Origin of the sequence: Streptomyces sp. NPDC101194 (genome assembly GCF_044767885.1) — a bacterium.
Classification (GTDB): domain Bacteria; phylum Actinomycetota; class Actinomycetes; order Streptomycetales; family Streptomycetaceae; genus Streptomyces.
Genome location: NZ_JBIWOS010000006.1, coordinates 421688 through 478500 on the forward strand (window position 1 = coordinate 421688; position 56813 = coordinate 478500).

Consider the following 56813-nt stretch of genomic DNA (forward strand, 5'->3'; position numbering starts at 1 on the left):
GTGTGGTCGCGTTCGCTTCGCTTCCGCTGCGGGCAGGTGCCGCCCTCGTTCCTCGGGCGACCCCTACCCTCCGCTGCAGCTCAGCTCAGCCGCTCGATGACCATGGCCATGCCCTGGCCGCCGCCCACGCACATGGTTTCCAGGCCGAACTGCTTGTCGTGGAACTGCAGGCTGTTGATCAGGGTGCCGGTGATCCGCGCGCCGGTCATGCCGAAGGGGTGGCCGACGGCGATGGCGCCACCGTTGACGTTGACCTTCTCCAGCGGCAGACCGAGGTCGCGGTAGGAAGGGATCACCTGGGCGGCGAAGGCCTCGTTGATCTCGGCCAGGTCGATGTCGTCGATGGTCAGCCCGGCCCGCTTCAGCGCCTGCCTGCTGGCCTCCACCGGCCCGTACCCCATGATCTCGGGGGAGAGGGCGGAGACGCCGGTCGAGACGATCCTGGCCAGGGGGGTCAGGCCCAGCTCGCGCGCCTTGGTGTCGGACATGATCACGAGCGCGGCGGCGCCGTCGTTGAGCGGGCAGCAGTTGCCCGCGGTGACCCGGCCGTCGGGACGGAAGACCGGCTTCAGGCCCTGCACGCCCTCCAGGGTGACGCCCGCGCGCGGCCCGTCGTCCTTCGAGACGACCGTGCCGTCCGGGGTGGTGACCGGAGTGATCTCGCGCTCCCAGAAGCCGTTCTTGAGGGCTTCCTCGGCGAGGTTCTGCGAGCGCACGCCGAACTCGTCCATGTCCTGACGGGTGACGCCCTTGAGCCGGGCCAGGTTCTCCGCGGTCTGCCCCATCGCGATGTACGCGTCCGGGACCAGGCCGTCCTCGCGCGGGTCGTGCCAGTCGTCACCGCCCTGCTCGGCGCGGGCCGCGGTGCGGGCCTCGGCGTCGGCGAACAGCGGGTTGTGCGTGTCCGGCAGGCTGTCGGAGTTGCCCTTCACGAAGCGGGACACCATCTCGACACCGGCCGAGATGAAGACGTCGCCCTCGCCGGCCTTGATGGCGTGCAGTGCCATCCGGCTGGTCTGCAGGGAGGACGAGCAGTAGCGGGTGACCGTACAGCCGGGAAGGTGGTCCATGCCCATCTGCACGGCGATGATGCGGCCCAGGTTGTTGCCCTGCTCGCCACCGGGGAGACCGCAGCCGAGCATCAGGTCGTCGATGTCCTTCGGGTCCAGCTCGGGAACCCTGGCCAGCGCGGTCTGGATGATCGTGGCGGTCAGGTCGTCCGCACGCAGGTCCTTCAGCGAACCCTTGAAGGCCCGGCCGATGGGGGAACGGGCAGCAGAGACGATCACGGCTTCGGGCATCACGCGGCTCCATGAGGGCTGGAAGGCGGGTTCTGGCAGGTGCTGACTTGGAAGTTACCTGTACGTAGATGCTGGGTCACCGGGGAGCGCATGTGACGCCGACCTCTTTTCTAAGCGACCGCTCAGTCGATCAATTGGCCGGGAGGTTGTGGGCCTCCCCGCTCGTCTCCTCGCTCGTCCCGCCGTGCGACTGCCCGTCCGGCCGTCCGTGCGGCTCTCCGTACGGTTCCCCGTGTGTCTCCGCGGGCGCCTGGGTGCGCGGGCCCACGCGTGGGTCCTCGTGAGCGTCCCCGTGCGCTCCCGGCTCCGGCTCTCCCTGCGTCTCCGGCTGCGGATGGGGCTCCGTGGCCGCGGGCAGACGACGCCGCCTGCGGTGCTTGAGGAGAGCCCAGGGCGCCCGCGCCCCCGTGACCTCCGTACCGGCCTCCCTGGCCGCCTGGGAGGCTGCCTCGGCCACCGGCAGCATGTCCTCGCGCCGGGCCCCGTCCAGCCGGTCGGACTCCGGCCAGAGCCCAAGGACCGCGCAGAGCGTGGGCAGGACCGCCATCGCGGCCGTGGCGTACCCCTCCGCCGACGGGTGGTAGTTGTCCGGCCCGAACAGCTCCCGCGGATTCGCCTCGAACTCCGGCCCCAGCAGATCGCCCAGCGACACCGTGCGCCCGCCCTGCTCGACCGAACCGATCGTCTGCGCCGCCGCCAGCTGTCGGCTCACCCGCCGGGCCAGCCAGCGCAGCGGCTGATAGACCGGCTCGATGGTGCCGAGATCAGGGCACGTGCCGACCACCACCTCCGCGCCCGCGGTACGCAGCCTGCGCACCGCGGTGGTCAGACAGCGCACCGACTGGGTGGCGGGCATCCGGTGCGTCACGTCGTTGGCCCCGATCATGATCACGCAGACGTCGGGCGTGCGGGACGGATCGGCGAGCAGCAGCGAGACCTGCCGCTCCAGATCGTCCGACCGGGCGCCCGGCTGTGCCACATTGCGCAGGTCCACCGGCCGTTCCGACACGGCCGCGAGCCCCGACGCCAGCAACGCCCCCGGCGTCTGCCCGGCCCGGCGCACCCCTTGTCCGGCCGCCGTCGAGTCGCCCAGCAGCCCCAGTCGCAACGGGTCCGCCGGGCCGGCGAACGCCACCCCGTACCGCCCGTCCGCGCTCGGCGGCACCGGCGCGATGCCGCCGCCCACCTGCCGTTTCGCCAGTTGGACCTCCGCCAGCAGTACGCCTACCGCCGCCGCGCCGAGCAGCCCGATGCTGCCGCCGCCGTAGGCCGCGCCCGCTGCGATCCGCCGTGCCACCCTTGCCCTCGACACAGTCCGGTCCACCTCCTCGTTGCCGTACCGCCGTACATACAGCTAACTGCCCCGTGGCGACCGTCGCTCAATCGCTTCGCCCAATCTCGCGCCCGTACGCATACCCTTGCCGGACCATCTCGGAGACCCCGGAGTACACGGTGCAATTCCACGATTCGATGATCAGTCTCGTAGGCAATACCCCGCTGGTGAGGCTGCGCAGTGTGACGGCCGGCATCCAGGCGACGGTCCTGGCCAAGGTCGAGTACTTCAACCCCGGCGGTTCGGTCAAGGACCGCATCGCCCTGCGCATGATCGAGGCCGCCGAGCAGAGCGGCGAACTGCAGCCCGGCGGCACGATCGTCGAGCCGACGAGTGGCAACACGGGCGTCGGCCTGGCGATCGTCGCGCAGCAGAAGGGGTACAAGTGCATCTTCGTCTGCCCGGACAAGGTGTCCACGGACAAGATCAATGTGCTGCGCGCCTACGGTGCCGAGGTCGTCGTCTGCCCGACGGCCGTCGACCCCGAGCACCCCGACTCGTACTACAACGTCTCCGACCGGCTCGTCCGTGAGACGCCCGGCGCCTGGAAGCCCGACCAGTACTCCAATCCGAACAACCCGCGTTCCCACTACGAGACCACCGGTCCCGAACTGTGGGAGCAGACGGACGGGAAGATCACCCACTTCGTCGCGGGTGTCGGCACCGGCGGCACCATCAGCGGTACCGGCCGCTATCTGAAGGAGGTCAGCGGCGGCTCGGTCGAGGTCGTCGGCGCGGACCCTGAGGGCTCGGTCTACTCCGGCGGCTCCGGACGGCCGTACCTCGTCGAGGGCGTCGGCGAGGACTTCTGGCCGAGCGCGTACGACCGGACGGTCACGGACGAGATCGTCGCCGTGTCCGACAAGGACTCCTTCCAGATGACCCGCCGCCTCGCCAAGGAGGAGGGGCTGCTGGTCGGCGGCTCCTGCGGCATGGCGGTCGTCGCCGCCCTGGAGGTCGCGAAGCGGCTGGGCCCGGACGACGTGGTCGTCGTGCTGCTGCCCGACAGCGGCCGCGGCTACCTGAGCAAGATCTTCAACGACGAGTGGATGGCCGACTACGGCTTCCTGGAGGACACCGGTCCGTCCGCGCGGGTCGGGGACGTGCTCGACCACAAGGACGGCCCGATCCCGACGCTCGTCCACATGCACCCCGAGGAGACCGTCGGCGAGGCGATCGACGTGCTGCGCGAGTACGGCGTCTCGCAGATGCCGATCGTGAAGCCGGGCGCGGGCCACCCGGACGTGATGGCCGCCGAGGTCATCGGCTCGGTCGTGGAACGCGAACTGCTGAACGCGCTGTTCGCGCAGCGCGCCTCCCTCTCCGACCCGCTGGAGAAGCACATGTCGCCGCCGCTGCCGCAGGTCGGCTCCGGCGAACCGGTCGAGGACCTGATGTCGGTGCTCGGCGGCACGAACGCGGCGGACGCGGCGATCGTGCTGGTGGAGGGCAAGCCGAAGGGCGTGGTCAGCCGGCAGGACCTGCTGGCGTTCCTGGCCAAGGACGCGGCGACCGGGAAGCCGTGACGGCCGGGAAGGCGCGGTGGCCGGCGAGGTGTGACGGCCCGCGAGGCCGGGCTTCGCGAAAACGGTACGAGCGCGACACGTACGCGCAGCACCGGCTTAACACGGGTCCGGCACATTGATGGGTGTCGGCGGGGGAGCCCGCCGGCACCCGATACGGCGACACGGACTACGGAGCGGCTCCCGGACCTCCACCGTCGCCCGGACGCGGTGACCGGCCCTGACCCGGACCGTGTCCCTCGCGGGGACCGCCGTCGTCCCGCCCCCTGGGAAACCGGGGGTGCGGCGGTCCCCGCGACGCATCCGTACGCCCGCGCGCGATAGCCGGTGCACGCCTGAACGCGCGTGACGCGCGACGTGCGCCTGAACGCTCACCCGGTCGGCGCGCCCGCCGAGCTCGCCAGCAGCGCGATGCGTTCCGCGGTCTCGCTGCCCGGCTCCGGGGTGTACACCACCAGGGACTGACCGGGGTCGCCCGGCACGCCGAGCGTCTCGTACGGGAGGGTCAGCCCGCCCGCGACCGGGTGGTCGATGCGTTTGACGCCGTATGTCTTCGCCTTCACCCGGTGGTCCGCCCACAGCCGGCGGAAATCCTCACTCTTCATGGACAACTCGCCTACGAGTGTGGCCAGTTGTCTGTCATCGGGATGCAGGCCCGCGTCCAGGCGCAGATGGGCGACCGTCTCCGCCGCCACCGCCGCCCACTCCGGATACATCTCCCGCGCCGCGGGTTCCAGGAACACCTGGCGCGGCATGTTGCGTTCGGCGGCGGGTATCCGTGAGAAGCCGACGACGGCGTCGCCCAGCGCGTTCCAGGCCAGCACGTCCATCCGGCGGCCCAGGATGAACGCCGGGGCCCCGCCGATCGTGTCCAGCAGCAGCCGCAGGCCCGGACGGACCCGCTGTGCGGCGGCCGGGGCGGAGGCGCGCGGCCTGGGGCGTGCCACGGTACGCAGGTACGCGTGCTCCGTCTCGTCCAGTCGGAGCACCCGGGCGATCGCGTCGAGCACGGCGTCCGAGACGCTCGGACCGCGCCCCTGTTCCAGCCGGATGTAGTAGTCGACGCTCACCCCGGCGAGCTGCGCGACCTCCTCGCGCCGGAGTCCGGGTACGCGCCGTCGGCCGTAGGCGGTGAGTCCCACGTCCTCGGGCCGAACGCGGGCTCGCCGTGAGCGGAGGAAATCACCGAGGTCGCCGTCCATGACACCGATGGTAGGAGAGGCGCGGACGCCGAACCTGGTACTGGCAGACCCAGGAACAACGCATCCCTGGGTGGCCGGGCGGCAGTCGCGCAGGGTGGAACCCGTCCCGGGGAGACCGCCCCGGGGCGGAAGAGGCCCGAGGGCTCGCAAGAGGCCCGAAGGCCGGAAGCACAAGGAGTACGGACCATGTCGTACGAGACCCTCGCGGGCCGCACCGCAGTCGTCACCGGAGCCGCCAGCGGAATGGGCGCCGCGACCGCCCGGCTGCTCGCCGCCCAGGGCGTGCGGGTGGCGCTGCTGGCCCGGCGCACGGAGCGGCTGGAGGAGTTGGCCGCCGCGATCGGGGCGGCGGGCGGTGAGGCGCTCGCGGTCACCACCGACGTCACCGACCAGGCATCCGTGGACGCCGCGGCCGAGCGGGTGCACAGCGTGCTCGGCCGGGTGGACCTGGTGGTCAACGCGGCCGGGGTGATGCTGCCGAACCCGGTGGACGCGGGCCGGACGGACGAGTGGCAGCGGATGCTCGACACCAATGTGGCGGGCGCGTTGCGCGTCATCCGGGCCTTCACGGCCGATCTGGTGGCGGCGGCGGCCGAGGGCCGCACCGCGGACCTGGTGAACATCTCCTCGATCGGCGCGCATGTCACGTTCCCGCACTACGCGGTGTACGGGGCGACGAAGGCCGCGCTCACGCACCTGTCGGCTTCGCTGCGCACGGAGTTCGGACCGCGCGACGTCCGCGTCACGAACATCGAGCCGGGTCTCACCGACACGGAACTGGCCGACCACATCGACAACGTCGAGCTGCGCGGCCGGCTCGACGGCATGTTCGGAGTGCTCGGGGCACTGTCGGGCGACGAGATCGCCGACCTCGTCGCCTACGCCACCAGCCGCGCGCGCCACATCAACCTGCGCCAGCTGATCGTGCTCCCGACCCGCCAGGCGTGACGCCCGGCGTCCTCGGGACCGTCCCGCGGCGCTCAGTCCTCCCAGTCGGACTCCGTGCGGCGGGGACGGCGCTGGAACCAGGGCCAACTCCGGGCCGCGTGCACGGCGTTGACGGCGACGATTCCGACCCAGGCGATGACCAGGCCCGCCGTATGGGCGGCCGCGGCGCCGATCGCCGACAGCGGGATGGCCAGGATCAGCGAGATGATCCCGAAGCCGTAGCGCTCACCGAAGTTCCCCATGGGCTGCGGCGGGCGCGCACCCCGCGCGACGCTCACCTGCTGCTCGGCGAGATGACGCCGCACGCGGCGGTCGAGCGTGGTGTCGAGGCGCTGCTCGACCTTCTCCAGGAAGGACTCGACGAGCGCGGACTCGTAATCCGAACCCAGCTCACTACGGGCGTGCAGGGTGGCATCGAGCTCGTTCTTGAGCTCAGGGTCACGGGTATCCATGTCCCTCACGGTACGAATCGGGGACGCCGGGGTCAGTGGGGCTAACCCCCCTCTTTCCTGCCGCCTCCTTCGGCCCTCCCGCGGCTGCCCCTTCGCCCCCTGCCGCTCTCCTGGTCCGGCCGCCTCGGAGTCGTCCGAAGGCCGTCCGGAAAGTCGTCCGTAACATCCGGCACAGCCGGAGCGTGTTCATGGCAAGAGCGTTTGTGGCGCGATGAACGGACGGGGACGATGCCGACGGGATCCGAGGATTTCGATGCCTTCTACACGGCGACGGCCAAACGCCTGGTGGCCACGGTCTATGCGGTGACCGGCGATCTGGCGGAGGCGGAGGACGCGGTGCAGGAGGCCTATGTGCGGGCGTGGCAGCGGTGGGACCGCCTGGCACGCGAGGGGGATCCGCTGCCCTGGGTGCGGACGGTGGCCGTACGGCTGGCGATCAGCACCTGGCGAAGGACGCGCAACCGCGTACGGGCGCACTTCCGGCACGGGCCGCCCACGGAGGTCCCCGGTCTCTCGGTGGACCGGGTGGCACTGGTCGGGGCACTGGGCGAGCTGAGCGTCGAGCAGCGCCAGGCCGTGGTCCTGCACCACCTGCTGGATCTGCCGGTCGAAGAGGTGGCGCGTGAGGCGGGAGTGTCGAACGGCGCGGTACGGACCCGGCTCCACCGGGCCCGCAAGATCCTCGGCGAGCGGCTCGCCGAAACCATAGTCACTGCCGGGCGAGTGGAGGGCGTTCACCATGGCTGAGGTCGAGGAACTGCTGGACGGCGTCGTGGTGCGGCTGCCCGCCGCCGAGGAGATCCGGGCGAGGGGGAGGCGGCGGTCGCGCCGCAGGGCCACGACGGTGGTGGTGTGCACGGTGGCGCTGATGGCGGCCGGGGCCTGGGCCGTGCTGCCGACCGGAGCGGATCAGCGCCAGAAGCACGGCACGGTCGCCACCGCGCCGGACAACCCGTTCCGCAAGGACGGTGTGATCCAGATGATGCGGGCGGACGAGGTGCCCCTCCACGGGACGTGGCACTGGAAGGAGGACGAGCGGCCGACCACCGGCGCCGGCTCGCAGGACGACCCCCTGCCGTACCTGGCTCTCGACGGTGCCTGCGCGGATGCGCCCCCTTCGGTGGGGGCGGTCGACGCGACCGGTTACACCCGGTGGTACACGGGCAGGGACGGAGCCGTGGCCCGGCAGTGCATCGTCGAGTACGACGACGGGGCCACGGCCCGGGAGCGGCTGAGGAAGACGGGCGACGCAATGGAATCGGGCGGACTGCGGCCGGCGCCGGGGAGCTCGGGGAAGGCGGAGGACGGGAGCGGCTCCTGGGCCGGAACGGTGGAGAGCGGCCGGACGCTGCGGGTGTTCACGCGGCGCTGGAACTCCTGGGTCTCGGTCACCGAGGTCCTGGACGGCGTGCGCCGTTCATGAGACGTCTTCGCCCTCACCCGGCGGCCCGCCCACAGCCGGCGGAGGTCGTCGCTCACGCCGCTGGTGGCCCGTGCCGCCGGCCGTGCGCGCCACATCGACCTGCGCCGGCTGATCGTGCTCCCGACCCGCCAGGCGTGACGCCCGGCGTGCTCGGGACCGTCCCGTGAGCCTCGGTCCTCCCCGTCGGATTCCGTGCGGCGGGGACGGTGCCGGAACCAGGGCCGGTTCCGGACGGCGTGCACGGCGTCGACGGCGACGATTCCGATCCGGGCGACGACCAGGCCCGCCGTACGGGCGGCCGCGGCGCCGATCGCCGACAGCGGGACGGCCAGGATCGGCGAGATGATCGCGAAGCCGTAGCGCTCGCCGGAGTTCCCCATGGGCTTCCGGCTACGTGCGGGCGGCCGCCGTACCGGCGGTCCCGGCCCCGCTGTCCTCGCCCGAGGCCGCCTGGGCGGGGAGGATCGTGTGCTCGGGAATGTGTGTGGTGTCGCGGCGGGCGAGCAGCCAGTACAGCAGTGCCGGTACGACCAGGCCGACCACCCACGAGATGTCCGCGCCGCCCAGCGGCCCGACCAGCGGTCCGGTGTAGAAGTGCGTCGCCAGGAACGGCAGCTGGGCGACCAGCCCGATCCCGTACACCGTCAGCGCGTCCCGGCGCCATGCGCCGTACCGGCCGTGCGGATCGGCGAGGGCAGGGATGTCGTACCGCTCCCGTGAGATCAGGTAGTAGTCGACCAGGTTGATCGCCGACCACGGGGTGAAGAAGGTCAGCAGGAAGAGCAGGAAGTCCTTGAAGGAGGCGAGGAAGCTGTCCTTGCCGAGCAGGGCGACGACCGTGCCGGCAAGCATGATGCCCGTGATGTAGAGAGCCCGGCCGCGTGGGGAGAGGGTCTTCTGGCCGCGGAAACCGCTGATGCTGGTCACCAGCGACATGAAGCCGCCGTAGGTGTTGAGGACGTTGATGGTCAGCTTGCCGAGCGCGATCACGAAGTACAGGAACGAGGCGATCAGGCCGGTCCCGCCCAGGGCGACGACATAGCCGACCTGGCCCGCCAGGAAGGCGTCCCCGGCGGTGGCCGCGACCAGCACGCCGAAGACCATGGACCACTGGGAGCCGAGCGCCGAGCCGGAGAGAGTCCACCAGAAGGTGGCGCGGGCACTGGTCGTACGCGGCAGATAGCGGGAGTAGTCGGCGACGTACGGGCCGAACGCCAACTGCCAGGATGCGGCGAGCGAGACCGCGAGCAGGAACATCGGCAGGTCGAAGGCGCGGTCGGCGAGGACGGCCCCGAGATCGATGCGGTCGAGCAGCCGTATGCCGAGATAGACGAAGGCGATCGCGCAGACCACCCCGGCGACCCGGCCGAGCATATGGATGACGCGGTAGCCGATCGCTGCCATCAGGGCGGTGACCAGCGCGAAGATGACGATGCCGGGTGTCTCGCCGAGGTGGGTGAGCTCCCCCACCGCCTGACCGGCCAGCACGCTGCCGCTGGCGAAGAAGCCGACGTACATCACGATCACCAGGGCCAGCGGAATCACCGCGCCCCTGACCCCGAACTGCGCGCGGGACTGGATCATCTGCGGCAGCCCCAGGCGCGGGCCCTGCGCGGAGTGCAGGGCCATCACGGCTCCGCCGAGCAGATTGCCCAGCGCCAGGCCGATGACCGACCAGAACGCGCCGCCGCCGAAGACGACCGCGAGTGCGCCGGTCACGACGGCGGTGATCTGGAGATTGGCGCCGAGCCAGAGCGTGAACTGGCTGAACGCGGTGCCGTGACGTTCGTCGTCCGGCACGACATCGATGGAGCGCTGTTCGAGCAGGCCTGCCATGGGTCGGGCTCCCTTCTTGAGGCTGAGACCGAGGTCGTGAACCGCCGTGGTGCCGTTCGGGAAGCGCTCGTCCACCGCGCCGAACCGATCAGGGGTCGTCCGCCGCCCCGGCTGCATATAGTCATGCAGAGTTCTTCTTTCTTGAATAGATTGTCAATACTTTGGAGCGAAACACTGGTTGCAGAGGCCCGAGGAGTGAGATGAAGCGCCTGGATGGGAGGGGTTTGCGCATGATGTCGTCCCATGTGACGGACTCCGGGGACTTCGGGGAGCCCTCGTCCGGGATCGCAGGCCCTTTCCGGGCTTTTGGCTCCGTCGGCCCCGTGGGCCGGGACCGGCCGCTCACCGATGATGGAGAGGTCGCGGCCGGGGAGCTGCTCGACCAGTACACGGGATCTTGGAGGGGGACGGTATGAGCGAGAGCAGCCCTGCCGCACGACTGCAGCAGCTCTTCGAGGGGCGCCGGCTGACACCGACACAACGGCGCATCGCGCACTCGATGGTGCGCAGGGCCGGGGACGTGCCGTTCCTGTCGAGTGTGGAGCTGGCCGAGCTCGCCGGGGTCAGCCAGCCGTCCGTCACCCGGTTCGCCGTGGCACTCGGGTTCGACGGCTATCCGGCGCTCCGCAAACACCTGCGGGAGGTCGCTCCCGCCGAGTCCGTACCGGGGGCCGACGGCGAAGAAGACGCGTACAACGAGTACCAGCAGGCCGTCCTCGGCGAGATCGAGAATCTGCGGCATCTGGCCGAACTGCTCGCCGACCCCGGGCCCGTCGAACGCGCGGGCAGGCTGCTGGCGGCCTCCCGGCCGCTGCCGGTGCTCGGACTGCGGGCCGCCTCCTCGCAGGCGCGCGGGTTCGGGTACTTCGCGGCCAAGGTGCATCCCGACGTGCGGGTGCTCGACGAGGGCGGCAGCATGCTGCACGATCGGATCGACGCCGCACGGCGGGCGGGTGCCACCGCGCTGATCTGCTTCGCGCTGCCCCGCCACCCGAAGGAGGTCGTGGACGCTCTCGCGTACGCCCGGGAACAGGGCCTGACCGTGGTGGCGGTCGCCGATTCGGCGTTCGCCCCGGTGGCCGCGCACAGCGACCTGCTGATCCCGGCCGCCGTCGGCACCGGGCTCGCCTTCGACACCGCGTGTGCGCCGATGCTGCTGGGGCGGGTGCTGCTGGAGGCGATGTGCGACGACCTGCCCGACGCGCAGGCGCGGCTGGAGGAGTTCGACGCGAGGGCCGTGGCGCGAGGACTGTTCGTCGAGTGACGGCGGTGGCGACGGCCCGGTGGGGATCAGGTGCTGAGGGCGGCCCCACCAACCGCGACGATTCTCAGACGCCACTCATGTACGGCTATTAATCTCCCGGCCCAGAAGGAGCGGCGGAGAGGGGTACGGACGTGGGGCGCGGAGCACAGTCGTTGGCGAGAGTGGCCGTGATCGTACGGGCCGGTTCCGCGCCGCTGTGGTGGCCGGGGCTGCTCGCCGCGGCGATCGGCGCACTGGTGCCGGGGCTCACCGGACGCCGGATCGGGCTGCTGGCCGGAGCGGCGCTGTTCCTGGTCACCGCGGCCGTGGTGGCGCTCGTGCGCGACCGCCGGTACGCGGAACTGGCCGGGGGCGCCACCCGCGCCGGACGGTCCGACTTCCTCCAGGACCGCGCCGTGACCGTGCGCAACTGGCGGCGCGGGCACCGGTGGTGGCTGCTCGGGGCCTTCCTGGCGGCGGTGGCGAGTGCCTTCCTGCTGCCCGGGGCCGGCGGCCTGGTTCTCGCGGGGGCGGGGGCCGGACTCTGGCTCAAGGCCGTCAGGATCGGTCAGCGCGAGCGCCGGGACGACGTCCTGTACTGGGTGCGGACCGACTGGGTGGAGCGCGGGCGGCCCGCGGGCAAACAGGTGAAGGGGTATCGGACGACCGGGCCGATGGCGGGCGACGCCACGCCCGGCGGGGCGCGGCGTCACCGTTGAGGCGGTCGGGTCAGACCTCCAGTTCGGCCTCGATCCGCTTCAGCTGATGGCGGGCCATCGCCAGGTTGGCGCGTTGCGCGTCCAGCACCAGGTAGAGGAAGAGACCGTTGCCGCCACGGGCCTTGAGCAGCCTGATCAGGTGGTACTGGGTGCCGAGCGTGATCAGGATGTCCTCGATCTCGTCCTTGAGCCCGAGGTGTTCCATGGTGCGGAGCTTGGAGCGTACGACATCGGTGTTGCCCGCCGCCGCGACCTCCAGGTTGAAGTCCTTGCCGCCGCCGAGGGTGCCCAACGCCATTCCGCTGGTGTAGTCGACGAGGGCGACAGCGACGGTGCCCTCGATGGACGACATCGCTTCCTTGAGGGACGCTTCGGTGTTCGCCATGTGCGGTCGTTTCCTTTCCTGGCCGGCCGGGTCGGCCGGATCCGTGGGTTGTCTCCGGGACATGGGGTCTCAGGTGCGGTGGGGCAGCGGCCCGGGACGCGGGTCGTGCTGCTCGGGGGTGTGGGCCGGGGGTGCCGGGTGTTCGGCGCGCCGCAGCGCGGGGCCGATCAGTTCGCCGATCCGGGCGCCCGCCCGGCGGCCCTCCAGATGGAGCCTGCCGACGTTGATCCGGTCCTCGGCCAGCAGTGTGAGGACGGCCGAGGAGCCTGCGGCGTAGGTCGCGATGTAGCCGGTCTCGCCGCGTACGAGAAGTTCCCGGAAGCCGCCCCGGCCGGTCGCCTCCGCCATCCGGATCGCGACCCCGAGTGCGGCGGCGGTCAGTGCGGCGACGCCCTCCGCCTCCACGCCCGGGGTGTCGTGGGCCAGGACGAGACCGTCGACGCCGGCCGCCAGGGCGCCGGAGAGGAGAGGGACGCGGGCCCGTAACCGCTGGAGCTCGGCCAGGACGTCCCGCACTTCGGATTCGGGCACCATCAGCTGTCTCCTTCCGGCACGCTGTCTGAGCGCGCGTATCACAGGGCCTCCAATGCGTCTCGCAGCCGGCGCAGCAGGGCGACGTCGGGGTCGGCCGCGACGTCGGGAAGCGGGATCCGGCCGGAGCCGGCCGCGGGTTCCCGTACCGCCTCGACCAGTCCGGCCGCGGCCAGGCGCCGAAGACCGACCAGGACGTGGAACGCCGGCCTGCCCAGTTCCTGGGCGATGTCCGACGCGGTACGGGCCCCGTCCACGAGATCGAGCACGCGGCGACGTCCCGGCGGAACGGGGGCGTCGACGGAACGGTCCGTCCGTACCAGCGGTGCGCTGTCGGTCATCGCGTCGGGCCAGATCCGCTCCAGCAGCTCGCGGCGCCGGAAGGTCTCGCGCTGCACGGCGTCGACGGGGACGGGGCGGACGGGGCCGATCCAGTGCGAGACCCCGTGGCGGAAGCGTGCCGGGGTCCGGGTGGGCGCCAGCGCGAAGAACGCGGCGTCGTACAGCGCGCCCAGATGACACAGTTCCAGTGCCCCGGCCGGCACCCTCCCGCTGTCCACCAGGTGGCGACCGACCCGTTGTCCGGCGCCCGCCCTCGCGACCGCATCCCACCAGCCGTCGCGATGCAGGGCGCCGCCCGTGGTGAGCAGGACGTCGATGCCGGGGGTCGCCGGGCTCTCGGCGTGCACCACCTGGCCCTCGGCCAGGTAGAGGGTGCCGCGGTCCCGGATCAGGGCGCCGGTGGCGCGCTCGGCGGCGAGGCGCCGCAGCATGGGGGAGAGGGGTGTGACCCCGGCGGGGACGGCCGTCCTCACGCCAGGACCAGCCGCTCGGCCGTCTCGCCCAGCCGTATCCGGGCGAGAGCCAGATTGCCCTCCGCGCGATCGAGCCAGAGATGGACGAAGACGCTGCTGTCGAAGGCGGTCTCGACGAAACGCAGGATGTGGTACCCGGTGCGGGTGGTGACGATGACGTCCTCGACGGGGGGCGGCGATCCGCCGACCGCCTCTTCCGGCGACGCGGTCGACGGTCCGGTCGCCTCCTGGGCGAAGGCGGGCTGCTCGGCCGCCATCCTCGCGACCTCGGCAGTCTCCGCGGCGGTGGCCTCGTGGTCGCCGTTGGGCGATTCGCCGATGGTGCCGAGGGCGAGGCCGCTCGTCCAGTCGACCACCGCGGCGCCGCGGGCACCGGGCAGCCTCATGACTTCGAGCAGGCACTCGTCGATTCCGGGCACACGCACTCCCCTCCCGACGTGGCGTACGGCTGTGACCCAGAGGCTACGCAACGTGCCCGCGCCGGGCGGGAGTTCTGGCATTTTCCATAGGTACATGCGCAAGGGATCTTCGGACGCGTGCGCGGGGGATCCTCGCCGGGGCGCGGGAGGTGTGCCGGAACGCCCCAGCACACGGCGGGCGGGTGTCGTCGCTCCACGGTGTCGGCGCGAGGCTGTTGACTACGAGTATTCAGACCATCAAGATGTGAATAGAAGATTTACAGACGCGAGGAGGCGCCGCCATGTCAGGACCCCGCCCCGTACGGGCACCGCGCGGTACGGAACTGAGCACCCTGGGATGGCAGCAGGAGGCCGCTCTGCGCATGCTGCAGAACAACCTCGACCCCGAGGTCGCCGAGCACCCCGACAAGCTCGTCGTCTACGGCGGCACCGGCAAGGCGGCCCGCGACTGGCGCTCGTTCGACGCGATGGTGCGTACGCTGCGGACGCTCAAGCAGGACGAGACGATGCTCGTCCAGTCCGGGCGTCCGGTCGGCGTCATGCAGACCCACGAGTGGGCGCCCCGGGTCCTGATCGCCAACTCCAACCTGGTGGGCGACTGGGCGAACTGGGAGGAGTTCCGCCGCCTGGAGGCGCTCGGGCTCACCATGTACGGCCAGATGACCGCCGGATCGTGGATCTACATCGGCACGCAGGGCATCCTGCAGGGCACGTACGAGACGTTCGCCGCCGTCGCGGCCAAGAAGTTCAACGGGACGCTGGCCGGAACGATCACCCTGACCGCCGGACTCGGCGGCATGGGCGGCGCCCAGCCGCTCGCCGTGACCATGAACGACGGTGTCGCGATCTGCATCGACTGCGACCCGCGCGCCATCGAGCGCCGGATCGAGCACCGCTACCTGGATGTGCGCGCCGACTCCCTGGAGCACGCACTCCGGCTGGCCACCGAGGCCCGGGACGCACGCAAGCCGCTCTCCATCGGCCTGCTGGGCAACGCGGCGGAGCTGCTGCCGCGGATGCTCGCCGAGGGCGCACCGATCGACATCGTCACCGACCAGACCAGCGCGCACGACCCGCTCTCGTACCTCCCGCTCGGTGTCGACTTCGACGACATGGCCTCGTACGCCGCCGAGAAGCCCGCCGACTTCACGCAGCGCGCACGGGAGTCCATGGCCAGGCACGTCGAGGCGATGGTCGGCTTCATGGACGCCGGCGCCGAGGTGTTCGACTACGGCAACTCGATCCGCGGCGAGGCCCGACTCGCGGGGTACGACCGGGCGTTCGACTTCCCCGGATTCGTGCCCGCCTACATCAGGCCGCTCTTCTGCGAGGGCAAGGGACCGTTCCGCTGGGCCGCCCTGTCCGGTGAGGCGTCGGACATCCACAAGACCGACAAGGCGATGCTCGAACTCTTCCCGGAGAACGAGTCGCTGCACCGCTGGATCAGGATGGCCGGTGAACGCGTCCACTTCCAGGGACTGCCCGCCCGGATCTGCTGGCTCGGTTACGGCGAGCGCGACCGGGCCGGTGAGCGGTTCAACGACATGGTCGCCGGCGGTGAACTGGCCGCTCCGCTGGCCATCGGGCGCGACCACCTGGACTGCGGCTCCGTGGCCTCCCCGTACCGGGAGACCGAGGCCATGCTCGACGGGTCCGACGCGATCGCCGACTGGCCGCTGCTGAACGCCATGGTCAATGTGGCGTCGGGGGCCTCCTGGGTCTCCATCCACCATGGCGGTGGCGTCGGGATGGGGCGTTCCATCCACGCCGGGCAGGTGACCGTCGCCGACGGTACGAAGCTGGCGGGCGAGAAGATCCGCCGCGTGCTCACCAACGACCCGGGCATGGGCGTCATCCGGCACGTGGACGCCGGGTACGACATCGCGGAATCGGTCGCCGCGGACAAGGGTGTGCGCGTACCGATGACGGAGGACGAACGATGAGCGAGCCGTCCGGGGGCGGAAGCCGCGGCGGCGTCCCCCCGTCCGGGGCCGTGACCCGGCCGCCCGGGACCGGGGCGTCGTTCCGGGCCATGTGGCGGGAGCTGGCGCCCATCGGCCGGCATCGGGACAGCGGTGGTTATCGCCGCTACGCCTGGACCGGGGCCGACGCCGACTGCCGCGCCTGGTTCCGTGCCCAGGCCGAGGCGCGCGGACTCACCCACGAGGTCGACCGGAACGGCAATCAGTGGGCCTGGCTCGGTGACCCCCTGGCCGGGGACGCCGTCGTCACCGGATCGCACCTCGACTCCGTACCGGACGGCGGCGCCTTCGACGGGCCGCTCGGGGTGGTCTCCTCCTTCGCCGCGCTCGACGAACTCCGCAGCAGGGGAGTGGAGTTCACCCGCCCACTGGCCATCAGCAACTTCGGTGACGAGGAGGGGGCCCGCTTCGGGCTGGCCTGTGTGGGCTCCCGGCTCGCCGCGGGACAACTGACCGTCGAGGCGGCCCGCCGGCTGCGGGACGGCGACGGCATCACGCTGCCACAGGCCATGGAGGCGGCCGGACACGACCCCGACGCCATCGGTCCCGACCCCGAACGGCTCGCCCGCATCGGCGCGTTCGTCGAGCTCCACGTCGAGCAGGGGCGCGCCCTCGACCTCACCGGCGACCCGGTCGGCATCGCCTCCGCGATCTGGCCGCACGGGCGCTGGAGGTTCGACTTCCGGGGCGAGGCCAACCACGCGGGCACCACCCGGCTGACGGACCGCCGCGACCCGATGCTCACGTACGCCGAGACGGTGCTGGCGGCCCGCCGCGAGGCGGAGCTCGCCGGAGCCCTCGCCACCTTCGGCAAGGTCGCTGTCGAGCCGAACGGTGTCAACGCCATCCCCTCCCTCGTCCGTGGCTGGCTCGACTCCCGCGCCGCCGACCAGGACTGCCTCGACGCCGTGGTCGGCGGCATCGAGCGGGCCGCCCGGGAACACGCCGAGCGGGCCGGGATCGACCTCGATGTCGTACGGGAGTCCTTCACGCCCGTCGTGGAGTTCGAGCACGCCCTGCGCGACGAACTCGGCAAGATCCTCAGGGGCCGGGGCGACGCGGACCGGGCCGTACCCGTCCTCGGTACCGGAGCCGGACACGACGCGGGTATTTTGTCCGCTTCGGTCCCGACCGCCATGCTGTTCGTACGGAACCCCACCGGGATCTCGCACTCGCCGGCCGAGCACGCCGACGAGGACGACTGCGTGGCCGGGGTGATCGCACTCGCCGATGTACTGGAAGGTCTCGCGTGCAGCTGACAACGGAGCCGACGAGCAGGCCCGTCACCATGACGTACTGGTTGTCCCACGCCTGGCTCGGCACGCACGTCGAGCCGGACGTCGCCCTGGATGTGTCCGGCGGGATCGTCGCGGGCATCCGCACCGGCGTCGCCGCTCCGCCGCCGGGCGCCACCGTGCTGCGCGGACTCACCCTCCCCGGGCTCGCCAACACCCACTCGCACGCCTTCCACCGCGCCCTGCGCTCCACCGTCCAGGTCGGCTCCGGCACCTTCTGGACCTGGCGCGAGACCATGTACCAGATCGCCGCCCGGCTCACCCCCGACTCCTACTACGACCTCGCCCGTGCCGTGTACGCCGAGATGGCCCTGGCCGGTATCACCGCGGTCGGCGAATTCCACTATCTGCACCACGCGCCGGGCGGCACCCCGTACAACAACCCGAACGCCATGGGCGAGGCGCTGATCGCGGCCGCGGGCGAGGCCGGTATCCGGATCACCCTGCTGGACACCGCCTACCTCTCCGCCGGATTCGGCCGGCGCCCCACCCAGTACCAGCGGCCCGATCACCACCAGCTGCGCTTCTCCGACACCACGGCCGACGCCTGGGCGGAACGCGCTTCCCTCCTCAAGGGCGGCGACCACGCCCTGATCGGCGCGGCCGTCCACTCCGTGCGCGCCGTCCCGGCCACGCAGCTCGCCACCGTGGCCGCGTGGGCCGAGGAGCGGCAGGCCCCGCTCCATGTCCACCTCTCCGAACAGACCGCGGAGAACGACGCCTGCCTCGTCGCCCACGGCTGCACCCCCACCCGGCTCCTCGCCGACCACGGTGTCCTCGGCCCGCGCACCACCGGCATCCACAACACCCACCTGACCGGCGAGGACATCACACTCCTCGGCTCCTCGGCGACGGGCACCTGCATGTGCCCCACCACGGAACGCGACCTCGCCGACGGGATCGGTCCCGCCGCGGCCCTCCAGCGCGCCGGCTCGCCGCTCTCGCTCGGCAGCGACAGCCACGCCGTGATCGACCTCTTCGAGGAGGCTCGGGCGATGGAGCTCGACGAACGCCTGCGCACCCGGGCGCGCGGTCACTGGACGGCGGCCGCCCTGTTGCGCGCCGCGACCGTCGACGGACATGCCGCGCTCGGCCGGCCCGAGGCGGGCATCCTCGAACCGGGGGCCCCCGCAGATCTGACGACCGTCGCCCTGGACTCGGTCAGAACAGCGGGGCCGGTGCCGAGGCTGGCCGCCGAGACAGTCGTATTCGCCGCCTCCGCAGCCGATGTGCGGCACACGGTCGTGGCAGGCCGGCACATCGTCCGCGACGGGCGGCACACGCTGGTCGAGGACGTCCCCGCGGCGCTCGCTTCGGCGATCGCCGCACTCCACCGCTGAAGGAGCCGGAGCGGAGACCGGCGGTCCCCGGGCCCCCCGGCCCGCGGACCGCCGACTCCGGACGATGAGGGGCGGCGTCCCGACCCGCTCCCCGCAGGCCCCGCCACGGGCCGCCCCGCAAGCCGATACCCAAGGAGAGCAGTCTCCCCATGACGACGACCGCCATCACCCACATTGCCAGTCTGGTCACCAACGACCCCTCCCTCCGAGCGGATTCCCCCCTGGGTCTGATCCGCGACGCGGCCGTCGTCATCGAGGGCGACCGGGTCGTCTGGACCGGTGAGTCGAGCAAAGCACCCGCCACTGACAACGCCGTCGACGCGGGCGGCCGGGCGGCGATCCCCGGCTTCGTGGACTCCCACTCCCACCTCCTGTTCGCGGGAGACCGCACCGAGGAGTTCAACGCCCGGATGTCCGGCCGCGCCTACAGCGCGGGCGGCATCAGGACCACGGTCGCCGCCACCCGCGCCGCCACCGACGAAGAACTCTCCGCCAACGTCGCCCGCTACCTCGCCGAGGCGCTGCGCCAGGGCACCACCACCATCGAGACCAAGTCGGGCTACGGCCTCACCGTCGAGGACGAGGCACGCGCCCTGCGCATCGCCGCCCGGCACACCGAAGAGGTCACCTACCTCGGCGCCCACATCGTCTCCCCGGACTACGCCGACGACCCGGCCGGCTACGTCGACCTGGTCACCGGAGCGATGCTCGACGCCTGTGCCCCGTACGCCCGTTGGGTCGACGTCTTCTGCGAGAGGGGCGCCTTCGACGGGGACCAGGCCCGTGCCGTTCTCACCGCCGGCCGCGCCAAGGGCCTGCACCCCCGCGTCCACGCCAACCAGCTCGGCCACGGCCCCGGCGTCCGGCTCGCCGTCGAGCTCGACGCCGCGTCCGCCGATCACTGCACCCATCTCACCGACGCGGACATCGACGCCCTGGCCCACGGCAACACCGTGGCCACCCTGCTCCCGGGCGCCGAGTTCTCCACCCGCGCCACCTGGCCGGACGCCCGCCGCATCCTCGACGCGGGCGCCACCGTCGCGCTCTCCACCGACTGCAACCCGGGCTCGTCGTTCACGTCCTCCATGCCCTTCTGCATCGCTCTCGCCGTACGCGACATGGGCATGACCCCGGACGAGGCCCTCTGGTCCGCCACCGCGGGCGGCGCCGCGGCCCTGCGCCGTACGGACATCGGCCGCATCGCCCCCGGCGCCCGCGCGGACCTGGTCCTGCTCGACGCACCCAGCCATGTCCACCTCGCCTACCGGCCGGGCGTCCCCCTGGTCCACGCGGTCTGGCAGCACGGCGAACGCGTCGTCTGAGTGCTCGCCCGCCGCGGCCGGGAGCCCGTCGAGGACCGGCACCGCCGCGCCCGGGAGCCGTGGATCCGCTTATCCGTGACATGGCGTCACACATGCGGAAGGACCCGCCCGTTGCCGGTGCAGGTCCTTCCGCAAGGGGGCTCGCGGTGTGCCGCGCGCGGGTGTTGCGCGGGCACGCGAGCTGCCCGTCACTCCTCCAGCGTCAGCCCCTTGCGGAGCTTGACCAGCGTGCGGGAGAGCAGCCGCGACACATGCATCTGGGAGATGCCCAGCTCCTCACCGATCTCCGACTGCGTCATGTTGGCGACGAACCGGAGCGAGAGGATCGTGCGGTCACGGCCCGGCAGCGAGGCGATCAACGGCTTCAGGGACTCGACGTACTCGATGCCTTCGAGCCCGTGGTCCTCGTAGCCGATGCGGTCCGCCAGCGCGCCTTCGTGGTCGTCCTCCTCGGGCTTGGCGTCCAGCGAGCTCGCGGTGTACGCGTTGCTCGCGGCCATACCCTCGACGACCTCGTCGTCGGTGATGCCGAGACGGTCGGCGAGCTCGCCCACGGTGGGCGAACGATCCAGCTGCTGGGCGAGCTCGTCGCCCGCCTTGGCCAGGTCGAGCCGCAGCTCCTGCAGCCGGCGCGGGACGCGCACGGACCAACTGGTGTCGCGGAAGAAGCGCTTGATCTCACCGACGATGGTCGGCATCGCGAACGTCGGGAACTCCACGCCCCGACTGAGCTCGAAGCGGTCGATCGCCTTGATCAGGCCGATGGTGCCGACCTGGACGATGTCCTCCATCGGTTCGCTGCGGGAGCGGAACCGGGAGGCGGCGAACTTGACGAGGGCCAGGTTCAGTTCGACGAGCGTGTTGCGTACGTACGAGTACTCGTGGGTGCCCTCTTCGAGGGATTCGAGCCGTTCGAAGAGGGTCTTCGACAGGGCCCTGGCGTCCAGCGGCCCCACCTCGTCGTAGGGCGGGATCTCGGGAAGTCCTTCGAGAGCGTCCGGGACGCCGTGGTCGTCGGTGTCGGCGGTGGTGTCCGCGCCGATGGTGCTGATGTCGCTGGTGCGCGTGCCGTGTCCGGCGTTCGCGGCAGGGGAGTTTGAGGGGGTCGGTCCCTGAGGACATGCTGACGTCGCGTCGTGCGTGCGCGGTGCGTCGAGCCGGGGTGACATGGTCTCCTCCATCGTTCTCGGCATATGGCTGCCGATGCCCATACGTGTTCCTGCGGTGAAGCGGCGCCTCCGAAGCCGGCCGTGTTTTGGGTGTCCTCCTACCCTTACCCGGTTCGGACAGGCAGTTACAAGCTCCAATTGGTGCTATATGTCCGGTTTATTGAGGTCTTCGGGTACCGCGTGGCGAACGGAACGCGTACTGTTTCAGTGACGTCAGCGACGGCTACAACGAATCTGCATACGTAAAAACGCAGGCAGTGACGAACGGCGAAGAGGGACGGGCATGGACCGCGGGACGGTCGGCAGTGCGCATCGGGGTCGGCTTCAGGTCGAGGCCCGCACCGAGGGGCGCAGCGAGGTCGTGACGCCGGTGGGTGAGCTGGATCACCACACGGCGGATCTGCTGCGGGAGCCCCTGGAGAGCGCGGTCGAGCAAGGGCGAGTACGCCTGGTGGTCGACTGCTCGCGACTCGAATTCTGTGATTCCACCGGGCTCAATGTGCTGCTCGGTGCCCGCCTCAAGGCGGAGGCGGCCGGGGGAGGGGTCCATTTGGCCGGAATGCTGCCGGTGGTGGCGCGGGTCTTCGAGATCACGGGGGCCGAGGCGGTCTTCACCGTCCACGACTCCCTCGAAGAGGCCCTGGACGCCTGATCGTGGCGCGTTCCGTGACCCGGGTGCCCCCTGTGTTGCCCGTGTCACGCGATCCACGTGGATGAAGTGGGTGTTGTCACGATTCGGCCGGGCAGAAGACATCCGGCGGGGCTCTGAGTGACCGCGCACTCTGTATCTGTACTTGTATCTGTTCGATGGCGACATGGTGAATCGGTGAGGTGAAGCGCTGATGAGCACCACCCGGCAGCATCCGCCGGGCGACCTCGGCCGCGAGCCGGAGGAAGCCGGAGCGGGCGCTCGCGAGGACGCGGACACCGGCGCGGCATCCCCCGAGCCGGCCGAGCGGCAATGGCGCACGTTGTCGCTGCGGGGGATCGGCGGCATCGTGCCGACGGCTCGTGACTTCGCCCGCCAGGCGCTCCACGACTGGGGCTGGCTCCCCGCGTCGAGCGCCGACGGACGCGCTGCCGCCGAGGACGTCCTGCTGGTCGTCTCCGAACTGGTCACCAACGCCTGCCTGCACGCGGACGGCCCCGAGGAGCTGCGCATCGCCTGCACGGCGAAGGTGCTGCGGGTGGAGGTCGTCGACTCGGGCGCGGGCCAGCCCGCGCCGCGCACCCCGCACCGGGCCGGGCGGCCCGGCGGGCACGGCATGTTCATCGTGCAGCGGCTCTGCCTGGACTGGGGCGTCCTGCGGGTGGCGGACCGGGCCGGCAAGACCGTCTGGGCGGAGTTGGCCGCCCCCGCCTAGGACACGGCCCAGGGACTTTCGTCCGGCCCGGTCCCGGTTCCCCGCCGTGACCCGGGGGCGTGCGGCCCCGTATCTGCACCTTTGAAGAGCGCGCCGGATCGGCGCGCTCTTTGTCTTCCCTCCACAAGGCCCCAGGCGTACCTTGAGCGCCCGATCTGATGTGTCGTCAGTAACTTGCGTCGGTGAGAGACGGGCGCGCGGCGACTTCCGGCATGAGGGGAACTCAAGGTGTCCTACCAGAAGCGAACAGCTCTCGCGCTGGCGTCCGCGCTGGCGGGCACGGTGGTGCTGATGGCCGCGCCCGCCGCCCACGCCACGGTCGTGGACGTCGACTACCAGTGCAAGACCCCGATCGGCGACAAGAGCGCCGTGTCTCCCATCGACATCAAGAGCGTCAAGAGCGGCGGCGGCTACAAGCTCACGATGTCCTTCCAGAAGGGCGTGTCGTCCAGCCCCGTCGAGCTGGGCAAGGGTGCGATGAACCCCAGCGCGGTCATCAAGGTCGGGGGCGCCGACCCGGGCCAGGTCCAGGTCTCCGGGGCGTCGAACTCCGCGGCCATACCCGCCAACACCCCCATCAAGATCAGTGACCTGTCGGGAACGTACACGCCGAAGAAGAGCGGCAAGGTCGACTTCACCGCCGGTGTGCTCACCATCAAGGCGCTCGGTACGACCACGACCTGTACGCCCTCCAACAACCCGGGGCCGTCGCTCCAGCTCGATGTGACGGCCGCGGGCAACGCGCAGAGCGCCCCGACGAACGACGGTGGGCAGCTGCCGAAGACCGGCCCGCTCGACTCGGCCGTGGCGCTCGGCACGCTCGGGGGCACGGTGCTGCTGACCGGCGCGGCCGGAGTGCTCTGGCTGACCAGGCGCGGGCAGCGGGCCGTGGGCCGATAGGACACCGGGGCGTTTCTGCGGATCGGGACGGATCCGCGGAGGCCCCGGCCGCCCACGAGCCAGCCGCCGTCACGCACAAGGGAGCCGCCCATGCCGTCGCCGCCCGGTCACGCCGCCCGACTCGCCCTCACCGTAGTGCTGTTCGTCCTCGCCATGACACCGGTGGCGGGTGCCGCGGACCGGACGCCGACGTCCGGGAGGGCCGCCGCGTGGACGGCCCGGCCCGCGGCGAGCGGTTCTGGGGCGGACGACGGCAGACCGTACTTCTATCTGGAGGGCCCGCCCGGCACCGTCCTCCAGGACCGGCTCTCCGTCACCAACCCCGGAACGGCCCCGGTCACCGTGCGGCTGAGCGGTGCCGACGCGTACAACGCCGAGGACGGCGGTTTCTCGGTACGCGGCGGCAGGGGCTCCACCGGGACCGGTGCCTGGCTGCGGACCGCCGCCGCAGAGGTGACCGTGCCGGCCCGTACCCGCGCCGACGTGCCGTTCTCGGTCACGGTGCCGCCGGACGCGACGCCGGGCGACCACCCCGGCGCGATCGTCGTACGCGGCGGCGACCGCTCGGTGGGCGTACGGGTCCAACTGCGGGTGGGCGGACCGACGCTGGCCGCGCTCACCGTCGAGGACGTCGGCGTGTCCGGGCGGACGATCCACTACACGCTGGTCAACCGCGGCAACACGGTCCTGGCCCCCCGGATCACGGTCGGTGCCGAAGGGGTGTTCGGGACGCTGCTGCGGCGCGAGCCCCGCACGCTGCCGGTGGAGCTGCTGCCCGGACAGCGCGTCAGGCTCACCGAACCGTGGCGGGACGCCCCGGCCCTGGACTCCGCGACCGTCCGACTGCGCGTCACCGCGGCGGGCGGTGCGCACGGCGAGGCGACGGCCCGTGCGGTCTTCGTCCCCTGGCTGCCGGTGACCGGCGGCGCGCTGCTGGTCCTGGCCGCCGTCGCGGCGGGAGCGTACGCGTACCGGCTCCGGCGCTCGCGCGGACGGCCGTCGGACGGGGCCGACGACGGCCGCCCCGGACCGTCCTCGGGCGAACGACAGCACTCGGAGAGCAGGCACTTGGCGAAGGCGGGAGCGGAATCGTGACTGGACAGGCCGGACCGGCACCACTGCACGGCGGCGTCCACCGGCGGGCCGCCGTGCTGCTCGGCGTACTGCTGCCCGCCCTGCTGATGCTCCTCGCGACCGGCGCCGACGCGGCGGGTGCGAGGACCGCGGATCCGAAGCCCTCGGTCACCCTCTCCGAGCAGCAGGCGGGCAAGGGCGGTGACATCACCGTCAAGGGCCGTGGCTGGCGTCCGAACACGCTGCTGATGATGCTGATCTGCGGGCGTTCCACCCCCGACCGCGGCGTGATCGGCGGCACCAACTCCTGCGCCAACGCCGAGGGCCGGGCCGTCACCACCGGTACGGCGGGCGCCTTCAGCAAGAAGATGCCGGTCGCCGAGCCGCCCGTGCCCTGCCCCTGTGTGGTCCATGTCGCGACCGTCACCGGAGAACAGGCAGCCGCCGACGCCGTGTTCGTCGTCGCCGGCCACCCGGTCGCCGCGCTGCCGAAGGAGACCGGGGGCGGCAGGCTCGCGGTGCTGGCCACCACCCGGCTGGAGGGCGACAGCTCCCTCCTCACCTGGTTCGGCGCCCCGCCCTCCCGGCAACTGGTCTTCACCGTCGGCAACCTGGGCCCCGCCCCCGTCAAGGATCCGGTCTTCCAGGTCGGCACCGCGCACGGCGTCTTCGCCCCGCAGTGGGAGGAGCGGCAGTGGCGCGGCACCATCGAGTCCGGCCGCAAGGCGCAGATCAAGCTGCCGGTCGAACTGACGGCGGGAGCCCACGGCGACTACCAGATCTCGCTGAAGTACGGCAGCAAGGTCCTGGCCGAGCAGCCGTGGGGGGTCGGCCGACCCTGGGGCGTCACGCTGTTCTGGATCCTGCTGTGCGTCGTCGTGCCGGCCGCCGTGTTCCGCATCGGCATGGCGATCGTGGACAAGGTACGCCCCCGCTCCGCGCGCACCCCGGCCCGCTCCGGGCACCGTCGTCCCCCGCAACTCACCCGGGTGACCGCCGGACTCCCGAAGCTGCGCCGCCCGGCGGGGCCCGCCGAGAGCCCCGCTGCCGCGCCCACGACCACGACGGCCGCGCTGCCGTGGTTCACACCGGATTCCGCACCGTCAGAGAACAGACCGACGACGAAGGGACATGCGTGAGTACGCAACGCAGGACGGTCGCGGCGGGAGTCGCGATGATGCTCGGCGGCGCAGGCCTGCTGCTGGCCGCGAGCCCGGCCCAGGCCGCCGACATCTCGTACAGCACGGAGTGCATCCCCCCGGCCATCTCCGGGCTGCCGGCCGTGCAGGGCACCACCGTGGTGCAGTTGACCGCGCCCGCCGAGGCCAAGGTCGGGGACACCGTCGAGGTGGTGTGGAAGACGGTCCAGGCCGCTTCCAAGAACCCCGATGTGCTCGATCTGGACAAGGACACGGTCAAGCCGACCGGCACGATCAAGGTGGGCGGAGCGGCCACGGGCACCCTCCAGATGGAGGGGCCGCGGCAGAACCCGCCCATCCCGAAGAACAGCGCCATGGTGCTGCCCGACATGAAGGGCACGCTGAAACTGGAGAAGGCCGGTGAGATCACGCTCGCACCGGACGCGTACAACATCAACGTCTCCAAGCCGATCTCCACCGACACCAAGTGCTCCCCGAAGGAGACCGTGCAGCCGGGCGCGACCATCAAGGTCACGGACGGCGGCGGATCCACGACGGCGGGCGGCACGTCCTCCGGCTCCACCTCCGGTTCCACGACGGCGGGTGGTACGAGTTCGGGCGCCACCGCGGCGGGCGGTACGACGAGCGGTTCCACCTCCGGCTCCACGGCGGGCGGCACGTCGTCCGGCTCCACGACCGCGGGCGGCGCCACCGCGGGCTCCGGCGGCGGCCAGACCGACTTCCCCGGCAAGGAGGTCTCGGTCCACTTCACCTGCACGTCCCCCGGACCGGCCGACATCGCCTCCAAGGTGACGATCAACGCCAAGAAGAGCGGCGGGAGCTACGCGCTCACGGTCAAGACGGCCAAGGGCGTGATGGACAGCCCGGCCGCATTGCCCGCCGGTGCGCTCAAGCCGTCCATGGACATCGTCATCGGCGGCGCCGACAAGGGTTCGGTGAAGGTCACCGGACCGGCCAACGCCGCACCGCTGGAACAGGGCAAGCCGGTCGACCTGTCCGACATGACCGGCACCTACAAGCCGGGCGCGTCCGGGAAGTCCACGCTCAGCCCCGGCACCCTGACGATCGATGTCACCCTGGGCGCCTCGAAGATCAACATCCCCTGCAAGGTCAAGGGATCGGTGACCCCGTCACTGGAACTCGACACCACCGCCCAGCAGGGCGGTGCCTCCGGTTCCACCACGACGGGCTCCACCGGCTCCGCGGCCGGCGGCACGGCCTCCGGCGGCGGGCTGGCCGCCACCGGGGCCGAGGACAACGGCACCCTGCGTGCGCTGGGCCTGGTCGCGGGGACGGCGATCCTGCTGGGCGGCGCCGTGTTCACCTTCACCCCGTGGCGCAGGCTGCGCGGCTCCAGGTGAGCCCGCTCAGGTAGCGCCGGGGCGAGGTTCACCGGCACGTGGTGAACCCACGAGGGCCGCCGCACCGGTCGACGGTGCGGCGGCCCTCGTGCCGTGGACGGTGCGGGAACCGTGCGTCAGCGCACGTCGCCCATGAGCTCCACGACCTTCTTGCGGTACATCCAGATCGCGAACGCCGCGACGATCGCGAGGGCCGCCTCCAGACCCACCATGCCGGTCTTGTTCAGGTCGACACCCGCCAGCGACAGCAGGCTGGTGGTGCAGTCGCCCGCGGTGACGGCGAGGAACCAGACACCCATCATCTGGCTGCCGTACTTCGCCGGAGCCATCTTCGTGGTGACCGACAGGCCGACCGGGGAGAGGCAGAGCTCACCGACGGTCTGCAGGAAGTAGATCGACACCAGCCACATCGGGCTGACCTTGTCGCCGTCCGTGGCCATGGTCAGCGGCAGCATGAAGACGAGGAAGGAGACGCCGACCAGGAAGAGGCCCGAGCCGAACTTGACGACCGTGCTCGGCTCCTTGCCGCGCCGGTTCAGCGCCAGCCAGATCCAGGCGACGACCGGGGCCAGCGCCATGATGAAGATCGGGTTGACCGACTGGTACCAGGAGGTCGGGAAGCTCATGCCCAGCACGCTGTTCGTGGTGGAGGACTCACCGAAGAGCGACATCGTGGAGCCGCCCTGGTCGTAGATCATCCAGAACACGGCCGCGGCGACGAAGAACCAGATGTAGCCGGACATCTTCGACTGCTCGGTCTTCGAGAGGTCCCGGTCCCGCTTGATCCGCGTCAGCACGGCGATCGGAATGATCAGACCGGCGACGGTGATCGGGACGAGCGCCCAGTTGAGCGTGTACACATCGGTGGCGACGAGCACGCCGTAGAAGACGGCGGCGGCCACCAGCCACAGCAGACCCTTGCGCAGGGTCGTACGGCGCTCCTCGGCAGACAGCGGCTTCGGGACGACGCTGCTGCGGGCGCTGAGGTGGCGCGTACCGATGAGGAACTGGGCCAGGCCCAGGGCCATGCCGGCTGCGGCGATGGCGAAGCCGAGGTGCCAGTTCACCTTCTCGCCGACCGTACCGATGATCAGCGGGGCGGCGAAGGCACCGAGGTTGATGCCCATGTAGAAGACGGTGAAGCCGCCGTCGCGGCGCGCGTCCTCCGGGCCGTTGTAGAGGTGGCCGACCATCGTCGAGATGTTGGCCTTCAACAGACCGGAGCCGAGCGCGACCAGCGCCAGACCGGCGAAGAAGGTGCCCGAGCCGGGCAGCGCCAGCGTGAGGTGGCCCACCATGATGATCGCGGCCGAGACGGTGACCGTCTTGCGCGGCCCCCAGACCCGGTCGCCGAACCAGCCGCCGGGCATGGCCAGCAGGTACACCATGGCCATGTAGATGGAGTAGATCGCGGTGGCCGTGGCCGCGTTCATGTGCAGGCCGGAACCGGAGACCAGATAAAGCGGAAGCAGGGCCCGCATGCCGTAGAAGCTGAAGCGCTCCCACATCTCGGTCATGAAGAGAGTGGCCAGGCCGCGGGGGTGGCCGAAGAAGGTCTTCTCGGATCCAGATGTACTGGCCGGGTCCTTCGTCAGGCTGGACGCCATGGTCGATCCTTGGGTGCTCGGGACGCGACGCCTTGTGAGCGTGACGCGCCCGGTGGGGGGAGGCCGGCACCGACCCGGTCGCACCCCACCCCACGCCTGACAGGGGATTCGCCCCGACCGCCGGACTCACGGGGAGCCGACCGGAGGGGACGGGGACCGACCGCGTCGGGATCCACGCCCGGTGCGCATCCTCACGCTCCGGGCCCGGCCGCAGGTCATTCACTGAAGTCACGGCTGGCGGGTACCAGCCGGCAAAACAAAAGAGACCCTCGGCGCTAAAAGCTGCCCAAGGGTCCTTGAGTAGTGCAACAGGCGTCAAGCCACCATACGACACGACAGTGCCGGATTTGAATGGACTTGAGAGATGGATCACAGGTTCCGATGGAACCACGCTCCCATATTCGAAGGTGTCTCTTCGTTCTGCCTGCGGACCCGCAGGGCTTTTCGATCACCTCACGGCACGGCCCCTGCGCGGACTACCATCACTCCATGACCCGTGTACTGCTCGCCGAGGACGACGCATCCATCTCGGAGCCACTGGCCCGCGCCCTGCGTCGGGAGGGTTACGAGGTCGAGGTCCGCGAAGACGGTCCGACCGCTCTCGACGCCGGCCTCCAGGGCGGAATCGACCTGGTCGTACTCGACCTGGGCCTGCCCGGGATGGACGGCCTCGAAGTCGCCCGCAGGCTCCGTGCCGACGGCCACACCGTGCCGATCCTGGTGCTCACCGCCCGCGCCGACGAGGTGGACACCGTCGTCGGCCTGGACGCGGGAGCCGACGACTACGTCACCAAGCCCTTCCGCCTGGCCGAACTGCTCGCCCGCGTCCGGGCCCTGCTGCGCCGAGGCGCCAGCGAGCCCGCTCCGCAGCCCGCCACCCACGGCGTCAGGATCGACGTCGAGTCGCACCGGGCCTGGATGGGCGACGAGGAACTCCAGCTCACGGCAAAGGAGTTCGACCTGCTGCGGGTCCTGGTCCGCGACGCCGGACGGGTCGTCACCCGCGACCAGTTGATGCGCGAGGTCTGGGACACCACCTGGTGGTCGTCGACCAAGACCCTCGACATGCACATCTCCTGGCTCCGCAAGAAGCTCGGCGACGACGCGGCCAACCCCCGCTACATCGCGACCGTACGGGGCGTCGGCTTCCGCTTCGAGAAGAGCTGACGTACAGAAGCACTCATGCGCCGCAGACTGATCAACTCCACGCTCGCCGTGGTGCTCGTGGTGATCGCCGTCTTCGGCGTCTCCCTCGTCATCGTCGAGAGCCGCACCATCAGCAACAGCGCCCAGGAGAGCGTCGACTCCGAGGCGCTGCGGCTGATCAGCGTCGTCGAGAGCCGGCTCCTGGGCGACGAGCGGATCAACCCCGCGCTGCTGGCCGAGCAGATCTCCCGAAAGCGCTACGCCCTGGTCAAGATCCCCGGACGAGCCCCCCTCGAAGTCGGTACACGCCCCACCGGCCGCGTGATCAGCAGCACGGCCGAGGGGGAGCAGGGCGAACGGGTCACCGTCGAGGAGTCCAGCTCGGCCGTCACCCGCGAGGTCGGCCGCACCCTGCTGATCATCGGCGCGGTGGCGCTGCTGGCCATCGTCTCGGCGGTGCTCCTCGCGGTGCGCCAGGCCAACAAACTGACCTCACCGCTGACCGACCTCGCCGAGACCGCCGAACGTCTGGGCTCCGGCGACCCGCGCCCGCGCCACAAACGGTACGGAGTGCCGGAGCTGGACCGCGTCGCCGACGTCCTGGACGCCTCCGCCGAACGGATCGCCCGGATGCTCACCGCAGAACGCCGACTGGCCGCCGACGCCTCGCACCAGCTCCGTACGCCGCTGACCGCGCTCTCCATGCGGATCGAGGAGATCTCCGTCACCGACGACCCGGACACGGTGAAGGAGGAGGCGAACATCGCCCTCACCCAGGTCGAGCGGCTCACCGACGTGGTCGAGCGGCTGCTGACCAACGCCCGCGATCCGCGGACCGGCTCCGCCGTCGTCTTCGACCTCGACGAGGTCGTCAAGCAGCAGATCGAGGAGTGGCGCCCGGCCTACCGGGGGGAGGGCCGCGCCATCGTCCGCTCCGGAAAGCAGGGGCTGCGGGCCGTCGGTACACCCGGCGCGGTCGCCCAGGTGCTGGCCGCCCTGATCGAGAACTCGCTCATGCACGGCGGCGGTACGGTCGCGCTGCGCACCCGGGTCACCGGCAACCAGGCCGTCATCGAGGTCACGGACGAGGGGCCGGGCGTGCCCCCCGACCTCGGCGCCAGGATCTTCGAGCGGACGATCAGCGGCCGCAACTCCACCGGCATCGGCCTCGCGGTGGCCAGGGACCTGGCGGAGGCGGACGGCGGACGGCTGGAACTGCTCCAGCAGCAGCCGGCGGTGTTCGCGCTCTTCCTCAGCCGGGTCGCCCTGAAAAGACAGGAACCGGAACGCCCGGTGCGGTGAAGCGGCTACCGCCGGGCGGAGTCCGCCTCGACCTGCGGCACCTGCTCCGTACGCCCCTGCCTGATGAACCCCTCGGCGTTCAGCACGGCTTCCGTCGCGGGCAGCGCCTTGAACACCCACGTCCGGTAGGACCAGAAGCGGAACAGCGTCGCGATGCCGATCCCGAGGATCTTGAAGACATTGCTCTGGACCGGGCTGTTCCACCCGAACCCGTACGTCGCCGTGTACAGCACACCGGTCTCGATGACCGCACCGACCGCGCTGAACAGCAGGAACAGCGTCAGTTCGCGGGCCCGTCCGCTCTTGTCGCGGTCCCGGTACGTCCAGTAGCGGAAGCCGACGTAGTTGAAGAGGATCGCGACGAGCGTCGCCAGCAGCCCGGCCCGCACCACCTGGAGATCCGTCGTGCGCCAGAGCAGGTTGGACACCGCGATGTTGACGACCAGGCCGCAGGCGCCGACCGCGCCGAACTTGGCGACCTCCCGGGCCAGCAGATCCAGCCGGGCCCGCAGTGCGCCCCGTTCGCTCATGGTGATCGCTCAGCCCCGTCTGTCGGTTACATCAGCCAAGCCATGCTAGCCGCCTCCCCCGCAGGGTGCCCGGCGATGCGGGGATGCCCGGACAGGTGCGGCCATGCTCGACGGACCCGCCCGGCGGGGCGGCGGAGGGCGTCGTCGGGCCGGCCTCGGGGCGGCGGATACCCTGGAGGAGTGACGTTCCCGGTAGTCGGTATGGTCGGCGGCGGTCAGCTCGCCCGTATGACCCACGAGGCGGGCATCCCCCTCGGCATCAAGTTCAAGCTCCTCAGTGACACCCCTCAGGACTCGGCGGCCCAGGTGGTGAACGAAGTCGTCGTCGGCGACTATCGCGACCTGGACACGCTGCGTGCCTTCGCGCGCGGCTGCGACGTGATCACCTTCGATCACGAGCACGTGCCGACCGAGCACCTGCGGGCCCTGGAGGCGGACGGCATCCCCGTGCGCCCGGGCCCGGACGCGCTGGTGCACGCCCAGGACAAGGGGGTGATGCGCGCGAAGCTCACCGAGATCGGCGCGCCCTGCCCCCGCCACCGCGTCGTGTCGGACCCGGCGGACGTCGCGGCCTTCGCCCAGGAGGTCGGGGGCTTCCCCGTCGTCCTCAAGACGGTCCGCGGCGGCTACGACGGCAAGGGTGTGTGGGTGGTCCGCTCCGAGGCGGACGCGGCCGACCCCTTCCGCGCCGGGGTCGCGGTCCTCGCCGAGGAGAAGGTCGACTTCGTACGGGAGCTGGCGGCCAACATCGTCCGCTCGCCGCACGGCCAGGCCGTCGCCTACCCGGTCGTCGAGTCGATCCAGGTCGACGGGGTCTGCGACACGGTGATCGCCCCGGCCCCCGAGCTGGACGAGCGGCTCGCCGGGGAGGCCCAGCGGCTCGCCCTCCGGATCGCCTCCGAACTCGGTGTCGTCGGCCACCTCGCCGTCGAGCTCTTCGAGACCCGCGGACCCGACGGGAAGCCCGGCATCCTGGTCAACGAGCTGGCCATGCGCCCGCACAACTCCGGCCACTGGACCCAGGACGGCGCGATCACCTCGCAGTTCGCCAACCACGTCCGGGCCGTCCTCGACCTGCCGCTCGGCGACCCGCGTCCGCGTGCCACCTGGACGGTCATGTCCAACGTCCTCGGCGGCGACTACCCGGACATGTACCAGGCGTACCTGCACTGCATGGCCCGCGACCCGCAGCTCAAGATCCACATGTACGGCAAGGACGTGAAGCCCGGCCGCAAGGTCGGACACGTCAACACCTACGGCGACGACCTGGCGGACGTGCGTGAGCGCGCCCGGCACGCGGCCGACTACCTGCGAGGAACGATCACCGAATGACTTCCCCCGCCTCCGCCGCGCCGGTCGTCGGCATCGTCATGGGCTCGGACTCCGACTGGCCCGTCATGGAAGCAGCGGCCAAGGCCCTCGACGAGTTCGAGATCCCCTACGAGGTCGACGTCGTCTCCGCCCACCGCATGCCGCGCGAGATGATCGCGTACGGCGAGCAGGCGGCGGACCGCGGCCTCAAGGTGATCGTCGCGGGCGCGGGCGGCGCCGCCCACCTGCCCGGCATGCTCGCCTCCGTCACCCCGCTGCCCGTCATCGGTGTGCCGGTCCCGCTGAAGTACCTGGACGGCATGGACAGCCTGCTCTCCATCGTGCAGATGCCCGCCGGTGTGCCGGTCGCGACCGTCTCGGTCGGCGGCGCGCGCAACGCGGGCCTGCTCGCCGCGCGCATCCTCGCCGCCCACGACGGCGAGCTGCTGGCCCGGATGCGGGAGTTCCAGCAGGAGCTGAACGACCAGGCGACGGAGAAGGGCAAGCGGCTCCGCAGCAAGGTCCAGGGCGCCGACTCCTTCGGCTTCGGGAAGTAGGCCCCGGTGGAGAAGGCCGAACAGCTCGGGCGGGCGGCGGAACTCCTCGCCGAGTACCCCGTCGTCGACGGGCACAACGACCTGCCGTGGGCGCTGCGCGAACAGGTCGGCTACGACCTGGACGCCCGCGACATCGCCACCGACCAGTCCGCCCATCTGCACACCGACATCCCGCGGCTGCGCACGGGTGGCGTCGGTGCCCAGTTCTGGTCCGTCTACGTGCGGTCCGACATGGCGGGCGACGAAGCCGTCAGCGCCACGCTCGAACAGATCGACGTGGTCGCCGAGCTGCTGGAGCGCCACCCCGCGGACCTGCGGCGCGCCCTGACCGCCGACGACATGGAGGCGGCCCGCGCCGAGGGCCGCATCGCCTCCCTGATGGGTGCCGAGGGCGGCCACTCCATCAACAACTCGCTGGGCACCCTGCGGGCCCTGCACACCCTGGGCGTCCGCTACATGACGCTCACCCACAACGACAACATCGCGTGGGCGGACTCCGCGACCGACGAGCCGGGCGTCGGCGGTCTCTCGCCCTTCGGCCACGAGGTCGTACGGGAGATGAATCGCATCGGCATGCTGGTCGACCTCTCCCATGTGGCGGCCACCACCATGCGCGACGCGCTCGACACCTCCTCGGCGCCGGTGATCTTCTCGCACTCCTCGTCGCGCGCGGTCTGCGACCACCCGCGCAACATCCCGGACGACGTCCTCGGCCGCCTTCCGGCCAACGGCGGCATCGCCATGGCGACCTTCGTACCGAAGTTCGTCCTCCCGGCGGCCGTCGACTGGACCCGTGCCGCGGACGAGAACCTGCGCGCCCACGGCCTGCACCATCTCGACACCACCGCGCGGGCCATGGAGATCCACGCCGCCTTCGAGGCGGCCAACCCGCGCCCGATGGCGACCGTGGCGACGATCGCCGACCACCTCGACCACATGCGCGAGGTCGCCGGGATCGACCACATCGGCATCGGCGGCGACTACGACGGCACCGCCTTCCTCCCGGAGGGCCTCGGTGACGTCGCGGGCTATCCGAACCTGATCGCGGAGCTGTTCGGCCGCGGCTGGTCGAGCGCCGATCTCGCCAAACTCACCTGGCAGAACGCGGTGCGGGTGCTGCGCGACGCCGAGGACGTCGCGCGCGAGCTGGGCACGCGCCGGGCGCCGTCGCACGCCACGATCGAGCAGCTGGACGCCCGGACCGGCTGAGCCGGAGTTCCTGAGTGCGGGGCGCCCCTCGGGGCGCCCCGCACGTCTTTCTGCCCGCTTCTAACAGGCACACAGACAGAACGGGTGCCCCGCGGGATCCGCGTACACCCGGAAATTCCGCTCCCGGTCGGCCGCGTCCAGCACGGTCGCGCCCTGTGCGAGCACCTCCTTCTCCGCCGCGTCCAGATCCGGCACGGACAGATCCAGATGGAACTGCTGCGAACCGTCCGGACGCGGCCACTGCGGCGGTACGTGACCGGGCGCCCCCTGGAACGCGAGTCGCGTTCCTCCGGCCCCGGTCAGTTCCACCCAGCCCTCGCCGTCGTCCTCGACCTTCCCGCCGAGCAGCCCGGCGTAGAAGCCGGCGAGCGCGGCGGGGTCGGGACAGTCCAGAACGACAGCACCCAGTGTGGCGACAGCCATGGCACTTCCTCCTTCGAACGGGGACAGACTTCGGGCAGGGAAAAGTTACCCCTATAGCGTCTCAACAGGTAACCGTTACTGCATGCTGCCGCACTGGAGGTAACGTCGCAACCATGAATGCGAAGGATTCCGCGCCCGGTGGACTCGCCCTGATCGAGGCCCTGGTCAACACACTGGACATCGAGACCGGTGCGGACACCCTCGATACCGCGGACGGGCGTGCCGCCTTCTCTCTCACCGAGTCCGAGGTCCCGGACGCGCGCGCGCTGCGCGAGGCGCTCCGTACCGCCTGCCTCGCCCACGCCGGTCACCGCCCGCCGGACGGCGCGGCCGCGCCCCCGCTCGACCGGCTGCTCGCCGAAGCACCCCTGCGCGTCAGCGTGGACGCGGCGGGCGGCGCCGCATTGCGCCCCGCGGCCGAACCGGCGGGGCTGATCGCCCGGGTCGCGGCGGTCATCGCCACCGCGGCGGCCGACGGCACCTGGGCCCGGCTCAAGGCATGCGAGGCCGAGGATTGCCAGTGGGCGTACTACGACCGCAGCCCGGCGGGGCGCCGCCGCTGGTGCTCCATGTCGGTGTGCGGCGCCCGCGCCAAAATGCGCACCTACCGCGCGAAGCGCGGCTGAGGGGCGCGGGTCAGGCCGTCGGGCGTCCCATCGCCCGGAACGTCCAGCCGGCCTTGCGCCACAGCTCGCTGTCGAGCGCGTTGCGGCCGTCCAGGATGATCCGACGGGAGGCGACCTCGCCGAGCGACGCCGGGTCCAGCTCGCGGAACTCCCGCCACTCCGTCAGATGCAGCACCACATCCGCGCCGCGCACCGCGTCCAGCGCCGAGTCCGCGTAACCGAGCGTGGGGAAGAGCCTGCGGGCGTTGTCCATGCCCTTCGGGTCGAAGACCGTGACCTGGCCGCCCTGCAGCTGGATCTGCCCCGCCACGTTCAGCGCCGGAGAGTCCCGTACGTCGTCCGAGTCCGGCTTGAACGTCGCGCCCAGCACCGCCACCCGCTTGCCGAGGAACGAATCGCCGCCCACGGCCTCCCGGGCCAGCTCCACCATGTGGCCGCGGCGCCGCATGTTGACCGAGTCGACCTCGCGCAGGAAGGTCAGCGCCTGGTCCGCGCCCAGCTCGCCGGCGCGCGCCATGAAGGCCCGGATGTCCTTCGGCAGGCAGCCGCCGCCGAAGCCGATCCCGGCCCGCAGGAACTTCGAGCCGATCCGCTCGTCGTGCCCGATCGCCTCGGCCAGCTTCACCACGTCACCGTCGGCGGCCTCGCAGACCTCGGCCATGGCGTTGATGAACGAGATCTTCGTGGCCAGGAAGGAGTTGGCCGCGGTCTTCACCAGCTCGGCGGTCGGGAAGTCCGTCACGACGAACGGCGAGCCCTCGGCGACCGGCACCGCGTACACCTCGCGCAGCAGCCTCTCGGCCCGCTCGCTCGCCACGCCGACGACGATCCGGTCCGGGTGCAGGGTGTCCTTCACCGCGAAGCCCTCGCGCAGGAACTCCGGGTTCCAGGCCAGTTCCGCGTCCGCGCCCGCCGGGGCCAGCTCCGCCAGCCGCGCCGCGAGCCGGGCCGCCGATCCGACCGGCACGGTCGACTTCCCGACGACCAGGGCGGGCCGGGTCAGATGCGGTGCCAGCGACTCGAAGGCGCTGTCGACGTAGCTCATGTCACAGGCGTACTCGCCGTGCTTCTGCGGAGTGTTCACGCAGACGAAGTGGACGTCGCCGAAGTCCGCCACCTCTTCCCACGAGGTGGTGAACCGCAGTCGCCCCGTCGATCCCTCGATGCCCTCGACGTGCTTGTGGAGCAGTTCCTCCAGGCCCGGCTCGTACATCGGGACCCGGCCGGCGCCCAGCATCTCGATCTTCTCGGGCACGACATCGAGGCCGAGGACCTCGAAGCCCAGTTCCGCCATGGCCGCGGCGTGGGTGGCGCCGAGGTAGCCGGTGCCGATCACAGTGATCCTGAGGGCCATGGAGTGCTCCTGGAAGATGCGGACAGACGTGCGGTGAACGAGCATAGTCGTGCCCTCGAAGGCCCGGTTTCCGGCTGCCCGCGTGGGTTCTCCCACCCTTGTCGTGAAGCTCACGCGCGCATTGCATAGGCCATGACGGGAGCCGGGCTCTAAAATTGGGTTACTTAACGGTAGTTAGCTTCATGGGGAGTGAGCGTCTTGGCGGGTTCGACCGATTTCGACCTGTACCGTCCGGCCGAGGAGCACGAGATGCTCCGCGAGACGGTGCGTGCGCTCGCCGAGGCGAAGATCGCCCCGTACGCGGCGGCGGTCGACGAGGAGGCGCGCTTCCCGCAGGAGGCGCTGGACGCCCTGACCGCCGCGGACCTGCACGCGGTGCACGTGCCCGAGGAGTACGGCGGCGCGGGCGCCGACGCCCTCGCCACGGTCATCGTGATCGAGGAGGTGGCCCGTGTCTGCGCCTCCTCCTCCCTCATCCCGGCCGTGAACAAGCTCGGTTCGCTCCCGGTGATCCTCTCCGGTTCCGAGGACCTGAAGAAGAAGTACCTGGGCCCGCTGGCCAAGGGCGACGGCATGTTCTCGTACTGCCTCTCCGAGCCCGACGCGGGTTCCGACGCGGCGGGCATGAAGACCAGGGCCGTGCGCGACGGCGACTTCTGGGTGCTCAACGGTGTGAAGCGCTGGATCACCAACGCGGGTGTCTCCGAGTACTACACGGTGATGGCCGTCACCGACCCGACCAAGCGCTCCAAGGGCATCTCGGCCTTCGTCGTCGAGAAGTCGGACGAGGGCGTCTCCTTCGGTGCCCCGGAGAAGAAGCTCGGCATCAAGGGCTCCCCGACCCGCGAGGTCTACTTCGACAACGTCCGTATCCCCGCCGACCGCATCATCGGCGAGGAGGGCACCGGCTTCGCCACCGCGATGAAGACCCTGGACCACACCCGCATCACCATCGCGGCCCAGGCCCTCGGCATCGCGCAGGGCGCCCTCGACTACGCCAAGGGATACGTCCAGGAGCGCAAGCAGTTCGGCAAGCCGATCGCCGACTTCCAGGGCATCCAGTTCATGCTCGCCGACATGGCCATGAAGCTGGAGGCGGCCCGCCAGCTCACCTACTCGGCCGCCGCCAAGTCCGAGCGCCTCGACGGCGACCTCACCTTCTTCGGCGCCGCGGCCAAGTGCTTCGCCTCCGACGTCGCGATGGAGATCACCACCGACGCGGTCCAGCTGCTCGGCGGCTACGGCTACACGCGGGACTACCCGGTGGAGCGGATGATGCGCGACGCGAAGATCACGCAGATCTACGAGGGCACGAACCAGGTCCAGCGCATCGTGATGGCGCGGAACCTGCCGTAACGGTTGCTGCTCCGGCATCCGGCCCCCGACGTGTGCGTCGGGGGCCGGACGTGTGTACGGGGCCAAGAGGCGTTGTCGGTGAGGGCGCGGCCGGTGAGGTCGGCAAGCACCGCCCAGCCGGCGATGCGCTCATCGGCGGCTGTCACCTTGGCGCGCAGGCTGCTGCGGGCGCCGAGGTCGGCTTTGTTCACGTCTGACGGCCCTGGCTCAACTTCTGTGGTGTCGGCGCCGGAGGTGAGTCGGTCAGGATGGCCGGCTCAGGAAATCTGCATGTCAGGGGCTGAAGCCACTGTCGCAGCAGGGGCCGATCCAGCGAGCTCCACAGAAGTTGAGCCAGAACCCGAGTTTTGAAGGCAGTTGGGTCCTTGCAGGGACAGCATCGAGGTGTTCCTGGTGAAAGGGCCTGGTCATGCCGCGGATGTCGAAGGTTGAGCTGTACGCGGCGATCAGGCGTGACCATCGCAGCGGCATGGCGCTTCGGGCGCTTGAGCGCAAGTACAACGTGTCGTGGCGAACGGTCCGCAAGGCCCTCGACTCCGCGTGGCCGGAGCCGCGCAAGCAGCTTCCTCCACGGCCGAAGGGCATCGATCCGTACGCGGAAGTGTGCGACGGGATCTTGCGGGCTGATCTGGACGTGCCACGCAAGCAACAGCGAGAAGGGCGGCGTCGAGGGCCAGATCGGGTACTTCCGCCGCAACCACTTCACCCCGGTCCCTGAGGTTGGTTCGCTCGCCGAGCTGAACGAGATGGTCGAGCAGTGGGACCTGCACGACGGGCGGCGCCGGATCGAGTCCCGGCCGCGGACCATCGACGAGTACTTCGCCGTCGAACAGCCACTGCTGCTGCCGCTGCCGGAGGAGCCGTTCACGAAGACCTTCACCGACCCCCGCCTTTGCGCTGCCATCGTCGACCGGCTCACCTTCAACGGCACGATCATCGAAACCGGCACCGATTCCTATCGGCTCGCCTCCACCCGGGCCAAGGCCGCGGAACCTGCCAAAGCCGGCTGACGCCCAACGCTTCCAGCCCGCTGGTTCTGCCGCCCTCACGGGCGGCAGAACCAGCTACTCAGGCGGCCAAAGTGCCCTGATGGAAGTACATCCGCCAGCCCGTTTCCGTCAGGCGCCACAACGAGCTCCGCCGAGCCCGACGGCCGTCGTGGTCGGTGAAGAACGTCAGATGGACGAGCCCCGGAGCAAGGACGACCCCGGTCATCTCGCTGACCTTGACCGGAGACTCCGGAGTCACTGACCCGTCACCAGTCACGGAGAGGACCGAGTCCATGTTCCACCAGCGTCCAGAAGCCCCGATCTCGGTGAACTCCGGGTCCAGAAGCTCCAGAACACGGGACGAGGAAGCACGCACCTCGGGATCGAGTAGGCGCATCTCCCCATCGATAGCTGCTTGCACGGCCCGCTCATTCTCATCTGTCATGCGGAAACCCTACGGACGCCACTTCACATGGGACAGCGAAATATTCACCCACCCCGCGATGGGACGGCGGTGACGTCAAAACTCGGGCCCTGGCTCAACTTCTGTGGTGTCGGCGCCGGAGGTGAGTCGGTCAGGATGGCCGGCTCAGGAAATCTGCATGTCAGGGGCTGAAGCCACTGTCGCAGCAGGGGCCGATCCAGCGAGCTCCACAGAAGTTGAGCCAGAACCCGCCTGACGACAGCACTTGTGTACGAGGTCGGGGCGGCGCTGGGACGCGACGTCGATTCTCACGGTGACGAGTGACGGTTCGGTGGCCCCCGAAGCTCCGGTCAAGGTCAGCGAGATGTCAGGGACCGTACTCGCTCCCGGCATCGTTCACGGGTTCCTCGGCTGCGACCCCGAGGAAGTGGTACTCCGACACTCTGGTGCGGCCGATGACATCCGACTTCCGCCGGTAGCGCACCCTGAGATGCACGTCGTCCCCCAGAGCCAGACGCATGCGTACGAGCTGTTCCGGTCCGACTCTCACGTCGTGTGCGGGGGCGTTCTGGCCGCTCGCATGGCCCGGCGATCCATCTTCGACCGGGATCCCCTTCCATCGCTGAGTTTTGTCCAGGAAGAGGTGACGCTTCGCCGTCCGGTCGGAGGCACCATGGTGTTGCGCCGACAACTCGAACGCCTCTTGGAAGTAGGGCAGTTGCGGAATGTGGTGATCCAGGTCATGCCGACCCATCGCGAGGAGCATCCCGGGACGGGTGGGCTGATCGAGGTTCTGAAGTTCCCCGACGGCAGTGCGGTGGGGCGTCCCGAGGGCGCGTTCAGCGGACGGCCGGTCTCCGACCCGAAGCAGCTCAGGATCCTTTGGTTGCGCTATGGAATGATCCGGGCCCAGGCTCTTACGCCACGGGAGTCGTTGGCCTTCATCGAGCAAGTTCTGGGAGAGACGTGATCCACAAGCCCTTGGCCCGGGATGCCTCGGAGCTGGAGTGGTTCAAGAGCAGTTACAGCAGCAGTGGCGACGGCAACGACTGCGTCGAGGTGGCGTCCGCGCCCGGTACGGTCCACGTCCGCGACTCCAAGAACGACCCCGGACCCCGGCTGGTCTTCACGCCGGGTCCGTGGGCGGGTTTCGTCTCGTATGCCTCCGGGAGCTGACCTCCCCTTCACTTGCGCTCCGTGCCCGGTTGATACCGGGAGCGGGGCGCGAAGCTGTCCGAAGTGCCGCCGTCCAACGGCGGGCCGAGCCACGCTCGATCCGTTGCGGAGCGCCTCGGGATCGCCCCGTCGACGACATCGCCCGGGTGCGTGACGCAAAGCTGACGATGTGTCATGAATGTCGAGGTCCTGCCATGTCACATATTCGCCGCGACGGCCTTCTTGTCGGGAGCATGGCAACAATGTTTAGTTGCCCCGGCGGATCAATCCATCCGCTGTCGACCGAGAACCAGCGCACGGGTCGACCCCAGCTCAGCAGCATGGGAGTCACACATTGCGCACTTCGAGGTATTCCAGACCGGCCGCGCGGAGGACCTCCGCGCGGCTGGCCGCTTTCACCGCGGCGGCCGTCGCCGTCATGGCGGCGGGACTACCCGCAGCCCAGGCCGCCACCGGCGCCGCGACCGCTTCGGGCACCACCGCCACAGCGACGCGTCCCGGGGTGGAACAGGTCTGCAGCACGCCCAAGAAGGGCGAGTTCAGCTGCTTGGCGCTGCGTCGCACCGACATCGAGGGCGTCAAGGGCGTCCAGCCGGCGGCCGGTACACCGAACGGCTTCGGCCCCAGTGACCTGCAGGGCGCGTACAACCTGCCGGCGAACGGCGGAGCGGGACAGACGGTGGCCATCGTCGACGCCTACGACGACCCGAGCGCCGAGGCCGACCTGGCCGTCTACCGTCAGCAGTACGGCCTGCCCGCCTGCACCACCGACAACGGCTGCTTCAAGAAGATCGACCAGCGCGGTGGCACGAACTACCCGGCTCCGAACGCCGGTTGGGCGGGCGAGATATCGCTCGACCTCGACATGGTCTCCGCGGCCGCGCCCCACGCCAACATCCTGCTGGTCGAGGCCGACAGCGCCAGCTTCGAGGACATGGGCGCGGCCGTCGACCAGGCCGTCGCGCAGGGCGCCAAGTTCGTGTCCAACTCCTACGGAACCGGCTACGACTCCACTCCGGGCAGCGGTGAGGACCCGTCCGAGACCACGGAGTTGGACGCCCACTACAACCACCCGGGCGTGGCCGTGGTCGCTTCCTCCGGCGACAGCGACTACGGAGTCTCCTACCCGGCCGCCTCGCAGTATGTGACCTCGGTCGGTGGTACCGCCCTGAAGCGGGACACCACCACCAGCCGCGGCTGGTCCGAGTCGGTGTGGCACAACAGCTACGGCGGTCCGGGCTCGGGCTGTTCGCTGTACGAGCCCAAGCCGGCCTTCCAGACCGACACGGGTTGTGACAAGCGGGCCGTCGCCGACGTCGCCGCAGTCGCCGACCCGGTCACCGGCGTCTCGGTGTACCAGACCTACGGCGGATCCGGCTGGTCCGTGTACGGCGGCACCAGTGCCTCGTCGCCGATCATCGCGGGTGCGTACGCCGCGGCCGGCACCCCGGTCGAGGGCAGCTACCCGAACTCGTACCCGTACAAGAAGCCGTCCGCGCTCAATGACGTGACGCAGGGTTCCAACGGCAGCTGCAGCCCGTCGTACCTCTGCACCGCGGGTGAGGGCTATGACGGCCCGACCGGTCTGGGTACGCCCAACGGTCTCGCCGCCTTCCGCATCGGCCCGCACGGCGAGGCCTCCGGCACCGTCACCGACAGCTCCGGCAAGGCGCTTTCCGGCGCCTCCGTCGTGGCCGGTGGCTACCGGGCGACCACCGATGCCCAGGGGCACTACAGCCTGACCGTGCCGCCCGGCACCTACAACATGGCCGCGTACGCCTACGGGTACGCGCCCAAGAAGGCCCACGGCGTCGTCGTCGACGGCGGCACCGTCACGACCGACTTCGCGCTGGACCCGGTGGCCCGGCAGACCGTGACCGGCAAGGTGACCGACGGCTCCGGCCACGGCTGGCCGCTCTACACGAAGATCACCATCGATGACGTGCCCGGCGCCCCGGTCTTCACCGACCCGTACACCGGCGCGTACAGCGTCGACCTGCCGCAGGGCGCCGACTACACCCTGCACTTCACCTCCGTGTACCCCGGCTACCAGGCGGTCACCGAGCAGGTGACCGTGGACGACGCGGCGCAGACCGTGAACGTCGCGGTCCCGGTGGACGCCCAGGCGGCCACGGCGCCCGGTTACCAGGTCAAGCGGTCCGGCCCGACCCAGCCCTTCGACTCCACCGCCGGCGCCCCCGAGGGCTGGAGCGTGGTCAACGCCGACGGCACCACCGGCGGCTGGGCCTTCGACGACTTCGGCAACCGGGGTAACAAGACCGGTGGTTCCGGCGCCTTCGCCATGGTCGACAGTGACAAGATCGGCAGCGGCAAGAAGCAGGACAGTTCGCTGATCACGCCGGTCTTCGACCTGACCGGCAACGACAGCCCGCAACTGGAGTTCGACACCGACTACAAGAGCTACTCCAACCAGACCGGCAACATCGACGTCAGCACCGACGGCGGTGCGACCTGGACCAACATCTGGAACCGCACCACCACTCTGACCGGTCCTGCCCATGTCGAGCTTCCGCTGACGGACTACGCCGGGAAGCCCGGAGTGCAGCTGCGGTTCCACTTCACGGGCAGCTACGGCTACTGGTGGGAACTCGACAACGTGTTCGTGGGCAAGCGGACCTACGAGCCCGTCGACGGTGGTCTGGTGGCCGGTACCGTGAAGGACGCCAACACCGACGAGGGCGTCGTCGGCGCCACTGTCGTCAGCACCGACGCCTCGCAGGACAAGGCCATCACCGCGGCCACCCCGGACGACCCGGCGCTCGGCGGCGGCTTCTACTGGATGTTCACCTCCAAGACCGGCAGCCGCACCTTCACCGCCTCCAAGTCGCACTACGCCGACCTGGACAAGTCGGTGGACGTGGCGGCGGACAGCGCCAACAAGGCGAACTTCGGCCTGAAGGCCGGCAAGCTGGCGTTCACCCCCGGCTCGGTCGACAAGACGGTCGACTGGGGCAAGAAGGCCACCCAGAGCCTGACGGTGAAGAACACCGGCGGTGCGCCTGCCGGCCTCACCCTGGGCGAGCAGCCGGGCGGCTTCACCCAGCAGGCCAAGGGCGGCGCGCCGCTCAACCTGGTGAAGGGCACCTACTCCCCGCTGGCCCTCGGCAAGGGCAAGACCTCGGAAGCGGCTCCGGCGGCCAACGCGGCCGGCGACGCCTGGCAGCCGGTGGCCAACCTGCCGACCGCTGTGCAGGACAACGCGGTCGCCGTCCACGACGGCAAGATCTACTCCGCCTTCGGCTACACGGGCAGCGCGGACACCAACGCGCTGTACGCCTACGACCCCGACAGCGGCTCCTGGACCAAGCTGGCCTCCGCGGCCGACACCCGCGAGGGCAACCCGGCCCACGGCTTCATCGGCGGCAAGCTGTACGTGGTCGGCGGCTGGGGTGCCGACGGCGACCCCGATGCCAAGCTGGAGGTCTACGACCCGGCGTCGAACAGCTGGTCCACCAAGGCGTCCTCGCCCAAGCCGTACGCCGGTTCGGGCAGCGCGGTGCTCGGCGGCAAGCTGTACGTCGTCGGCGGCTGCACCAGCAGCTGTGGCACCACGGACGCCATGGTCTACGACCCGTCGTCGGACAGCTGGTCCCAGATCGCCTCCTACCCGGAGCCGATCTCCTGGCAGTCCTGCGGCGGCATCGACGGCAAGCTCTACTGCGCCGGTGGCAGCGGCGGCAGCAGTTCGACCAAGCACGCCTACGTCTACGACCCGGGCGCCGACAGCTGGTCGTCCGTCGCGGACATGCCCGCCGACCTGTGGGGTTCGGCGTACAGCGTGGGCAACGGCATGCTGCTGGTCTCCAGCGGTGTAGTCAACGACAGCGCCGCCATCACCAACCAGGGCTACGCCTTCGACCCGGGCACCGGCAGCTGGACCGCCCTGCCCAACGCCAACACCAGCGTCTACCGTGTGGGTGCTGCCTCCGGCTTCTACAAGGTCGGCGGAAACCCCGGTGGCAGCAGCGCGCCGCCGGTGTCCACCGTCGAGGTGCTGCCCGGCTACGACCAGGGCGGCGAGTCCTCGGACGTCAGTTGGCTGTCCACGAGCAAGGACAAGGTGACACTCCAGCCCGGGGAGAGCACCACGATCACCGTCGGCCTGGACGCCACGGTCCCCGAGGTCACTCAGCCCGGCGACTACACCGCCGCGCTGACCGTCCAGAGCGACACCCCGTACCCGGTCGCCGACGTCGGCGTGAAGATGCACGTCAACCCGCCGAAGGACTGGGGCAAGTACGCCGGCACCGTGCTCGGCGACGACGGCAAGGGCGGCACCGCTCCGCTGGCCGGGGCGACCGTCCAGATCAACGCCTCGACGACGGGCTACACCCTGCGGACCGCCAAGGACGGCACCTTCGGCCTGTGGTTCGACACCCGCAACAACCCGGTCACCGTGATCGTGGCCAAGGACGGCTACCAGCCGGTGGTCACCACGGTGAAGCTCAAGAAGGGGGAGACGACGACCGGCAACTTCACGCTGAAGAAGGCCTCGTGACCCTGTTCCCGTGAAACGGCGCGGGCCGGCCCCTCGGGGCCGGCCCGCGCGCCGCGCTCGGCCCCGGCTTCCGGGCGCGTCGTCCTCACGCCAGCCGCGACGACCGGTTTCCTGCATTCGCCCCGTCGGCCACATCGACGACGGCGAACAGCGGTGGACCGGGCCACTCCTGATCGCTGCATGACAGCCCTGTGGCGTACCTTCCCCTTCCATGACCGACATCGACAAGCTCACCGGCCTGTTCGCCGCGCTCGGTGCCGACGACGCCGAGGGATGGGCCGAATCCGAGGCCGAGGAGAGCATTCCGCAGCTCGCCCGCTACCGCTTCCTGCGGATGGTCTGGCAGGACATCGACGGTTGGAGTGCGGCGGCGCCGGACTGGGTCGAGGCCTACCGGAAGGACGGGCTCGCCGGCGGTGCCGTCGAGCGGGCGCTGGCCCTCGGCCTGAGCCCCGGCGACCTGGGGGAGATAGCCCGCGAGGTGGCGAAGGAGACCGCGTTCGGTCTTCTCCACGGGCTGGCCGACCCGGCCGACGGCGACCTCCCGCCCGAGGTGGAGCGACAACTGCCCGGCTGGTGCCTGGCCGAGCTGTCGCCGCAGGGCGAGCCCACGGGGCGGATTCTGGACGCGCTGTACGAGGACCTCGACGAGACCGAGCCGCAGGGGCCGACGGGAGGCGTGCGATGACCGCGTTCGATGCGAGTGAGCGGCGTATCTGGGAGGGGCGGGCCGAGAGCTACGCCCGGACCTTCGCGCGGCTCTGCGCCCATGCCGTGCCCGCGCTGCTGGATGCCGCGGGAGTCGGTCCCGGAACAGGGGTGCTCGACGTGGGGTGCGGCAGCGGCGGCGTGACCGTGGCGGCCGTCGCGCGCGGTGCGGCCGTACGGGCCGTGGACGCCGATCCCGGAATGGTGGAGCTGACCCGGCGCGCCGCACCCGAGGCCGATGTCCGGTGCGGGACGCTTCCGCGACTGCACGAGGACGGCGGGTTCGACGCCGTCGTGGCGAACTTCGTGCTCAATCACGTCGGCCGTCCGCTGCACGCCCTGGCCGAGCTGACCCGGCTCACCCGTCCCGGCGGCCGGATCGCCGTCACCATCTGGCAGGCGCCGGGTGCCCCCGGTCAGGCGCTGATCGGGCGGGCCGCCGTGGCGGCCGGGCTGACCCGGCCCGAGTGGCTGGCCACCGTCGACCCCGAGCACGACTTTCCGCGCACCCGGGAAGGGCTGGCCGCGCTTCTGGAGTCGGCCGGTCTCGGGGACGTACGGAGCGAGACGCTGACCTGGGACCACCGGGTCGGTGCCGAGGAATGGTGGGCCGGGCCGGCCGCCGGTGTGGCCGCGATCGGGCAGCAGATCAACAGCCGTGGACCGGCCGGAGTGGCCGCGGCCAAGCGGGAGTACGACGCGCTGTGCATCGAATTCCTCGCGGACGACGGCCGGTTGGCGCTGCCGCACGCGGCCCTGCTGGCCCAGGGGCGCAGGCCGGGAGAGTGACCGCGTGGACGGGCCGGGTCTCCCGGGGCCGCCGCACATGCAGCAGGGTCCGGACGGCGAACCGTCCGGACCCTGCTCGTGCCTGCTGCCTACTGCTGTTCGCCGTCAGTTGCCGGAGACGGTGACCTTCTCGTCGTTCTTGAGCTGCTCCACCAACTGCTTGACCTTGGCCTTGTCCCAGACCACATTCCCGCCCGAGAAACCCGAGATCGGCATGTTCATCGACGTGCCGTCGCCGCCGGTGACGTCCTTCATGGCGAAGAACATCTGGCCCAGGGACCAGAGCGACATGTCCTTGTCCACGATGAGGGTGTCCAGGCCGGCACCCATCGTCGGGTACAGCTTGAACGGGTTGAGGATCGTGGCGGGCGTCGCCGTCTGGCTCGCCAGCGCCGCGAGGAACTTCTGCTGGTTCTTCGTGCGGGCCAGGTCCGCCTCGGCGAACGCGTACCGGGTGCGGACGAAGGCCAGCGACTGCTCGCCGTTCAGCGTCTGCTTGCCCGCCTTGAAGTCGGCGCCGGACTTCTTGTCCTTGAAGCCCTTGGGGATGTCCAGCTCCACCCCGCCGATCGCGTCCACGATCTGGGCGAAGCCGCCGAAACCGATCTCGACGTAGTGGTCGATGTGCAGCCCGGTGTTGAACTCGACGGTGCGGACGAGGAGTTCGGGACCGTCCATGGCGTACGCGGCGTTCAGCTTGGTGAAACGGCCGCGGCCCGGGTAGATCTTGCCGGATTCGGAGCCCTTGAACGAGGGGATCTCGACGTTCGAGTCACGGGGCAGGGAGACGAGCGTCGGCCCGTTCGACCCGTCGTGCAGGATCATCATCGAGTCGGTGCGCTTGCCCTCGGCGGAGCCGGTGTGGAGCTTCTTCTTGTCCTCGGCCGTCATGCCCTCACGGCTGTCGGAGCCGACGATCAGGTAGTTGGTGCCGTCGCCGGCCTTCGGCCGCTCGATGACCTTGGAGAGGTCCACCTCGCGCTTGAGCTTGGAGTCGGCCCAGAAGTACGTGCCGATGGAGACCGCGAGCACGACGACGACCAGGGACAGCGTGCCTATCTTTATCCGGCGGCCCCAGTCGGGCGCCGGGCGCCCCTGGACGTAACCGCCGTCACCTCGGCCGCCGCCACTGCCCCGGCCGCCACCGTTGCCGTCGCCGTAGACCTGGCCCGTGTTGTAACCGCTGTCGTACCCAGCGGCGTCGTCATAGCCCCCGGCGTACTGCTGCGGCTCGCCCTGGCGCTGCCGGGGCGGGGCCGGGCGGTGCTGCGGCGGGACGGGAGGGCGCTGGACGTGCCGCATGACGCGGGCGCCCTCGGGCCGCTCGCCGCCGCTGCCCTGCCCGTAGCGGTTGCCGCTGCGGTTGTCGTCGGACCATCCCTCGGGCCAATCGTTCATGCGGTCCAGTGTGCAGGCCAGGTGTGCTGGTATTACAGGGGGTGCGGGAAATCGGATCGGGGCTGTTGCGAAGCTGATGCATTGCCGCCGGGCGGAAGCCCCCGCATAAGGTGGACGGTATGACAGATCAGGCCCCGCACCCGGAGGGCGACATTCCGGGCAAGTCGACCGCCGCTTCCCGGACCACTCTCAGCCACATCATGACCGGCAGCGACACCAACCTGCTGGGTACGGTGCACGGTGGTGTGATCATGAAACTGGTCGACGACGCGGCGGGTGCCGTGGCCGGCCGGCACTCCGGCGGACCCGCGGTGACGGCCTCGATGGACGAGATGGTCTTCCTGGAGCCGGTCCGCGTGGGTGACCTTGTTCACGTCCGCGCCCAGGTGAACTGGACCGGCCGCTCCTCGATGGAGGTCGGCGTCCGCGTCATGGCCGAGCGGTGGAACGAATCCACCCCCGCCCAGCAGGTCGGCAGCGCGTATCTGGTCTTCGCCGCGGTCGACGCGGACGGCAAGCCCCGCCCCGTACCGCAGGTGATTCCGGAGACGGAGCGCGACAAGCGGCGCTACCAGGAGGCGCAGATCCGGCGCACCCACCGCCTCGCCCGGCGCCGCGCGATCAAGGAACTGCGCGAGAAGCGCGTGGCGGACGGGATCGACGTCGACTGAGCACGGACGCACCCACGGTCACGAACGGTCAGGGGTGGTCACGGAAGGTCAGGGGCACGCCACCTGGTCGCCCGTGACCGTGCCGAACTCGCCCCGGCCCGTCTCCTTGGCCCGCACCGTCCGCACCTTCTCGAAGTCCGTGCCCGCCGTCACCTTCAGCATGGGGCCCTGCCCGTTCACCGCCCGCAGTTCGGCCCCGGGCAACGCGCCGGCCAGGGACTTCGCGGACCGGTCCCACCGCGGGTCGTAGCTGATCAGGGTGCGTTTGAGATCATTCGGTTCGCCGTTCAGCGGGGCTCGCGTGGTGTCGAAGCCGGTGGCGTGCAGCGCGTCGTCGACCGTCTTGCCGAGCCCGTCCTTCGGAGTCCCGTTGTAGACCTGGACCCGGATCCGCTGCGGGGCGACATCGACCTGCACGGTCTTCGGCTCTTTGGGGCGTTCCGGGGCGAGCGGCCTGTCGTCGCGCAGCGCCTGGAAGAGCTTCTTGGACTTCCGCTCGTCCCACTTGACCGTCGTGCCGATGCCCTTCACCGGGAAGGCGACGTTCCCCAGCGGTACGGAGGTGAACTCGGAGGAGGCGGGTGAGAAGTCGCGCATCGCCTGGCCGAGCTCCAGCATCTCCTCCGTACCGAAGCCCTTGTCGGCCCGGACCGAGCGGAGCATCGTCGAGGCCACGTCCCGGAACTTCACCGGGTTCAGCAGCACTCCGCTGCTGGTCGCCTGCTTGATCAGCGAGGCGAGGAACTTCTGCTGGCGCTGCATCCGGCCCAGGTCGGCAGCCCCGTCGACGTGCCGGGAGCGGACGTACTGGAGCGCCTGCCCGCCGTCCAGTTCATGGGTGCCCGCGGCGAGATCGAGACCGGTGTACGGGTCCTTCATCGGCCGGGCCATGCAGATCCGCACCCCGCCCAAGGTGTCCACCGTCTTCATGAAGCTGGTGAAGTCGACCTCCAGATAGTGGTCGATCTTGATGCCCGTCATCTGCTCGATGGTCCGCACCGTCAGACCGGGCCCGCCCTCGGCGTACGCGGCGTTCAGCTTCACCGGGTGGGCGGCGTGCGTCTCGCCGCTGTTCCGGTCCTTGTGCTCCGGGATCTCCGCGTAGCTGTCCCGCGGCAACGAGACGACGCTCGCGCGCTCCTTGTCCGCCGACAGATGCACCAGCATGACCGTGTCGGTGCAGTTGCAGGGCACACCGCCCAACCGGTACTTCTGCTTCTCCTCCGCGGTGATCCGGTCGCGGCCGTCCGTGCCCACGAGCAGCAGATTCATGCCGTGACCGCCCCGGGGCCGGTTCTTCATGTCCTTGAACGGGTCGATCCGGTCGATCCCGTTCTCCAGACTCGTCACCACCGCGTGGCCGATCCCTCCGGCACCGAGGACCAGCACGGAAATGCCGGTCACCACCCGCATGCCCCAGCGCGGCCGCTCGTCCTGCTTTCTGGACCTGCGCTGCGGCGGAACCGCGCGGCGGCGCGGCGAACGGGGGGAGGAGTGCGGTGTGGGCACGGGGGGAACCTCCGTGGTACAGGGCGGATCGTTCGCACAGTAGGCCCATATGATCTGCAGCCCGCCGAGCGACCCGGCGGCGCGCGCCCGTGTCCCCCATTCGCGGTAACGTGGCGGCCGAATACCGCCGCCTGGTGGGGTGCGAGCCCCCGGCGCCCCCGAGGACCACCCGAGGACCACCATGTCTGCCGCGCAGCACCCCGCCGTCTCCGTGATCATGCCGGTGCTCAATGAGGAACGTCATCTCAGGAACTCCGTCCGGCACATCCTGGAGCAGGAGTACGCAGGTGAGATGGAGGTGGTGATCGCGCTGGGCCCTTCCACCGACCGTACGGACGAGATCGCCGCGGAACTGGTGCGCGAGGACCCCCGCGTCCACACCGTCCCGAACCCGACCGGCCGCACCCCGGCCGCCCTCAACGCCGCGATCAAGGCCTCCCGCCACCCCGTGGTCGTGCGGGTCGACGGCCACGGCATGCTCTCGCCGAACTACATCGCGACGGCCGTCCGCCTCCTGGAGGAGACGGGGGCGCAGAACGTGGGCGGCATCATGCACGCCGAGGGCGAGAACGCCTGGGAGGACGCCGTGGCCGCGGCCATGACGTCGAAGATCGGCGTCGGCAACGCGGCCTTCCACACCGGCGGCCAGGCGGGCCCGGCGGAGACCGTGTATCTCGGTGTCTTCCGCCGCGAGGCCCTGGAGAAGGCGGACGGCTACAACGTGGAGTTCATCCGCGCCCAGGACTGGGAGCTGAACTTCCGCATTCGCGAGGCGGGTGGACTGATCTGGTTCTCGCCCGAGCTGAAGGTGCAGTACCGGCCGCGGCCCTCGATGCGGGCGCTCGCCAAGCAGTACAAGGACTACGGCCGCTGGCGGCACGTCGTCGCCCGCTACCACTCCGGCTCGATCAACCTGCGCTATCTGGCGCCGCCCACCGCCGTCTGCGCCATCGCGGCGGGCATCGTGGTCGGTGCGGCCGTCACCCCGTGGGCCTTCGTCGTCCCCGCCGGTTACGTGGCGGCGATCGTCGCCGGGTCCTTGCCGGCCGGCAAGGGCCTGTCGCTCAAGGCACGGGCACAGATCCCGGTGGCCCTTGCGACCATGCACATGTCGTGGGGGTACGGCTTCCTGACCAGCCCGCGCTCGCTGGCCAGGAAGGTCATCGCCAGCCGGCGCCCGACCGTCACGGCATGACCGTCGTCCGGCGCCCGGCCGTCGCCGGACAGCAGCCGACATGATGTGGGGGCCTTCCGACGTGTCGGAAGGCCCCCACCGTGCGTCGTGCCCGTTGCGGCGCTACCAGCCGAAGCCCGGCTGGATGGCCATGCAGGCCTTCTCGTCGTCGCCGTTCAGGGCGCGGGCGCTCTCCGGGGTCTTCTCCTTGGCACTCGGCGCGGGATAGTCGCCGTCCTCGCGCCAGTCGGCCCCCACGGTCAGAGTGATGCCGGAGACGGCCGTCGACTTCTTCACCGCCGAGAGCGGGATGCCGAGCGCCTTGGCGACCGCCTGGGCATTGCCCTGCATGTCCACGCTGGGGAAGAGCACCCCGGTCCGCGCCGCCGCGTCGGTGTTCTGCGAGTCGATCGCGGCCTGGGTGAAGCCCTTGCCGACCAGCAGTTCCTTGACCGCCGAGGCGCGGCCCTTGACCGGGTACGCGGTGTCGGTACGCGTTCCGTTGCGGACGCTGACCGGGATCTCGGCAACGGGGGCGGTGGGCTTCTTGGCGGCCGGGGCCTTGCGCTTGGACGCCTTGCCGTCGAGCGGGACGTCGTCGCGGACCATCTGGAAGAGCTGGTCGGCGTCGCCGGGCTTGGGGAGCACCCGCTCCTTGAGCGTGCCCGTCCCGTAGACGTTCGGCATCGTCGTCATGGTGATGCGCTTGGTGGGCACCTTCTTGAGCTCCTCCGCGAGGTCGTAGAGCTTCTTGACCGAGCCGAGGCCGTGCTCGCCCTTGTCGACCGTCAGCGCGTCCGTCGCCGCCTCGGCGAGACCCATCAGCTTGCCCGGGTCGGTGAGCTTGGTGCCCTTGCGCAGCTCGCGGACCATCGAGTTCATGTACATGTGCTGGGCGTGGGTACGGCCGAGGTCGGTGCCGTCCTCGAAGCCGTAGCGGGTACGCAGCCACTGGAGGGCCTGCTTGCCCTTGATGTTCGTGGTGCCCTCCTTCAGCTTCAGCCCGGAGCCCTTGCCGGTGCTGGTGTGCGAGTAGACGTTGCCCTCGACGCAGACCGGGACACCGCCGATCGCGTCCGCCATCGAGATCACACCGGAGAAGTCGATCATCATGAAGTGGTCGATGGTGATGCCGGTGAGCTCGTACCAGGTGGCCACCGAGCAACCGGGACCACCGCGGCCGAGCGTCTCGTTGGTCATCGCCAGGCCGGTGGTCGCGGGGTAGACCTTCTTCGTCTCCGGGTCGGTGCACTTCGGGATCTTCAGCATCGTGTCGCGCGGCATGCTGATCACCGACATGTTGCTGCGGTCGGCCGACAGGTGGAGCAGCATCTGCACGTCGGCCAAGGGCGGCGCCCCGAAGGTGTCCTTGGCCCCGCCGAGCTTCTGGTTCTCCGCGGTGTCCCGCGCGTCCGAGCCGAGAAGCAGGATGTTCATCGGAGTCTGACCGGCGGCGTTGGCCTTGTGGTCGGCCATCTTCTTGTCGCCGAGGGTCAGATCGGCCTTCTTGATATTGCCGTTGAGGTGCTCGTAGTAGAGGTATCCGGCCCCCGCGCCGCCGACTATGAACAGCGCGAGAACCGCGGCGACCCAGCGCAGCACCCGGCGCTTGCGCTTCCGGCCGTGCCGCTTCTGCCCGCCGCGCCGGTGACCGTCGTCCGCCGCGCCGGGCTGCCGGCCGTCGTCGGCGGAGTCCGGGGACTTCGCCGACGCGTCGTCGTAGAGCCCGTCGTCCCAACCGAGTTGACCGGCGTGCCGGACACGTGGTCGGGTCTCCTCTCCGGGTGTACCGCTCCGTCCCACCAGGACCCCCCTGCTGCTCAGACTCGTGGTTTGGCGCAGTGACCCGGTGTCACTTGGCGCACTCTGCCTTGTCGGCGTTTGCTTGCTGAATACCGTCCGGCACCTTCGCCGGCCCGGTGATGGGCGTGCCCGCGCCCTTGAAGTCGTCACCCAGCGTCAGCACCATCGCCTGGAGCCCCTCGGCGTCCGTGGTGCCCTGTTTCATGGCCGAGCCGGGCAGCCCCATCATGGCGGCCAGCGCGCGGGCCTGGTCCGCCTGGTTCGGCGCGTACTCCAGCGTCGTCTTCGCGGCCTTCGCGGGGGCGTTGGCCTTGTTGGTGGACTTGAGCACACCCTGCTCGTTCTGGAGCCAGGTGACCGTCGCCTGCGCGGCGCCGGGCACCTGGCCGCCGTTGTACACATCGACGCGGACGTCGCCCGCGGCAGCCTTGGGGCCCTTGAGGAGCGCGTCCTGCTTGCTCTTCGCGGCCTTCTTCTTCGACTTCACCTCGGTCAGGGAGGTGTCCTCGCGCATCATGGCGAACAGCGGGTCGGCCTTGGCCGTGTTCAACACGACGGTGGCACGGATCTTCTCGGCCGGGTTGTCCAGCACCGGCACCGTCGTGAAGGTGATGTTCTTGGTGTTGACCTTGGCCAGTTCCTGGGCCAGCGAGGCCAGCTTCTTCCCCGTGCCGATGCCTGTGTCGACGGTGAGTGCCTTGGTCGCCGCGTCCGCCAGCTTGTAGAGCTTGGTCGGGCTGGTCAGGGTGTCGTCCGACTGCATCTGCCGGATCATCGAGGCGATGAACTGCTGCTGGACCTTGATCCGGTCCAGGTCGCCATGGTTGCCGAAACTGTGCCGGGTCCGCACGAACGCCAGGGCGTCCTCGCCCTGGATGCGGTGCTCACCGGCCGGCAGGTTCAGGTGCGAGTCCGGGTCCTTGACCGGCTTGGCCAGGCAGATCTCGACCCCGCCGACCGCCGTGGACAGCTCCTTCACCGCGTTGAAGTCGAACATCATGAAGTGGTCGACCTTCAGGCCGGTGATCTCCCTGACCGTTTCCATGGTGCAGCCGGCGTTACGGCCCTCCTGGCCGAGGCTCTGGTTGAAGCGGACGTTCTGCGTCCCCGGGATGACCTTCTCCGAGCCGTCCGGCTGCTTGGTCCTGCAGTCCGGGATGTCGGTGATCAGGTCGCGGGGGATGCTGAGCGCCGTCGCGTTGGTGCGGTCCTCGGAGACGTGGAAGAGGATGTTGGTGTCGGCGTGGCCCACGCTGCCCTTGTCGCCGTATCCCTCGTTGCCCTTGCCGGTGCGCTTGTCGGTGCCGATGATCAGGATGTTGACCGGGGCGTCGTTGTCGAAGACGTTCTTGTTGCCGGCGCTGCCGACGTCGACGGTGCTCAGGTTGCCGTTGAAGTGCTGGTACAGCGCGTATCCGCCCACCGACAGGCCGACCAGGACGAACGCCATCGTGCCGCCCGTCCACAACAGCACCTTCTTGCGGCGTGCCTTCGGGGCCTTGCGGCTGCGGCGGCCCGCCGGCTCGCCGTGACCCGAACGCTCCTGGCCGCGCGGGCCGTTGGCCGAACGGCGGCCACGCTGTCCCGGCACCTCGCGGCGCGGACCCGACCCCTGCCCGTCACGGGCCGGACCCCGGCGCTCACCACCGCTGTCACGCGTTGTGGTGCTGCGCCCGCCATCGCCGTCGCGGACCGGTTCTCTGCGACGGGGGATACGCGCGGCCGACGGCTGGGAAGTACCGGCCGAATCCCCTCCGGAATGATTCAGTCGCAGTTCGTAATCGCCGGTGTCCGGGTTGAGGACCCACTGGTCTGCGGGGTCGAATTCATTCGCCCGCCCACGGCTTTGCGCATCCACGGTTGCTTGAGTCCTCCGTCGGTGCCACGCGAGGCGCCTCCCCCGTTCAGGCGCTCGATCTTTCGCTCCGGAAGTGCGCGGCCCGAAGGCCGGAAGCACCGGATCGCGTCACACTATCGGCCCAGTTCGACGTCGAGCGACGAGCGTGACAAATTCCACGGTCCTTACAACTGGTCATTCTGCCCATTACACGCCGATCACCGGCTTCTGCTTGGGAATTGCTTTACCGCTTGCACAGGTCGGCCGCCGCGTTGTTGCCCGAATAGGTCGGTGTGGGGTTCGGGCCCGCGGCATCCGGCGCATCGGTCGCGGCATTGTTTTTCCCGGTGTTCTTCCCGTCGTCGTTCTTGAGCCGGTCGGCGGGGACCACCGTGACCGGAGCGTCCTCGCGCAGCCGCTTGAAAAGCCGGTTCGCATCGGGCTGGACGAGTTCGTCCCGGTTCGGGTCGGCGGCGTACGGCTGCCGGGGCACGGTCAGGAACTGCACCCTGTCGGTCGGTACGTCGCGCAGGCCGCGTACCAGGTCGTACAGGTCCTTGAGGCTGTCCAGCCCCGGATCCGTGGTCAGCGACTTGGTGGCGGCGTCCAGCACCGGGTAGAGCCGGGTCGGATTGAGCAGGACACCATTGCTCTGCACTTTGTTCACCAGCGCGCCCAGGAACTGCTGCTGGCGGTCCATGCGTTCGGTGTCGCTGCCGTTGCCGATCGACTTACGGGCCCGTACGTAGCCCAGGGCCTCTTCGCCGTCGAGTTTCTGGCGTCCGGCGGGGAGCTTGAGGTGGGCGTCGGGGTCGTCCACCGGCTTCTTGAGGCAGACCTCGACACCGCCCACGGCGTCGACCATGTCCTTGAAGCCGTTGAAGTCGACGACCATCTGGTGGTCGATCCGGATGCCGGTCAACTTCTCGACCGTACGGATCGTGCAGGCGGTGCCACCGAACTCGAAGGCCCAGTTGAACTGGGCGAATTGCTTCTTCGTGGCCGTACCGTCCGCCTTGTGGCAGACCGGGATCCACACCATCAGATCGCGCGGCAGGGACATCGCGGTGGCGCTCTTCCGGTCCGCGGCCAGGTGCAGCAGGATCGTGGTGTCCGAGCGCTGGCTGCCGCCGTCATCGCGACCGTACGCGCGGTTGTCACCCGCCCGGCTGTCGGAGCCGATGAGCAGGATGTTCTCGGCGTCGTGCACCACGGTGGCGGGCCGCTCCCGCTCGTACGTCTTGAGTTCGGCGGCCGCCGAGGTGTCGGTCCTGATGTTGCCGTCGAGCTTCCGGTAC

General features: G+C 70.4%; 50 protein-coding genes and 2 pseudogenes (1 of these 52 cut by a window edge). 31 read left to right on the forward strand and 21 right to left on the reverse strand.

From position 1 onward, the window contains the following. Positions 1-80: 80 nt before the first annotated feature. A complete protein-coding gene (locus ACIRP2_RS24405; protein WP_404253600.1) occupies positions 81-1301 on the reverse strand; it encodes an acetyl-CoA C-acetyltransferase in 1221 nt (406 codons plus the stop codon). A 130-nt stretch (positions 1302-1431) separates the two neighbouring features. Continuing rightward, positions 1432-2598 (reverse strand): SGNH/GDSL hydrolase family protein, encoded by a 1167-nt coding sequence (locus ACIRP2_RS24410; protein WP_404253761.1) that lies wholly within the window; start codon positions 2596-2598, stop codon positions 1432-1434. A gap of 155 nt (positions 2599-2753) precedes the next feature. On the opposite strand from ACIRP2_RS24410, the gene ACIRP2_RS24415 reads away from it, so the two are divergent. Beyond that, positions 2754-4160, forward strand: coding sequence for a cystathionine beta-synthase (locus ACIRP2_RS24415; RefSeq protein ID WP_404253602.1), 1407 nt, complete (start codon positions 2754-2756; stop codon positions 4158-4160). A gap of 368 nt (positions 4161-4528) precedes the next feature. On the opposite strand, the gene ACIRP2_RS24420 is transcribed toward ACIRP2_RS24415, so the two are convergent. Beyond that, the gene (locus ACIRP2_RS24420; protein WP_404253604.1) at positions 4529-5359 is read right to left on the reverse strand and encodes a helix-turn-helix transcriptional regulator; all 831 of its coding nucleotides are present in this window, start codon (positions 5357-5359) and stop codon (positions 4529-4531) included. Between the two features lie 186 nt (positions 5360-5545). On the opposite strand from ACIRP2_RS24420, the gene ACIRP2_RS24425 reads away from it, so the two are divergent. Then, positions 5546-6307 (forward strand): SDR family oxidoreductase, encoded by a 762-nt coding sequence (locus ACIRP2_RS24425; protein ID WP_404253606.1) that lies wholly within the window; start codon positions 5546-5548, stop codon positions 6305-6307. 32 nt (positions 6308-6339) lie between these two features. Here the strand turns inward: ACIRP2_RS24425 and ACIRP2_RS24430 are convergent, their stop codons facing one another. Beyond that, positions 6340-6759, reverse strand: a complete 420-nt coding sequence (locus ACIRP2_RS24430) for a hypothetical protein (protein WP_404253608.1) — start codon at positions 6757-6759, stop codon at positions 6340-6342. A gap of 228 nt (positions 6760-6987) precedes the next feature. On the opposite strand from ACIRP2_RS24430, the gene ACIRP2_RS24435 reads away from it, so the two are divergent. Both ACIRP2_RS24435 and ACIRP2_RS24440 read left to right on the forward strand, forming a co-directional pair. Continuing rightward, positions 6988-7506 (forward strand): SigE family RNA polymerase sigma factor, encoded by a 519-nt coding sequence (locus ACIRP2_RS24435; RefSeq protein WP_404253610.1) that lies wholly within the window; start codon positions 6988-6990, stop codon positions 7504-7506. Next, a complete protein-coding gene (locus ACIRP2_RS24440; RefSeq protein WP_404253612.1) occupies positions 7499-8182 on the forward strand; it encodes a hypothetical protein in 684 nt (227 codons plus the stop codon). Before ACIRP2_RS24435 ends, ACIRP2_RS24440 begins: the two co-directional genes overlap by 8 nt. A 390-nt stretch (positions 8183-8572) precedes the next feature. Here ACIRP2_RS24440 and ACIRP2_RS24445 read toward each other — a convergent pair whose 3' ends face one another. Further along, complete coding sequence (locus ACIRP2_RS24445; RefSeq protein ID WP_404253614.1) at positions 8573-10018, reverse strand: purine-cytosine permease family protein; 1446 nt, start codon at positions 10016-10018, stop codon at positions 8573-8575. A 412-nt stretch (positions 10019-10430) separates the two neighbouring features. Here ACIRP2_RS24445 and ACIRP2_RS24450 point away from each other — a divergent pair, with 412 nt between their 5' ends. Both ACIRP2_RS24450 and ACIRP2_RS24455 read left to right on the forward strand, forming a co-directional pair. Continuing rightward, a complete protein-coding gene (locus ACIRP2_RS24450) occupies positions 10431-11282 on the forward strand; it encodes a MurR/RpiR family transcriptional regulator (protein ID WP_404253616.1) in 852 nt (283 codons plus the stop codon). A gap of 131 nt (positions 11283-11413) precedes the next feature. Then, the gene (locus ACIRP2_RS24455; protein ID WP_404253618.1) at positions 11414-11980 is read left to right on the forward strand and encodes a hypothetical protein; all 567 of its coding nucleotides are present in this window, start codon (positions 11414-11416) and stop codon (positions 11978-11980) included. Positions 11981-11990: 10 nt separating this feature from the next. Here the strand turns inward: ACIRP2_RS24455 and ACIRP2_RS24460 are convergent, their stop codons facing one another. The 4 genes from ACIRP2_RS24460 to ACIRP2_RS24475 all read right to left on the reverse strand — a co-directional run bounded on the left by ACIRP2_RS24460 (position 11991) and on the right by ACIRP2_RS24475 (position 14130). Then, positions 11991-12365: a hypothetical protein gene (locus ACIRP2_RS24460; protein ID WP_404253620.1), complete on the reverse strand. Its 375-nt coding sequence runs from the start codon at positions 12363-12365 to the stop codon at positions 11991-11993. Between the two features lie 69 nt (positions 12366-12434). Further along, positions 12435-12899 (reverse strand): roadblock/LC7 domain-containing protein, encoded by a 465-nt coding sequence (locus ACIRP2_RS24465; RefSeq protein ID WP_404253622.1) that lies wholly within the window; start codon positions 12897-12899, stop codon positions 12435-12437. A gap of 38 nt (positions 12900-12937) precedes the next feature. After that, positions 12938-13669, reverse strand: coding sequence for a transcriptional regulator (locus ACIRP2_RS24470; protein ID WP_404253763.1), 732 nt, complete (start codon positions 13667-13669; stop codon positions 12938-12940). Between the two features lie 38 nt (positions 13670-13707). Next, a complete protein-coding gene (locus ACIRP2_RS24475) occupies positions 13708-14130 on the reverse strand; it encodes a hypothetical protein (RefSeq protein WP_404253624.1) in 423 nt (140 codons plus the stop codon). Positions 14131-14411: 281 nt separating this feature from the next. Between ACIRP2_RS24475 and hutU the strand changes: the two genes are divergently transcribed. The 4 genes from hutU (at position 14412) to hutI (ending at position 20069) form a co-directional block, all read left to right on the forward strand. Continuing rightward, complete coding sequence (gene hutU, locus ACIRP2_RS24480; protein ID WP_404253626.1) at positions 14412-16073, forward strand: urocanate hydratase; 1662 nt, start codon at positions 14412-14414, stop codon at positions 16071-16073. Next, positions 16070-17371, forward strand: coding sequence for an allantoate amidohydrolase (locus ACIRP2_RS24485; protein WP_404253628.1), 1302 nt, complete (start codon positions 16070-16072; stop codon positions 17369-17371). Before hutU ends, ACIRP2_RS24485 begins: the two co-directional genes overlap by 4 nt. Continuing rightward, entirely contained in the window at positions 17362-18747 is a 1386-nt protein-coding gene (locus ACIRP2_RS24490; protein WP_404253630.1) for a formimidoylglutamate deiminase, read from the forward strand. The genes ACIRP2_RS24485 and ACIRP2_RS24490 overlap by 10 nt, the downstream gene beginning before the upstream one ends. Before the next feature lie 149 nt (positions 18748-18896). Next, the gene (hutI, locus tag ACIRP2_RS24495; RefSeq protein WP_404253632.1) at positions 18897-20069 is read left to right on the forward strand and encodes an imidazolonepropionase; all 1173 of its coding nucleotides are present in this window, start codon (positions 18897-18899) and stop codon (positions 20067-20069) included. Positions 20070-20257: 188 nt separating this feature from the next. On the opposite strand, the gene ACIRP2_RS24500 is transcribed toward hutI, so the two are convergent. Next, the gene (locus tag ACIRP2_RS24500) at positions 20258-21238 is read right to left on the reverse strand and encodes an RNA polymerase sigma factor SigF (protein ID WP_404253765.1); all 981 of its coding nucleotides are present in this window, start codon (positions 21236-21238) and stop codon (positions 20258-20260) included. 283 nt (positions 21239-21521) lie between these two features. On the opposite strand from ACIRP2_RS24500, the gene ACIRP2_RS24505 reads away from it, so the two are divergent. The 6 genes from ACIRP2_RS24505 (at position 21522) to ACIRP2_RS24530 (ending at position 27097) form a co-directional block, all read left to right on the forward strand. Next, positions 21522-21890 carry an STAS domain-containing protein gene (locus ACIRP2_RS24505; RefSeq protein ID WP_351080963.1) on the forward strand — a complete coding sequence of 123 codons (369 nt, stop codon included), beginning with the start codon at positions 21522-21524 and terminating at the stop codon, positions 21888-21890. 190 nt (positions 21891-22080) lie between these two features. Further along, complete coding sequence (locus ACIRP2_RS24510; RefSeq protein ID WP_404253635.1) at positions 22081-22602, forward strand: ATP-binding protein; 522 nt, start codon at positions 22081-22083, stop codon at positions 22600-22602. 228 nt (positions 22603-22830) lie between these two features. Continuing rightward, entirely contained in the window at positions 22831-23502 is a 672-nt protein-coding gene (locus ACIRP2_RS24515) for a peptidase (RefSeq protein WP_404253637.1), read from the forward strand. A 90-nt stretch (positions 23503-23592) separates the two neighbouring features. Then, on the forward strand, positions 23593-24597 hold the full coding sequence (locus tag ACIRP2_RS24520) for a hypothetical protein (RefSeq protein ID WP_404253639.1): 1005 nt from the start codon (positions 23593-23595) through the stop codon (positions 24595-24597). Then, positions 24594-25715 carry a hypothetical protein gene (locus ACIRP2_RS24525; RefSeq protein ID WP_404253641.1) on the forward strand — a complete coding sequence of 374 codons (1122 nt, stop codon included), beginning with the start codon at positions 24594-24596 and terminating at the stop codon, positions 25713-25715. The genes ACIRP2_RS24520 and ACIRP2_RS24525 overlap by 4 nt, the downstream gene beginning before the upstream one ends. Positions 25716-25753: 38 nt before the next feature. Continuing rightward, positions 25754-27097, forward strand: a complete 1344-nt coding sequence (locus ACIRP2_RS24530) for a hypothetical protein (RefSeq protein ID WP_404253767.1) — start codon at positions 25754-25756, stop codon at positions 27095-27097. A gap of 116 nt (positions 27098-27213) precedes the next feature. On the opposite strand, the gene ACIRP2_RS24535 is transcribed toward ACIRP2_RS24530, so the two are convergent. After that, the gene (locus ACIRP2_RS24535) at positions 27214-28704 is read right to left on the reverse strand and encodes a peptide MFS transporter (RefSeq protein ID WP_404253643.1); all 1491 of its coding nucleotides are present in this window, start codon (positions 28702-28704) and stop codon (positions 27214-27216) included. A 489-nt stretch (positions 28705-29193) separates the two neighbouring features. On the opposite strand from ACIRP2_RS24535, the gene ACIRP2_RS24540 reads away from it, so the two are divergent. Then, positions 29194-29871, forward strand: coding sequence for a response regulator transcription factor (locus ACIRP2_RS24540; protein WP_351080973.1), 678 nt, complete (start codon positions 29194-29196; stop codon positions 29869-29871). 15 nt (positions 29872-29886) lie between these two features. After that, complete coding sequence (locus tag ACIRP2_RS24545) at positions 29887-31152, forward strand: ATP-binding protein (RefSeq protein ID WP_404253645.1); 1266 nt, start codon at positions 29887-29889, stop codon at positions 31150-31152. Between the two features lie 5 nt (positions 31153-31157). Here ACIRP2_RS24545 and ACIRP2_RS24550 read toward each other — a convergent pair whose 3' ends face one another. After that, positions 31158-31682 (reverse strand): GtrA family protein, encoded by a 525-nt coding sequence (locus tag ACIRP2_RS24550; RefSeq protein ID WP_404253647.1) that lies wholly within the window; start codon positions 31680-31682, stop codon positions 31158-31160. 180 nt (positions 31683-31862) lie between these two features. On the opposite strand from ACIRP2_RS24550, the gene ACIRP2_RS24555 reads away from it, so the two are divergent. Genes ACIRP2_RS24555 through ACIRP2_RS24565 form a run of 3 tightly spaced genes read left to right on the forward strand, consistent with a single transcriptional unit; the run spans position 31863 to position 34759 of the window. Next, the gene (locus ACIRP2_RS24555; RefSeq protein ID WP_404253649.1) at positions 31863-33014 is read left to right on the forward strand and encodes a 5-(carboxyamino)imidazole ribonucleotide synthase; all 1152 of its coding nucleotides are present in this window, start codon (positions 31863-31865) and stop codon (positions 33012-33014) included. Continuing rightward, positions 33011-33550: a 5-(carboxyamino)imidazole ribonucleotide mutase gene (gene purE / locus ACIRP2_RS24560; RefSeq protein WP_404253651.1), complete on the forward strand. Its 540-nt coding sequence runs from the start codon at positions 33011-33013 to the stop codon at positions 33548-33550. Before ACIRP2_RS24555 ends, purE begins: the two co-directional genes overlap by 4 nt. 6 nt (positions 33551-33556) lie before the next feature. Next, positions 33557-34759, forward strand: coding sequence for a dipeptidase (locus ACIRP2_RS24565; RefSeq protein WP_404253653.1), 1203 nt, complete (start codon positions 33557-33559; stop codon positions 34757-34759). Positions 34760-34819: 60 nt separating this feature from the next. Here ACIRP2_RS24565 and ACIRP2_RS24570 read toward each other — a convergent pair whose 3' ends face one another. Further along, positions 34820-35182, reverse strand: a complete 363-nt coding sequence (locus tag ACIRP2_RS24570; RefSeq protein WP_404253655.1) for a VOC family protein — start codon at positions 35180-35182, stop codon at positions 34820-34822. Between the two features lie 113 nt (positions 35183-35295). On the opposite strand from ACIRP2_RS24570, the gene ACIRP2_RS24575 reads away from it, so the two are divergent. Beyond that, positions 35296-35808: a CGNR zinc finger domain-containing protein gene (locus ACIRP2_RS24575; RefSeq protein WP_404253657.1), complete on the forward strand. Its 513-nt coding sequence runs from the start codon at positions 35296-35298 to the stop codon at positions 35806-35808. Positions 35809-35818: 10 nt separating this feature from the next. Here the strand turns inward: ACIRP2_RS24575 and ACIRP2_RS24580 are convergent, their stop codons facing one another. Further along, on the reverse strand, positions 35819-37162 hold the full coding sequence (locus tag ACIRP2_RS24580; protein WP_404253659.1) for a UDP-glucose dehydrogenase family protein: 1344 nt from the start codon (positions 37160-37162) through the stop codon (positions 35819-35821). A 198-nt stretch (positions 37163-37360) separates the two neighbouring features. On the opposite strand from ACIRP2_RS24580, the gene ACIRP2_RS24585 reads away from it, so the two are divergent. Continuing rightward, entirely contained in the window at positions 37361-38518 is a 1158-nt protein-coding gene (locus ACIRP2_RS24585) for an acyl-CoA dehydrogenase (protein ID WP_404253769.1), read from the forward strand. Here the strand turns inward: ACIRP2_RS24585 and ACIRP2_RS24590 are convergent. Beyond that, positions 38464-38709 (reverse strand): hypothetical protein, encoded by a 246-nt coding sequence (locus ACIRP2_RS24590; RefSeq protein WP_404253661.1) that lies wholly within the window; start codon positions 38707-38709, stop codon positions 38464-38466. The genes ACIRP2_RS24585 and ACIRP2_RS24590 overlap by 55 nt on opposite strands. Before the next feature lie 672 nt (positions 38710-39381). Here ACIRP2_RS24590 and ACIRP2_RS24595 point away from each other — a divergent pair. Beyond that, positions 39382-39528, forward strand: a pseudogene (locus ACIRP2_RS24595) (ATP-binding protein); the annotation flags it as partial. Between the two features lie 58 nt (positions 39529-39586). Here ACIRP2_RS24595 and ACIRP2_RS24600 read toward each other — a convergent pair. Beyond that, a complete protein-coding gene (locus tag ACIRP2_RS24600; protein ID WP_404253663.1) occupies positions 39587-39952 on the reverse strand; it encodes a DUF4440 domain-containing protein in 366 nt (121 codons plus the stop codon). A gap of 547 nt (positions 39953-40499) precedes the next feature. Here ACIRP2_RS24600 and ACIRP2_RS24605 point away from each other — a divergent pair. From ACIRP2_RS24605 to ACIRP2_RS24625, 5 genes and pseudogenes are all read left to right on the forward strand, one after another. Further along, positions 40500-40901: pseudogene (locus ACIRP2_RS24605) on the forward strand (DUF5753 domain-containing protein); the annotation flags it as partial. Then, positions 40898-41107, forward strand: coding sequence for a DUF397 domain-containing protein (locus ACIRP2_RS24610; protein WP_404253665.1), 210 nt, complete (start codon positions 40898-40900; stop codon positions 41105-41107). The pseudogene ACIRP2_RS24605 and the gene ACIRP2_RS24610, both read left to right, overlap by 4 nt. 334 nt (positions 41108-41441) lie before the next feature. Further along, positions 41442-45626: a carboxypeptidase regulatory-like domain-containing protein gene (locus ACIRP2_RS24615; protein ID WP_404253667.1), complete on the forward strand. Its 4185-nt coding sequence runs from the start codon at positions 41442-41444 to the stop codon at positions 45624-45626. A gap of 211 nt (positions 45627-45837) precedes the next feature. Then, entirely contained in the window at positions 45838-46314 is a 477-nt protein-coding gene (locus ACIRP2_RS24620) for a hypothetical protein (protein ID WP_404253669.1), read from the forward strand. After that, entirely contained in the window at positions 46311-47123 is an 813-nt protein-coding gene (locus tag ACIRP2_RS24625) for a class I SAM-dependent methyltransferase (protein ID WP_404253671.1), read from the forward strand. Before ACIRP2_RS24620 ends, ACIRP2_RS24625 begins: the two co-directional genes overlap by 4 nt. 105 nt (positions 47124-47228) lie before the next feature. Here the strand turns inward: ACIRP2_RS24625 and ACIRP2_RS24630 are convergent, their stop codons facing one another. Further along, positions 47229-48521, reverse strand: a complete 1293-nt coding sequence (locus ACIRP2_RS24630; protein WP_404253673.1) for an LCP family protein — start codon at positions 48519-48521, stop codon at positions 47229-47231. A 119-nt stretch (positions 48522-48640) separates the two neighbouring features. On the opposite strand from ACIRP2_RS24630, the gene ACIRP2_RS24635 reads away from it, so the two are divergent. Further along, positions 48641-49192 carry an acyl-CoA thioesterase gene (locus tag ACIRP2_RS24635; RefSeq protein ID WP_391742988.1) on the forward strand — a complete coding sequence of 184 codons (552 nt, stop codon included), beginning with the start codon at positions 48641-48643 and terminating at the stop codon, positions 49190-49192. Positions 49193-49240: 48 nt separating this feature from the next. On the opposite strand, the gene ACIRP2_RS24640 is transcribed toward ACIRP2_RS24635, so the two are convergent. Then, a complete protein-coding gene (locus tag ACIRP2_RS24640; RefSeq protein WP_404253771.1) occupies positions 49241-50605 on the reverse strand; it encodes an LCP family protein in 1365 nt (454 codons plus the stop codon). 277 nt (positions 50606-50882) lie between these two features. Between ACIRP2_RS24640 and ACIRP2_RS24645 the strand changes: the two genes are divergently transcribed. Next, positions 50883-51896, forward strand: coding sequence for a glycosyltransferase family 2 protein (locus ACIRP2_RS24645; protein WP_404253676.1), 1014 nt, complete (start codon positions 50883-50885; stop codon positions 51894-51896). Positions 51897-51998: 102 nt separating this feature from the next. On the opposite strand, the gene ACIRP2_RS24650 is transcribed toward ACIRP2_RS24645, so the two are convergent. The 3 genes from ACIRP2_RS24650 to ACIRP2_RS24660 all read right to left on the reverse strand — a co-directional run. Continuing rightward, positions 51999-53678: an LCP family protein gene (locus ACIRP2_RS24650; protein ID WP_404253678.1), complete on the reverse strand. Its 1680-nt coding sequence runs from the start codon at positions 53676-53678 to the stop codon at positions 51999-52001. A 49-nt stretch (positions 53679-53727) separates the two neighbouring features. Then, positions 53728-55536 carry an LCP family protein gene (locus ACIRP2_RS24655; RefSeq protein ID WP_404253680.1) on the reverse strand — a complete coding sequence of 603 codons (1809 nt, stop codon included), beginning with the start codon at positions 55534-55536 and terminating at the stop codon, positions 53728-53730. A 223-nt stretch (positions 55537-55759) separates the two neighbouring features. After that, positions 55760-56813, reverse strand: partial view of an LCP family protein gene (locus ACIRP2_RS24660; RefSeq protein ID WP_404253682.1) — the 3' portion only. The gene runs 200 nt beyond the window's last position; 1054 of the gene's 1254 nt are visible here — the last part of the coding sequence; its start codon lies off the right edge, out of view; its stop codon occupies positions 55760-55762.

Coding starts and splice junctions, on each gene's coding strand:
- ACIRP2_RS24600 (WP_404253663.1), bottom strand. CDS start 39,952: ATGACAGATGAGAATGAGCGGGCCGTGCAAGCAGCTATCGATGGGGAG.
- ACIRP2_RS24500 (WP_404253765.1), bottom strand. CDS start 21,238: ATGTCACCCCGGCTCGACGCACCGCGCACGCACGACGCGACGTCAGCA.
- ACIRP2_RS24505 (WP_351080963.1), top strand. CDS start 21,522: ATGGACCGCGGGACGGTCGGCAGTGCGCATCGGGGTCGGCTTCAGGTC.
- ACIRP2_RS24465 (WP_404253622.1), bottom strand. CDS start 12,899: ATGGTGCCCGAATCCGAAGTGCGGGACGTCCTGGCCGAGCTCCAGCGG.
- ACIRP2_RS24460 (WP_404253620.1), bottom strand. CDS start 12,365: ATGGCGAACACCGAAGCGTCCCTCAAGGAAGCGATGTCGTCCATCGAG.
- ACIRP2_RS24575 (WP_404253657.1), top strand. CDS start 35,296: ATGAATGCGAAGGATTCCGCGCCCGGTGGACTCGCCCTGATCGAGGCC.
- ACIRP2_RS24620 (WP_404253669.1), top strand. CDS start 45,838: ATGACCGACATCGACAAGCTCACCGGCCTGTTCGCCGCGCTCGGTGCC.
- ACIRP2_RS24405 (WP_404253600.1), bottom strand. CDS start 1,301: ATGCCCGAAGCCGTGATCGTCTCTGCTGCCCGTTCCCCCATCGGCCGG.
- ACIRP2_RS24485 (WP_404253628.1), top strand. CDS start 16,070: ATGAGCGAGCCGTCCGGGGGCGGAAGCCGCGGCGGCGTCCCCCCGTCC.
- purE (WP_404253651.1), top strand. CDS start 33,011: ATGACTTCCCCCGCCTCCGCCGCGCCGGTCGTCGGCATCGTCATGGGC.
- ACIRP2_RS24545 (WP_404253645.1), top strand. CDS start 29,887: ATGCGCCGCAGACTGATCAACTCCACGCTCGCCGTGGTGCTCGTGGTG.
- ACIRP2_RS24630 (WP_404253673.1), bottom strand. CDS start 48,521: ATGAACGATTGGCCCGAGGGATGGTCCGACGACAACCGCAGCGGCAAC.
- ACIRP2_RS24530 (WP_404253767.1), top strand. CDS start 25,754: ATGCTCGGCGGCGCAGGCCTGCTGCTGGCCGCGAGCCCGGCCCAGGCC.
- ACIRP2_RS24520 (WP_404253639.1), top strand. CDS start 23,593: ATGCCGTCGCCGCCCGGTCACGCCGCCCGACTCGCCCTCACCGTAGTG.
- ACIRP2_RS24445 (WP_404253614.1), bottom strand. CDS start 10,018: ATGGCAGGCCTGCTCGAACAGCGCTCCATCGATGTCGTGCCGGACGAC.
- ACIRP2_RS24535 (WP_404253643.1), bottom strand. CDS start 28,704: ATGGCGTCCAGCCTGACGAAGGACCCGGCCAGTACATCTGGATCCGAG.
- ACIRP2_RS24510 (WP_404253635.1), top strand. CDS start 22,081: ATGAGCACCACCCGGCAGCATCCGCCGGGCGACCTCGGCCGCGAGCCG.
- ACIRP2_RS24425 (WP_404253606.1), top strand. CDS start 5,546: ATGTCGTACGAGACCCTCGCGGGCCGCACCGCAGTCGTCACCGGAGCC.
- hutI (WP_404253632.1), top strand. CDS start 18,897: ATGACGACGACCGCCATCACCCACATTGCCAGTCTGGTCACCAACGAC.
- ACIRP2_RS24640 (WP_404253771.1), bottom strand. CDS start 50,605: ATGCGGGTGGTGACCGGCATTTCCGTGCTGGTCCTCGGTGCCGGAGGG.
- ACIRP2_RS24430 (WP_404253608.1), bottom strand. CDS start 6,759: ATGGATACCCGTGACCCTGAGCTCAAGAACGAGCTCGATGCCACCCTG.
- ACIRP2_RS24550 (WP_404253647.1), bottom strand. CDS start 31,682: ATGAGCGAACGGGGCGCACTGCGGGCCCGGCTGGATCTGCTGGCCCGG.
- hutU (WP_404253626.1), top strand. CDS start 14,412: ATGTCAGGACCCCGCCCCGTACGGGCACCGCGCGGTACGGAACTGAGC.
- ACIRP2_RS24570 (WP_404253655.1), bottom strand. CDS start 35,182: ATGGCTGTCGCCACACTGGGTGCTGTCGTTCTGGACTGTCCCGACCCC.
- ACIRP2_RS24540 (WP_351080973.1), top strand. CDS start 29,194: ATGACCCGTGTACTGCTCGCCGAGGACGACGCATCCATCTCGGAGCCA.
- ACIRP2_RS24420 (WP_404253604.1), bottom strand. CDS start 5,359: ATGGACGGCGACCTCGGTGATTTCCTCCGCTCACGGCGAGCCCGCGTT.
- ACIRP2_RS24450 (WP_404253616.1), top strand. CDS start 10,431: ATGAGCGAGAGCAGCCCTGCCGCACGACTGCAGCAGCTCTTCGAGGGG.
- ACIRP2_RS24580 (WP_404253659.1), bottom strand. CDS start 37,162: ATGGCCCTCAGGATCACTGTGATCGGCACCGGCTACCTCGGCGCCACC.
- ACIRP2_RS24470 (WP_404253763.1), bottom strand. CDS start 13,669: ATGCTGCGGCGCCTCGCCGCCGAGCGCGCCACCGGCGCCCTGATCCGG.
- ACIRP2_RS24440 (WP_404253612.1), top strand. CDS start 7,499: ATGGCTGAGGTCGAGGAACTGCTGGACGGCGTCGTGGTGCGGCTGCCC.
- ACIRP2_RS24435 (WP_404253610.1), top strand. CDS start 6,988: ATGCCGACGGGATCCGAGGATTTCGATGCCTTCTACACGGCGACGGCC.
- ACIRP2_RS24635 (WP_391742988.1), top strand. CDS start 48,641: ATGACAGATCAGGCCCCGCACCCGGAGGGCGACATTCCGGGCAAGTCG.
- ACIRP2_RS24625 (WP_404253671.1), top strand. CDS start 46,311: ATGACCGCGTTCGATGCGAGTGAGCGGCGTATCTGGGAGGGGCGGGCC.
- ACIRP2_RS24645 (WP_404253676.1), top strand. CDS start 50,883: ATGTCTGCCGCGCAGCACCCCGCCGTCTCCGTGATCATGCCGGTGCTC.